General features: G+C 64.2%; 53 protein-coding genes, 1 tRNA gene, 1 pseudogene and 1 riboswitch (1 of these 56 running past the window's edge). Of the genes and pseudogenes, 22 read left to right on the forward strand and 33 right to left on the reverse strand.

Features of this window, described 5'->3' with window-relative positions; translation table 11 throughout:
* Positions 1 to 1,291: pseudogene (locus B4F07_RS11850) on the forward strand (ATP-binding cassette domain-containing protein); the annotation flags it as partial.
* Between the two features lie 258 nt (positions 1,292 to 1,549).
* Here the strand turns inward: B4F07_RS11850 and B4F07_RS11855 are convergent.
* From B4F07_RS11855 to B4F07_RS11890, 8 genes are all read right to left on the reverse strand, one after another.
* Entirely contained in the window at positions 1,550 to 2,095 is a 546-nt protein-coding gene (locus B4F07_RS11855; protein ID WP_293704809.1) for a type 1 glutamine amidotransferase domain-containing protein, read from the reverse strand.
* Positions 2,096 to 2,126: 31 nt separating this feature from the next.
* Positions 2,127 to 3,266, reverse strand: coding sequence for a glutathione-independent formaldehyde dehydrogenase (locus tag B4F07_RS11860; RefSeq protein WP_293704811.1), 1,140 nt, complete (start codon positions 3,264 to 3,266; stop codon positions 2,127 to 2,129).
* Positions 3,267 to 3,723: 457 nt separating this feature from the next.
* On the reverse strand, positions 3,724 to 4,017 hold the full coding sequence (locus tag B4F07_RS11865) for a putative quinol monooxygenase (RefSeq protein WP_062344850.1): 294 nt from the start codon (positions 4,015 to 4,017) through the stop codon (positions 3,724 to 3,726).
* Positions 4,018 to 4,128: 111 nt separating this feature from the next.
* Positions 4,129 to 4,869, reverse strand: a complete 741-nt coding sequence (locus B4F07_RS11870; protein WP_037473338.1) for an SDR family oxidoreductase — start codon at positions 4,867 to 4,869, stop codon at positions 4,129 to 4,131.
* 76 nt (positions 4,870 to 4,945) lie between these two features.
* On the reverse strand, positions 4,946 to 6,097 hold the full coding sequence (locus tag B4F07_RS11875; RefSeq protein WP_095388659.1) for an L-dopachrome tautomerase-related protein: 1,152 nt from the start codon (positions 6,095 to 6,097) through the stop codon (positions 4,946 to 4,948).
* Positions 6,094 to 7,200, reverse strand: coding sequence for an NADH:flavin oxidoreductase/NADH oxidase (locus B4F07_RS11880; protein ID WP_293698019.1), 1,107 nt, complete (start codon positions 7,198 to 7,200; stop codon positions 6,094 to 6,096). Before B4F07_RS11880 ends, B4F07_RS11875 begins: the two co-directional genes overlap by 4 nt.
* Positions 7,200 to 7,658, reverse strand: a complete 459-nt coding sequence (locus B4F07_RS11885) for a VOC family protein (RefSeq protein WP_037479517.1) — start codon at positions 7,656 to 7,658, stop codon at positions 7,200 to 7,202. The genes B4F07_RS11880 and B4F07_RS11885 overlap by 1 nt, the downstream gene beginning before the upstream one ends.
* Positions 7,658 to 8,353 (reverse strand): type 1 glutamine amidotransferase domain-containing protein, encoded by a 696-nt coding sequence (locus B4F07_RS11890; RefSeq protein WP_037479462.1) that lies wholly within the window; start codon positions 8,351 to 8,353, stop codon positions 7,658 to 7,660. Before B4F07_RS11890 ends, B4F07_RS11885 begins: the two co-directional genes overlap by 1 nt.
* Before the next feature lie 174 nt (positions 8,354 to 8,527).
* Between B4F07_RS11890 and B4F07_RS11895 the strand changes: the two genes are divergently transcribed.
* A complete protein-coding gene (locus tag B4F07_RS11895; RefSeq protein WP_293704819.1) occupies positions 8,528 to 9,442 on the forward strand; it encodes a LysR family transcriptional regulator in 915 nt (304 codons plus the stop codon).
* Between the two features lie 183 nt (positions 9,443 to 9,625).
* Here B4F07_RS11895 and B4F07_RS11900 read toward each other — a convergent pair whose 3' ends face one another.
* The 3 genes from B4F07_RS11900 to B4F07_RS11910 form a co-directional block, all read right to left on the reverse strand.
* On the reverse strand, positions 9,626 to 11,704 hold the full coding sequence (locus tag B4F07_RS11900; protein WP_293698031.1) for an integrase: 2,079 nt from the start codon (positions 11,702 to 11,704) through the stop codon (positions 9,626 to 9,628).
* Positions 11,705 to 11,817: 113 nt separating this feature from the next.
* Positions 11,818 to 11,892, reverse strand: a tRNA-Gln gene (locus tag B4F07_RS11905).
* 56 nt (positions 11,893 to 11,948) lie between these two features.
* Positions 11,949 to 13,034: a branched-chain amino acid aminotransferase gene (locus B4F07_RS11910; RefSeq protein ID WP_293698034.1), complete on the reverse strand. Its 1,086-nt coding sequence runs from the start codon at positions 13,032 to 13,034 to the stop codon at positions 11,949 to 11,951.
* A gap of 78 nt (positions 13,035 to 13,112) precedes the next feature.
* Between B4F07_RS11910 and B4F07_RS11915 the strand changes: the two genes are divergently transcribed.
* Complete coding sequence (locus tag B4F07_RS11915; protein WP_293698037.1) at positions 13,113 to 13,625, forward strand: MarR family winged helix-turn-helix transcriptional regulator; 513 nt, start codon at positions 13,113 to 13,115, stop codon at positions 13,623 to 13,625.
* A 98-nt stretch (positions 13,626 to 13,723) separates the two neighbouring features.
* On the opposite strand, the gene proC is transcribed toward B4F07_RS11915, so the two are convergent.
* Both proC and B4F07_RS11925 read right to left on the reverse strand, forming a co-directional pair.
* Positions 13,724 to 14,554, reverse strand: a complete 831-nt coding sequence (proC, locus tag B4F07_RS11920; protein WP_293698040.1) for a pyrroline-5-carboxylate reductase — start codon at positions 14,552 to 14,554, stop codon at positions 13,724 to 13,726.
* A 19-nt stretch (positions 14,555 to 14,573) separates the two neighbouring features.
* Positions 14,574 to 16,250 carry an alkaline phosphatase family protein gene (locus B4F07_RS11925; RefSeq protein ID WP_293698043.1) on the reverse strand — a complete coding sequence of 559 codons (1,677 nt, stop codon included), beginning with the start codon at positions 16,248 to 16,250 and terminating at the stop codon, positions 14,574 to 14,576.
* A 101-nt stretch (positions 16,251 to 16,351) separates the two neighbouring features.
* Between B4F07_RS11925 and B4F07_RS11930 the strand changes: the two genes are divergently transcribed.
* The 5 genes from B4F07_RS11930 (at position 16,352) to B4F07_RS11950 (ending at position 20,923) form a co-directional block, all read left to right on the forward strand.
* Positions 16,352 to 18,418: a protein-disulfide reductase DsbD family protein gene (locus B4F07_RS11930; protein ID WP_414711679.1), complete on the forward strand. Its 2,067-nt coding sequence runs from the start codon at positions 16,352 to 16,354 to the stop codon at positions 18,416 to 18,418.
* A gap of 115 nt (positions 18,419 to 18,533) precedes the next feature.
* Entirely contained in the window at positions 18,534 to 19,274 is a 741-nt protein-coding gene (locus B4F07_RS11935) for a TlyA family RNA methyltransferase (protein ID WP_293698049.1), read from the forward strand.
* Positions 19,275 to 19,335: 61 nt separating this feature from the next.
* On the forward strand, positions 19,336 to 19,887 hold the full coding sequence (locus B4F07_RS11940; RefSeq protein WP_293698052.1) for a TspO/MBR family protein: 552 nt from the start codon (positions 19,336 to 19,338) through the stop codon (positions 19,885 to 19,887).
* A gap of 37 nt (positions 19,888 to 19,924) precedes the next feature.
* Complete coding sequence (locus B4F07_RS11945) at positions 19,925 to 20,281, forward strand: accessory factor UbiK family protein (RefSeq protein ID WP_293698055.1); 357 nt, start codon at positions 19,925 to 19,927, stop codon at positions 20,279 to 20,281.
* A gap of 135 nt (positions 20,282 to 20,416) precedes the next feature.
* Positions 20,417 to 20,923, forward strand: a complete 507-nt coding sequence (locus B4F07_RS11950; protein WP_293698057.1) for a YbjN domain-containing protein — start codon at positions 20,417 to 20,419, stop codon at positions 20,921 to 20,923.
* Between the two features lie 108 nt (positions 20,924 to 21,031).
* On the opposite strand, the gene B4F07_RS11955 is transcribed toward B4F07_RS11950, so the two are convergent.
* From B4F07_RS11955 to B4F07_RS11975, 5 genes are all read right to left on the reverse strand, one after another.
* Positions 21,032 to 21,985: a right-handed parallel beta-helix repeat-containing protein gene (locus B4F07_RS11955; RefSeq protein WP_293698060.1), complete on the reverse strand. Its 954-nt coding sequence runs from the start codon at positions 21,983 to 21,985 to the stop codon at positions 21,032 to 21,034.
* Positions 21,986 to 22,187: 202 nt separating this feature from the next.
* Positions 22,188 to 24,812, reverse strand: a complete 2,625-nt coding sequence (gene metH, locus B4F07_RS11960; RefSeq protein WP_293698062.1) for a methionine synthase — start codon at positions 24,810 to 24,812, stop codon at positions 22,188 to 22,190.
* Between the two features lie 117 nt (positions 24,813 to 24,929).
* Positions 24,930 to 25,979 (reverse strand): homocysteine S-methyltransferase family protein, encoded by a 1,050-nt coding sequence (locus B4F07_RS11965; protein WP_293700361.1) that lies wholly within the window; start codon positions 25,977 to 25,979, stop codon positions 24,930 to 24,932.
* Positions 25,976 to 26,914, reverse strand: a complete 939-nt coding sequence (gene metF / locus B4F07_RS11970) for a methylenetetrahydrofolate reductase (RefSeq protein WP_293700359.1) — start codon at positions 26,912 to 26,914, stop codon at positions 25,976 to 25,978. Before metF ends, B4F07_RS11965 begins: the two co-directional genes overlap by 4 nt.
* The gene (locus B4F07_RS11975) at positions 26,911 to 27,903 is read right to left on the reverse strand and encodes an ArsR/SmtB family transcription factor (RefSeq protein WP_293700357.1); all 993 of its coding nucleotides are present in this window, start codon (positions 27,901 to 27,903) and stop codon (positions 26,911 to 26,913) included. Before B4F07_RS11975 ends, metF begins: the two co-directional genes overlap by 4 nt.
* Positions 27,904 to 28,131: 228 nt before the next feature.
* Here B4F07_RS11975 and B4F07_RS11980 point away from each other — a divergent pair, with 228 nt between their 5' ends.
* The 4 genes from B4F07_RS11980 (at position 28,132) to B4F07_RS11995 (ending at position 30,110) form a co-directional block, all read left to right on the forward strand.
* Positions 28,132 to 28,449: a hypothetical protein gene (locus B4F07_RS11980; protein WP_293700355.1), complete on the forward strand. Its 318-nt coding sequence runs from the start codon at positions 28,132 to 28,134 to the stop codon at positions 28,447 to 28,449.
* A 191-nt stretch (positions 28,450 to 28,640) separates the two neighbouring features.
* The gene (locus tag B4F07_RS11985; RefSeq protein WP_293700353.1) at positions 28,641 to 28,967 is read left to right on the forward strand and encodes an entericidin EcnAB; all 327 of its coding nucleotides are present in this window, start codon (positions 28,641 to 28,643) and stop codon (positions 28,965 to 28,967) included.
* Positions 28,968 to 29,050: 83 nt separating this feature from the next.
* Entirely contained in the window at positions 29,051 to 29,266 is a 216-nt protein-coding gene (locus B4F07_RS11990) for a hypothetical protein (RefSeq protein ID WP_293700352.1), read from the forward strand.
* A 34-nt stretch (positions 29,267 to 29,300) separates the two neighbouring features.
* Positions 29,301 to 29,393: riboswitch (ZMP/ZTP riboswitch) on the forward strand.
* A gap of 21 nt (positions 29,394 to 29,414) precedes the next feature.
* On the forward strand, positions 29,415 to 30,110 hold the full coding sequence (locus tag B4F07_RS11995) for a DJ-1/PfpI family protein (RefSeq protein WP_293700350.1): 696 nt from the start codon (positions 29,415 to 29,417) through the stop codon (positions 30,108 to 30,110).
* A gap of 168 nt (positions 30,111 to 30,278) precedes the next feature.
* Here B4F07_RS11995 and B4F07_RS12000 read toward each other — a convergent pair whose 3' ends face one another.
* From B4F07_RS12000 to groES, 3 genes are all read right to left on the reverse strand, one after another.
* A complete protein-coding gene (locus B4F07_RS12000) occupies positions 30,279 to 31,025 on the reverse strand; it encodes a glutaminyl-peptide cyclotransferase (protein WP_293700349.1) in 747 nt (248 codons plus the stop codon).
* A 224-nt stretch (positions 31,026 to 31,249) separates the two neighbouring features.
* The gene (gene groL / locus B4F07_RS12005) at positions 31,250 to 32,893 is read right to left on the reverse strand and encodes a chaperonin GroEL (protein ID WP_293700347.1); all 1,644 of its coding nucleotides are present in this window, start codon (positions 32,891 to 32,893) and stop codon (positions 31,250 to 31,252) included.
* A gap of 64 nt (positions 32,894 to 32,957) precedes the next feature.
* Positions 32,958 to 33,245, reverse strand: coding sequence for a co-chaperone GroES (groES, locus tag B4F07_RS12010; RefSeq protein WP_088440350.1), 288 nt, complete (start codon positions 33,243 to 33,245; stop codon positions 32,958 to 32,960).
* A gap of 142 nt (positions 33,246 to 33,387) precedes the next feature.
* On the opposite strand from groES, the gene B4F07_RS12015 reads away from it, so the two are divergent.
* Complete coding sequence (locus B4F07_RS12015; protein ID WP_293700345.1) at positions 33,388 to 33,837, forward strand: HNH endonuclease; 450 nt, start codon at positions 33,388 to 33,390, stop codon at positions 33,835 to 33,837.
* Here the strand turns inward: B4F07_RS12015 and B4F07_RS12020 are convergent.
* Both B4F07_RS12020 and B4F07_RS12025 read right to left on the reverse strand, forming a co-directional pair.
* Positions 33,829 to 35,229 (reverse strand): MATE family efflux transporter, encoded by a 1,401-nt coding sequence (locus B4F07_RS12020; protein ID WP_293700344.1) that lies wholly within the window; start codon positions 35,227 to 35,229, stop codon positions 33,829 to 33,831. The two genes, B4F07_RS12015 and B4F07_RS12020, sit on opposite strands and share 9 nt — an antisense overlap.
* 242 nt (positions 35,230 to 35,471) lie before the next feature.
* A complete protein-coding gene (locus tag B4F07_RS12025; RefSeq protein WP_293700343.1) occupies positions 35,472 to 36,041 on the reverse strand; it encodes a Pycsar system effector family protein in 570 nt (189 codons plus the stop codon).
* 152 nt (positions 36,042 to 36,193) lie between these two features.
* On the opposite strand from B4F07_RS12025, the gene B4F07_RS12030 reads away from it, so the two are divergent.
* From B4F07_RS12030 to B4F07_RS12040, 3 genes are all read left to right on the forward strand, one after another.
* On the forward strand, positions 36,194 to 36,430 hold the full coding sequence (locus B4F07_RS12030; protein WP_293700342.1) for an acyl carrier protein: 237 nt from the start codon (positions 36,194 to 36,196) through the stop codon (positions 36,428 to 36,430).
* A 105-nt stretch (positions 36,431 to 36,535) separates the two neighbouring features.
* A complete protein-coding gene (gene spt, locus B4F07_RS12035) occupies positions 36,536 to 37,738 on the forward strand; it encodes a serine palmitoyltransferase (protein WP_293700341.1) in 1,203 nt (400 codons plus the stop codon).
* 102 nt (positions 37,739 to 37,840) lie between these two features.
* Positions 37,841 to 39,814: an ATP-binding protein gene (locus B4F07_RS12040; RefSeq protein WP_293700340.1), complete on the forward strand. Its 1,974-nt coding sequence runs from the start codon at positions 37,841 to 37,843 to the stop codon at positions 39,812 to 39,814.
* Between the two features lie 190 nt (positions 39,815 to 40,004).
* On the opposite strand, the gene B4F07_RS12045 is transcribed toward B4F07_RS12040, so the two are convergent.
* The 3 genes from B4F07_RS12045 to B4F07_RS12055 are packed head-to-tail and all read right to left on the reverse strand — an operon-like array spanning position 40,005 to position 42,373.
* Positions 40,005 to 40,865, reverse strand: coding sequence for a hypothetical protein (locus B4F07_RS12045; RefSeq protein ID WP_293700338.1), 861 nt, complete (start codon positions 40,863 to 40,865; stop codon positions 40,005 to 40,007).
* Positions 40,866 to 40,875: 10 nt separating this feature from the next.
* The gene (locus B4F07_RS12050; protein ID WP_293700336.1) at positions 40,876 to 41,850 is read right to left on the reverse strand and encodes a diacylglycerol/lipid kinase family protein; all 975 of its coding nucleotides are present in this window, start codon (positions 41,848 to 41,850) and stop codon (positions 40,876 to 40,878) included.
* A 7-nt stretch (positions 41,851 to 41,857) separates the two neighbouring features.
* Positions 41,858 to 42,373, reverse strand: a complete 516-nt coding sequence (locus B4F07_RS12055; RefSeq protein WP_293700335.1) for a DUF2141 domain-containing protein — start codon at positions 42,371 to 42,373, stop codon at positions 41,858 to 41,860.
* A gap of 132 nt (positions 42,374 to 42,505) precedes the next feature.
* Between B4F07_RS12055 and lptF the strand changes: the two genes are divergently transcribed.
* From lptF to B4F07_RS12070, 3 genes are all read left to right on the forward strand, one after another.
* Positions 42,506 to 43,726, forward strand: coding sequence for an LPS export ABC transporter permease LptF (lptF, locus tag B4F07_RS12060; protein ID WP_293700333.1), 1,221 nt, complete (start codon positions 42,506 to 42,508; stop codon positions 43,724 to 43,726).
* Positions 43,727 to 44,824, forward strand: coding sequence for an LPS export ABC transporter permease LptG (gene lptG, locus B4F07_RS12065; protein WP_293700332.1), 1,098 nt, complete (start codon positions 43,727 to 43,729; stop codon positions 44,822 to 44,824).
* A gap of 69 nt (positions 44,825 to 44,893) precedes the next feature.
* Entirely contained in the window at positions 44,894 to 45,124 is a 231-nt protein-coding gene (locus B4F07_RS12070; RefSeq protein WP_293700331.1) for a hypothetical protein, read from the forward strand.
* A gap of 239 nt (positions 45,125 to 45,363) precedes the next feature.
* On the opposite strand, the gene B4F07_RS12075 is transcribed toward B4F07_RS12070, so the two are convergent.
* Positions 45,364 to 46,470: a fatty acid desaturase family protein gene (locus B4F07_RS12075; protein ID WP_293700329.1), complete on the reverse strand. Its 1,107-nt coding sequence runs from the start codon at positions 46,468 to 46,470 to the stop codon at positions 45,364 to 45,366.
* A gap of 117 nt (positions 46,471 to 46,587) precedes the next feature.
* On the opposite strand from B4F07_RS12075, the gene B4F07_RS12080 reads away from it, so the two are divergent.
* From B4F07_RS12080 to B4F07_RS12090, 3 genes are all read left to right on the forward strand, one after another.
* Positions 46,588 to 47,754 (forward strand): N-acetyltransferase, encoded by a 1,167-nt coding sequence (locus B4F07_RS12080; RefSeq protein WP_293700328.1) that lies wholly within the window; start codon positions 46,588 to 46,590, stop codon positions 47,752 to 47,754.
* Between the two features lie 63 nt (positions 47,755 to 47,817).
* On the forward strand, positions 47,818 to 49,248 hold the full coding sequence (locus B4F07_RS12085; protein ID WP_293700326.1) for a DUF1800 domain-containing protein: 1,431 nt from the start codon (positions 47,818 to 47,820) through the stop codon (positions 49,246 to 49,248).
* A gap of 6 nt (positions 49,249 to 49,254) precedes the next feature.
* The gene (locus B4F07_RS12090; protein WP_293700942.1) at positions 49,255 to 50,373 is read left to right on the forward strand and encodes a DUF1501 domain-containing protein; all 1,119 of its coding nucleotides are present in this window, start codon (positions 49,255 to 49,257) and stop codon (positions 50,371 to 50,373) included.
* Between the two features lie 153 nt (positions 50,374 to 50,526).
* On the opposite strand, the gene xth is transcribed toward B4F07_RS12090, so the two are convergent.
* From xth to B4F07_RS12120, 6 genes are all read right to left on the reverse strand, one after another.
* Positions 50,527 to 51,297, reverse strand: a complete 771-nt coding sequence (gene xth, locus B4F07_RS12095) for an exodeoxyribonuclease III (RefSeq protein ID WP_293700325.1) — start codon at positions 51,295 to 51,297, stop codon at positions 50,527 to 50,529.
* A gap of 204 nt (positions 51,298 to 51,501) precedes the next feature.
* Positions 51,502 to 51,843 (reverse strand): iron-sulfur cluster insertion protein ErpA, encoded by a 342-nt coding sequence (gene erpA, locus B4F07_RS12100; protein WP_293700324.1) that lies wholly within the window; start codon positions 51,841 to 51,843, stop codon positions 51,502 to 51,504.
* Between the two features lie 101 nt (positions 51,844 to 51,944).
* A complete protein-coding gene (locus B4F07_RS12105) occupies positions 51,945 to 52,646 on the reverse strand; it encodes a M23 family metallopeptidase (RefSeq protein WP_293700322.1) in 702 nt (233 codons plus the stop codon).
* A 113-nt stretch (positions 52,647 to 52,759) separates the two neighbouring features.
* Entirely contained in the window at positions 52,760 to 53,551 is a 792-nt protein-coding gene (locus B4F07_RS12110; protein ID WP_293700321.1) for a ferritin-like domain-containing protein, read from the reverse strand.
* A complete protein-coding gene (locus B4F07_RS12115) occupies positions 53,552 to 54,019 on the reverse strand; it encodes a peroxiredoxin (protein WP_293700319.1) in 468 nt (155 codons plus the stop codon).
* Positions 54,016 to 55,981, reverse strand: the 3' portion of a protein-coding gene (locus B4F07_RS12120) for a bifunctional [glutamine synthetase] adenylyltransferase/[glutamine synthetase]-adenylyl-L-tyrosine phosphorylase (protein ID WP_293700318.1). 740 nt of this gene lie beyond the right edge of the window; 1,966 of the gene's 2,706 nt are visible here — the last part of the coding sequence; the start codon falls outside the window, past its right edge; the stop codon is at positions 54,016 to 54,018. Before B4F07_RS12120 ends, B4F07_RS12115 begins: the two co-directional genes overlap by 4 nt.

Raw genomic sequence — 55,981 nt, forward strand, 5'->3', positions numbered from 1 at the left:
GGCAGATGGCGAAGCCTTGCTCACTATCCTTGAGCGCCTCAAGGCGGCAGGCAACTCCTTGTTCGTCGTCGAACATGATCTCGACGTGATCCGCCGCGCGGAATGGCTCGTCGATGTCGGGCCGGGAGCCGGGGAAAAGGGCGGTGAAGTCCTCTACAGCGGGCCGATAGAGGGGCTTGCCGACGTCGAGACTTCGATCACCCGCCGCTACCTGTTCGAAGAGCCGCTCCGCAGTGAGCGCACACCGCGCGATCCCAAGGCATGGCTACGTCTGGAAGGGATCAGTCGTAACAATCTCCGTGGTCTCGACGTCGAATTTCCCATCGGCTGCTTCACCGCTGTCACCGGCGTTTCGGGATCGGGCAAATCCAGTCTTGTCAGTCAGGCGCTGCCCGAGCTCGTCACGGAACACCTCGGCGGCTCCCCCGTGGCCGAGGACGAGGATATCGATCCGCTGCTCGAAGTTGCTCAGAACGATACTGAAGGACGCATTATCGCAGGCATGGAGCATGTTCGCAGACTGGTGCGGGTCGATCAGAAACCGATCGGCCGCACGCCGCGCTCGAACCTATCCACCTACAGCGGCATGTTCGACCATGTGCGAAGGATCTTCGCTGATACGCCGCTCGCCCGCCGGCGACACTATAGCCCGGGCAGGTTCTCGTTCAACGTCGCGCAAGGCCGCTGCCCGGTGTGCGAGGGCGAGGGATACGTCATGGTGGAGCTGCTGTTCCTGCCGAGCGTTTTTGCGCCGTGCTCGACCTGTCATGGCTCTCGCTACAACCCGCAAACGCTCGAAGTCGAATGGAACGGGCGCAATATCGCCCAGGTGCTCGAACTGACGGTGGACGATGCGTGCGATTTCTTCGCTGGCGAGGCATTCGTGATGCGCTCCCTCGACGTGTTGCGGGAGATCGGTCTTGGCTATCTGAGGCTCGGTCAGCCGGCGACCGAGCTGTCTGGCGGGGAAGCGCAACGCATCAAGCTGGCGACTGAACTGCAACGCGCTCAACGCGGCAACACGATATACATCCTCGACGAGCCAACTTCGGGGCTTCACCCCTCCGATGCGGACCGGCTGATGCAACATCTGCAGGGCCTAGTCGACGCCGGCAATACGGTCGTGGTCGTCGAACATGACATGCGCGCCATCACGCAGGTGGACTGGGTCATCGATCTGGGACCGGGGGCCGGGGAAGATGGCGGCCGTATCGTTGCCAGCGGAGTCCCTGGCGTCGTTGCGGAAGCGGAAGGCAGTCTAACCGCCCCCTATCTCAAAGCGGCGCTGTAGGTCGTAAATTTGGCCGAACGCACGTTCGACCAAGTGTATCTCAACCGGACGCTGGAATGGGTCGAATCTGGGAGCGGGATCGGGCAAGATGGCCACCGCGGTTGACGCGGCTTTGGGTTTGAGCGCTCGTGAGGCGCGCCGTGTTCGTCTGATAAGCGGCGTATCGGACGGCCAGTCGCCAGCCATCCGCTACGCCTGTTTTGTGCGGACCTTCTCCAGGGAGCGGGCCCTCACATGGTTCCTCGAGATGGCCCCGTCTTAATTCCCTGCTGCGATTTCCTCGACGAGTTTGGCACAGAAGGCGGGCAAATCATTAGGATCACGGCTGGTAACAAGGCCATTGTCGACCACGACTTCCTCATTGGTCCATGCACCGCCGGCGTTCTCGATATCGACCTTCAGCGTCGGGTAGGACGTCAAGGTGCGACCCTTGAGCACGTCCGCCTCGATCAATGTCCACGGTGCATGGCATATAGCCGCAACAGGTTTTTTCTGATCGAAGAAGGCCCGGATAAAACCAATTGCCTCGGCGCTGCCGCGCAGTTTGTCGGCACCGACTGTCCCTCCGGGCACAACAAGTCCGTCAAAATCGTCGGCTTTGACATCGGAAAACGTCTTGTCGATAGTATAGCTGCCGCCCTCGTCGAGATCGCTATTGACGGTGCGAGCCACGCCCGCTTCAAAACTGACCACGGTCACTTTGCCGCCAGCCTTCTCGATAGCCTGCTTGGGCTTCGAGAATTCTGGTTCTTCCGTTCCGCGGGGTGCGATCAGAATGGCAACTGATTTGCCCTCTAAAGTCATAAACTATTCCCTATTCGGTTAAAGACCAAAGTCAGGCGCCCGGCTTGAGCACGACTTTCGTCCAACCAGCATCGCGCTCGTCGAAATGCTTGTAGGCGTCTGGTGCCTGATCGAGCGGCAGTCGGTGCGAGATGATTTGGGCAGGATTGGCCCGGTCCTGCTCGATAAGCTTCATCAGTCGCCGGTTGTAGTGCTTTACATTGCACTGGCCGGTACCGATCTTCTGACCCTTGAACCAGAAGTTGCCGAAGTCGAACGCCATCTTGCCTTCCTTCTGGAGATCGTCGGGCGCGTTCGGGTCTTCCGGAATGAACACGCCGACGACGCCGATTCCGCCGGTGGCCTTCGTGCTTTTGACAAGGCAGTTCATCGTGTAATTGCTGCGCTCCTTGCCGTGGCGATCGCAACACTGGTATCCGACCGCCTCGACCCCCCGGTCGGTCCCGAGGCCGCCGGTTGCGTCAAGGATCTGCTGGGCTGGATCGCCCTTGCGCATGTCGATCGGAATGGCGCCCATCGCCTCGGCCAGCTTGAGACGGTCATCGTGAGAATCGACCACGAAGATCTGCGAGGCACCGCGAATTTCGGCTGAGTGCGCGGCCATTAAACCGACCGGACCGGCGCCGTAGATCGCGATGCTTTCGCCAGGCATGAAGCCTGACAGTTCGACGCCATGCCAACCCGTCGGGAAGATGTCGGAGAGCATGACATAGTCATCCTCCTTCTCCTCGGCGTCCTCAGGCAGCTTCAGACAATTGAAGTCCGCATAAGGAACACGCATCAACTCGGCCTGGCCACCCTGCCACGGACCCATCTCGGCAAAGCCATACGCTGCGCCGGCGGTTCCAGGGTTGGTCGTGAGGCAGAAACCCGTCAAACCCCGTTCGCAATTTTCGCAGAAACCGCAACCGACGTTGAACGGCAAGCACACGCGATCGCCCTTCTTGATACAATCTACGGCAGAGCCGACTTCGACGACCTCGCCAAGGTTTTCGTGACCGAAGACCCTGCCCTTCTCGAAGCTGGTACGGCCCTCATACATGTGAAGGTCCGACCCGCAGATATTGGTCGTGGTCAGCCGGATGATAACATCGGTCTGCTTTTCGACCTTGGGATCATCGATAGTATCGACAGAAACATCTTTGGGCCCGTTGTACACGACAGCTTTCACGGATCTCTTCCTTTCGCAACTCTTCTGAACGCGTCATCAAATCTAGAGCTTGGTGTTGATCCGGTCCATCGCAACGACGGAGGACATCGCACCCATTCCAAGTGATCTCAGTTTCCTGAACCTTCTGCTACCTGAGAGGTTCCTTCCCGGAGGGCCATTCTCGGATCGATTCACGGCTGTTTTCTAAGACTGGGCCAGAACGGGCGAATAACGCGCCAAGTTGATGTGCCCAAGAATTTCCCGCGAACAAATCGTGCCGCTACATCGCGCCACGTCAACGGCGCTTGATCAGTGAATTCAGAGGTGTGATAAGCGCAAAAGACAAGGCCATCCACTATCGCGGATGGCCTGTCGTATTCATTTACTCATTTCTCGGTTCGGCCGGGGCATCCATTCGGGATGGAGACACGAGCCTTACACTGCAGCCAAACGGCAGCTTAGGGTGCCGACCGCTCCGCTATTTCGCGGCCAGCAGGGTGAACTTGTGAATCTGCGGCGGTTCGGAAAACAGTTCTTCTGCCTTGTCCATCAGTGCGGCGGCAACCTTGCCGTCAAGATGGGCCTGCCGATCCTCCTCAGTGTCGAACGTATCGAAGATCGCGTACGCACCGGGACCTTCCTCGATCGCATACCAGGTCAGAGTGCCCGCCTCAGCTTGAACGAGCGGCAATGCCGAGGTCAGGAAATCGGCGACATCGCGCTCTTTTCCGGGCTTGGCCTTCAGTGGTACATACAGGGCAAGTTTGGGCATAAATAACTCCTCAAGTGAAACGGACAGATATTATTCGGCAAAGTAACGGACGAGCAGACCGGTACGTTCCCCATGAGGCGGAGCACACGCGGCCCCGCCTCCTCGTCGAAATCAGAACTCCTGTGCGGTCGGCCGGATGACGATCGCGTTGACGTCGACGTCATCAGGTTGTTCGACAGCGAACGCGATAGCACGCGCCACCGATGCCGCCGGGATGGCCTGCTTGTAGAAGTCCAGCACCGTCTCGGCAGCCGTGCCGGATGTCGTGAACTTCAGATTGCTTTCGACAGCTCCAGGCTCGATTGACGTGACCCGGACCTTTTCCCCCACTTCGTGGCGCAAGCCCTCGCTGATCGCGCTGACGGCAAACTTTGTGCCGGAGTAGACCGTGCCGCCCGGTGCGAAGACCTTGATGCCCGCAACCGAGCTCAGGTTGATGATGTGACCGCTGCCCTGCTCGAGAAAACCGGGAAGGGCCGCCGCGATGCCGTAGAGCGTACCCTTCAGATTGACGTCGATCATCTGGTCCCACTCGTCGGTATTGACCTCGGCCATCGGACGGATCGGCATGAGCCCGGCGTTGTTGATCAGCACGTCGAGGCGGCCGAAGTCGGCGACGATCGCGGCGACGACAGACTGGACCGCCGACTTGTCGGTTACGTCGAGCGCGTAACTACGTGCCGTGCCGCCGCTTGCGGCGATGTCCGCGACGACCTCGTCGAGCCTGTCCTTGCGCCGGGCGGCGATGGCCACCTTGGCGCCGCGTTCAGCGAGAAGCCGCGCGGTTTCTGCGCCGATACCGGTGCTGCCGCCGGTGATGAGAACGACCTTGCCTTCGATACCCTTGGTCATGACTGTATTCCTTCAAGTCAGTTGTTGATTTTTCGCCGGATCGCGGCCCCGCGCGAGCCCGCCCGGCCTGATGGGGTCACTGCGAGCGCAACAGGACGGGACCGGCGCCCACCTTGATGCGGAGCAGTTCGTAGGGCTTGCGGCGCAAGTCCCGCCCGCCGTGGAAGCCTGGCTGGCGGTGAAGCTGGTTGGCGGTGAAGTAGAGGTAGCCGTCGGTGCCGATCGACAGCGTGTCGGGCCAGCTGATGCGCGGGTCGCTGACCACCGTCGTCCAGCTGCCCTGGTCGAGCACGCGGATCGCGTTGTTCTCGTAATCGCCGGCGAACACGCGGCCGTTGTCGTCCTCGGCAATCCCGTCCGAGGCGCCTTTGCGCCCCAGGTTGCGGACCGCGCGGCCCAACCCCTCCTCGGACACCGCGGCATCGCGCAGCAGCGCCGTGGGCACCGCGTGCAGCGTGCGACCCGACAGCGGTCCATAGTAGAGCAGGCTGCCGTCGGCGCTGAGCGCAATCGCGTCGCTGGCGATCGCGACCGGCGTCGCGGGGCCGTCGGCCGGGCGGTTCATGAGCACCGCGCCGTCGACGACCGGGGTGAAGCCGCGCTCGGGGTTGGTCGTCGCATGGTTCGACAGGCGCCGGATCGCACGCCCGCTGGCGATATCGACGACGATGATGCCGCCGACACCGGCGTTGCTGCTGTCGGTGATGTAGGCGACGCCCTCGGCGCCCTGACGCAGATCGAAGCGCACGTCGTTGAGGTAGGTCGTGGGCAGCACCACGCTGGGCGGCAGAACGATCGTCTTCACCACCCGGTTGGTTGAAAGATCGATCGCCACCAGCTTTGCACCGCCGGCCTGGGGCTGGGAGAAATTGGGCGCCGCCGTGTCGAGCACCCAGAGGCGGTTGGCGCCATCGGCCACCACGCTCTGCACCGAGATGAAATGCCCCGCCGGGTCGGCCGGATCGGGCCGGTTGGTCGCGGCGTCGGGATAAGGCACCGCCTTGCCGTCGACCAACTCGGCCACCGTGAACGGCGCGTTGTCGCCCCATTGCGGGAAGTTGACAAAAATGCGCCCGTTGGGGGCGACGGTCACGCCAGTCGGCATCGCGCCATCGAAGGTCGCGACCTGTTCGATCTGGGGCGCGGATGCACTCTCGCGGGTCGTCGAGCAGGCGGCGAGCGTTAAAGCCGCGCCCGCGGCAAGAAGCAGTTTGACGGAGATTTTCATGGGATCATTTCCTTGAGAATGCGGCCCGCTTCCTGGGGCTCGGACCGGAGATATTGCGGGGGCGCCTTGACCGATGCGCCAAGCGCGGCGGCGGCGTGCCAGGGCCAGCGCGGATCCCACAGCGCAGCCCGGGCGATCGCTATGGCGTCGGCATGCCCGTCTTCGAGGATGCGCTCCGCCTGGTGCGGATCGGTGATCATTCCGACCGCCACGACCGGCATGGCGACCGCGTCCTTGACCGTCCGGGCCAGCGGCACCTGATAGCCGGGGCCGACCGGGATCTGCTGGCGCGGGTCGAGGCCGCCGCCGGAGACGTGGATCGCCGAACAACCGCGCCGCTCCAGTTCCTGCGCAAACCGTGCGGTTTCTTCCGCCGTCCAGCCGCCTTCAACCCAGTCGGCCCCGGAAACGCGGACGGTCACCGGGCGGTCGGCCGGAAATGCTTCGCGCACGGCATCGAACACTTCGAGCGGGAACCGCATCCGGTTGTCGAGGCTGCCGCCGTAGTCGTCGCCGCGCCGGTTGGAGATCGACGAAAGAAACTCGTGGAGCAGATAGCCATGCGCGGCGTGGATCTGGATGGCTTCGATGCCGAGCCTGCCGGCGCGCCGGGCGGCATCCGCGAACGCCTCCCGGATGCGGGCAAGCCCTGACTCGTCCAGTTCGACAGGGGGATGGTCGTCCGGAGCGAATGGGATGGCGCTGGGTGCCACGGTCTGCCAGCCATTCTCCGCATCGGGGGCGATCTGCGTTCCGCCGTGCCACGGCTTGGCGCAGCTCGCCTTGCGGCCGGCATGGGCCAGCTGGATGATAAGCGGCATGTCCGACCAACGGCGCACACTTTCGAGCACGCTTCGCATCGCCGCTTCGGTACGGTCATCGTACAGGCCGACGTCACCGTAGGTGATGCGCCCTTCCGGGCTGACCGCGGTCGCCTCTATCGTCAGCGCGCCCGCGCCCGAGAGCGCCAACTCCCCGAGATGCATCTGGTGCCAGTCGGTCATCGCGCCGTCGACTGCCGAATACTGGCACATCGGCGCGATAACGATGCGGTTGGCGAGCCGCAGCCCGCCAACCTCAATCGTTTCGAACAATTTCGCCATCACCATTCGCCCGTGTTGGGCATGGAGGCCCAGGGTTCGACCGGAGCCTTGTGTTCGCCCTGCTGCAGCAGTTCGATCGAGATCCCGTCCGGAGAGCGGACGAACGCCATGTGCCCGTCGCGCGGGGGGCGATTGATCGTCACGCCGCCCGCCTGCAGCCGCGCGCAGATTTCGTAGATGTCGTCGACCTGATAGGCGAGATGGCCGAAGTTTCGGCCCCCCGTGTATGTCTCGGCAGGGCTGCCGTCCTCGGGCGGCCAGTTGTACGTCAGCTCGACCTCGGCATCGCCCTGCTCGCCGTCGCCGCGGAAATCCTCGTCGGCGGCAAGGTAGATCAGCGTGTAACGCCCGGCCTGGTTCTCCATGCGCCGGGTCTCCTTGAGACCCAGCAGCGTGAAGAAACGGATCGACGACTCGGGATCGGCGACGCGCAGCATGGTGTGGAGATAGCGCATGATCAGGCGACCTTTTCCTTGAGGGCTTCCATCACGAGTTCCGCGGTGCGCGCCGCGCTGGCGGGGTTCTGACCGGTCACCAGATTGCCGTCGCGTAGGGCGAAGGGGGCAAAATCGGGGCCGCCCTCGTGCTTGCCCCCAAGTTCCTTGAGGCGCGTTTCGAGCAGGAACGGCACCGCCTGATCGAGGCCGACCGCGCGCTCCTCGCTGTCGGTGAAGCCCGCGACACGGCGGCCAGCCACGAGGGGCGTGCCATCGGCCTTCTTCGCCGAGACCAGCCCTGCCGGTCCATGACAGACGGCGGCGACGATCTTGCCTTCGCGGTCGAAGCGTTCGACCAGGCGGGCCAGTTCGTCGCTGCCGGGGTAATCGAACATGGTGCCGTGGCCACCGGGCAGGAACAGCGCGTCGTAGCCGCCGGGATCGATGCTGGTGAACACCGGCGTGCCGACAACCTCGGCCTTCAGGGCCTCGTCCTTCAGATAGCGCTCGACCGAAGCGTCGTTCTCGCCGTCGGCATTGACGCTGCGCTGGTCGACGGGGATGGCGCCGCCCTTGATCGAGGCAAGCGTCACCTCGGCGCCCGCATCGCGGAAGGCATAATACGGGGTGGTAAGTTCCTCGAGCCAGACACCCGTCGGTTCGGTGCCGGGGGTCATGCGGTCGGCGGAGGTGGCCACCATCAGAATGCGGGTCATCGTCAATTGTCCTGTTCCATTGATGTCCGGGACACGAGCAAACGCACCCGGCGCAGCCGCACCCGCCACAAAGACAGCTGTGAGAGCTTTCAGCAGTTGGCGGCGATTTTTCATTCGATCGTGCCTTTCGGCGGCTTAGATACGCCGGGAACGGCATCATGAAATCCAGCGGGAATGGCGGACGGCCATAAATCCGCTTATGGAACCGCAATGTCCCTCCTGCAGTTGCGCACCTTCGTCGAAGTCTACCGCCGTCGTTCACTGAGCGAGGCGGCCCGGGCAATCGGCATTACCCAACCGGCTGCGTCGCAGCACATCGCATCGCTCGAGGCGCAATTGGGCCGTCCCTTGTTTGATCGCCATTCGCGGGGTGTTCGACCAACAGCGATTGCCGACGATCTGGCGGCTTCGATCGGAAGCAGCCTCGACACGGCGGAATCGGCACTGGCCAGCGCGCGGGCCCGATCGTCGCGCATCTCGGGCACGGTCCACATCGCCGCACCGTCGGACCTGCTGGGAGAGATGATCACGCCCCGACTGGCTCCGCTGCTGGAAGCAGGGCTGGACCTGCGCCTGCATATCGGCGGGCGCGAGGCGCTTTATGCCATGCTCCTCGAAGACAGGGTGCATCTGGCTGTCACCGCCTCGAAACCCGAAGATCCGCGGTTGGCCTTCCATGCGCTGGGCGAAGAGCACCTGCGCGCCGTAGCCTCTCCCGCCGTGGCTATGCGGATTGCCGAATTGCCGCTGGTCGAAGGGCTTAATCAAACAGCCCACCTAGCCTACGATCTTGACCGGCCGCTGCTGCGAACCTGGCTCCATGCAAACCAGATCGAGCTGACTAGCCAGCCCGCCTTGACCGCGCCCGATCTGAGGGTGCTACGGTCGGGATTGTACGCGGACCTCGGCTGGACGGTACTGCCCGGCTATCTCACCCGCAGCGAACGCGCTGCCTGCACGCTGATCGAGATACCCGCGCCGATCATGGTGCCGCTCAACGCTTTCTACCTTGTGTGGGCACGCTCATCGCTGCGACACCCGCGCGTGGCCATGGCTCGGGACGCCCTGATTGCTGCACTCCAAATATAATTGTGGCCACGCCTGCTGGGCCGTCAGCACAATTTCGGGTCTGAACCAGTTGAGCGCTGGCGAACGAACGGCGGCTTTCGGGATCGTCGGCGACAAGGCCGAACGGCCGGATGTGGGCGCATAGCGGCCGTAAACGATGGCTTAGCCACCCAGTGATTATTTGATATTTAGTCCGACATGGTGTCAACCGCGCTTGCGCCGCCCGGCGCTCTCGCGAGTTGGCCGCGCGCCCCGCATGCAAACGGGTAGCAACCGGATTTCTACGGCATCTGGCAGATGGGCTGTCACCTTGGGTATCTGGTTTACAATATCGAACAAGATTTGGAGGCGCGTGGCGCTCGCGTATCGACTCGCATTCTCCCCACCAGTCTTTTGACCGAGGAGGTCCGACCGAAATTCTTCGAACGTCTGTAGCATCTTCAGTTCAGTGCTAACCATATGCCGGCCGCTGTGGACCGCCTGTCCCGGCTTAACGAGCGTCAGACGTTGCTTAATGTGAAGCCATACATTCTTGAAAAAGACATCCCCCAGCGCACGCCCTGTGCGACCGGGCTGGATTTCTGGAAAGAGGTACTGCTCGCCAGCTTCGTTCATGGCTTGGACATAATGCAGGAAGCCCAAGCGACGCAGCTCGTCGCAAATAGGAATCTTACGGACGCTGGTCGCGTTCTTGACGCCGCCCGCGGACGTCTTCCTGATGTTGACAAAAAAGATACCGTCTTCTTCGCCGATATCGTCGACCAAAAGCTTACAAGCTTCCTCGCGTCGCATGCCTGAATACCAGACCAGCGGCATGACCCAATAGGCTGCGTCGTGCCAAATCGAGCCTCCCGGCGTCACGGACAAACGCTGAGGCAAATCGACGCCCGTACCGCCGGTCCAGATGCCGAGACGAAACAATTCCTCGCCCTGCGCAATCGTATAGGGGTCGCGCTCGTTGCGCTCGTCCATGTCATCCTCCTCGAGGATGAAATCCGAGAAATCAAGCGGCGCCATGGGCGTCTTTGTCGCCAGCCACGAGCACAATCTCTTGAGGTTGGCGAAATGGCGGTTGATGGTGCCTACGTCGAGTCCGATCGTGATCGAAACTTCTTCACCTTGCTCCTCTGCTTCCGCAAGACGATCGAGCGCCTCGCTGCAAATGTCCTCCAATGACATCCCTTCATGACGGGGCGACTTATGATGCGACGACGGTAACCGGTTCAACTGGTCGTAAAGCCGGTTGAGGTCTTCTTGGCTTGTTGCTGCCAGGGCCTTGCCATTGTTCGACTTGCCGAAAAGAAAGGGCGCGGCCTTGAATTGACGCTTCTGGCTGGCACCCCAGACTTTCGGCTGCGATTTGCGCCTTTTGGGGCTCGCACCCTCGTTCAACACCGGCGCGTCGTCCCGTCCACGGGCCTTTGGTTTCAGCTCCATATATTTTTCTACCGCCTGCATCGGGCTAAGGTCGGCATAATAGTTCTGCGAATCGCTGAATGTCGACGCTGGCGCAGGCACAATGGTGCTGGCGGTCCACGCGTTTGGAGGCGCGGGGGCGGAGATCGGGGGAGGCATCGAAGTCTGCAGAGGCGCTCGCCCGAGCGCGTTCATGAGCGCCAAGCTGTGTTCGATGGCGCGAACTTCGGGGCTGTCGTAGGTTGCCGCGGCCGTCAACCGTGCCCCACACATGATCTGCCGGGCAATTTCGATGCGGTCAGCCGCTGGCTCGATGTCGAGCCGCTCCAGCAATGCCTTTGCCTCATTCAGCAAATTGCCTGGAACATCGCCGGCTTGGGAAAGCATTGCATAAAGATTGGCGCGGGCCTCGTCATCCAGCGACGGAAAGCGCTTGTCGAATGACCCGATGTAATCGATGCCCATATAGTCGTCGAAGCCATTTGCGATGAAATCGCCGTTAAACGCTGCATAGATCGAGAGCATCTGGTGGAAGCGAGCGGTGACATTGCCCTCACCGTCCTTCTCGATCACCGCCAACTGATGCGCCAGCATGTTGCGATACCGCACCATCTCCTCTCGAAAGAGATGGTTCACCTGCTCGCTGGTCAGTCCTTCCTGCTCGATCCGTTCGTATAAGCTCATTCGCACAACCTCGCTTCGGCTGGTCATCGCGACCGCGCGCCGTCGCGCGACCGACTGGTCCTTCGTCAGAAGGCTGACCGTTGTTACGATGGTTATAGGACGTTCAAGCCGTCCAACGAAGCGCACCCGGCGACGCCACCAGTAGGTGGCCCCGCGACGGTTCACATTTTCGATTGCTGGCATCAGGCACTGGCTCCACCCACTGGTAGCAATTGATGCCACTGCGATGGTCGGCCTTGCTCAGTTAAGGGAGAAACCTGGGGTTTTCCGTCCCTTGGCTGAGGCACAGCACCGGCTGGCTGGGGCGGCAGGATTCGAACCTGCGAATGGCGGCATCAAAAGCCGCTGCCTTACCACTTGGCGACGCCCCAACGGGCCGGTGCGAGGCGCGCTCTATAACGCGCCGCCGCCTATTGCAAGGCGGCGCTTAGAGCCGCGTCACCCAGCCGTGTGGATCGGCGGCGCGGCCGCGCTGGATGTCCACCAGTCGGTCTTTCAGCATAGCGGTCACCTGACCCGGACCACCGGCGCCGATGGTAAAGCTGGTGTCGCCGCGCGTGACTTTGCCCACCGGGGTTACCACCGCGGCGGTGCCGCAGGCGAAGCTTTCGGTCAGCTTGCCGCTTTCCGCATCGCGCTGCCACTGGTCGATCGCATAAGGTTGTTCATGCACCGTCAAACCGGCATCGCGCGCCAAGGTGATGATCGTATCGCGGGTGATGCCGGGCAGGATCGTGCCGGTCAGCGGCGGGGTGACGATGCTGCCATCATCGAACACGAAGAACATGTTCATGCCGCCCAGTTCCTCGATCCAGCGATGTTCGGCGGCGTCGAGGAAAACGACCTGATCGTGACCCTTCGCGGTCGCCTCGCGCTGCGCGATCAGGCTGGAGGCATAGTTGCCGCCGCATTTGGCGGCGCCGGTGCCGCCGGGTGCGGCGCGGGTGTAATCTTCCGACACCCACAGCGAAATCGCCGGAGCGCCCGACCGGAAATAATTGCCGACCGGCGAAGTGATCACGAGGAACTGATATTCGGCCGCGGGCTTCACCCCCAGGAACACCTCGCTCGCGAACATGAAGGGGCGCAGGTACAGCGCGCCGCCATCGACCGGCGGGAACCAGCTAGCATCGGCGGCAACGGCTTCCTTGACCGCCGCGATGAACATCTCCTCCGGCATTTCGGCCATCGCCATGCGGCGTGCGCTGGCGTTGAAACGCGCGGCATTGGCCTCGACGCGGAACAGCGCCATCGACCCATCGTCGAGGCGATATGCCTTCAGGCCCTCAAAAATCTCCTGCGCATAATGGAGCACCGCGGTAGCGGGATCGAGCGTCAGCGGCCCGCGCGGCATTACCTGTGCGTCGTGCCAGCCCTGCCCCTCGGCGTAGCGAATCGACACCATATGATCGGTAAACACGCGCCCGAACGCCGGATCGGCAATCGCCGCCGCGCGTACATCGTCCGCGACCGGATGGGGGTGCGGCAGATGGGTGAAGGCGGGAGCGGACATGCGAAAACACCTATGGTTACGGGGTCTATGGTGCGCGCCTCTTGCCAAAGACGAGCGCGGCGCGCAACGATAGTGACTATGCCGGATGAAAATTTTCTTTCACAAGTACCCGCTGCTTCTGCCCTTTTCTTGCGCGAAGACGAAGTGCGTCGTGGCATCGAATTTCTGTTTTTTGCGCATGCTTCGCTGTGGCGGTCGATCGATGCGCAGCTGGCCGAGCAGGAACTGGGCCGGGCGCATTACCGCGCGCTCTATTTCATCGCGCGGCAACCGGGGCTGACGATTTCGGACCTGCTTGCGCTGCTGGGCATCACCAAACAGTCGCTGGGCCGGGTGGTCAAAGAGCTGGAAGCGCGCGAATTGCTGACGACGCGGCCGGGCAATCGCGACCGGCGGCAAAAGGAACTGCGGCTGACCGAGACCGGACGCACCGTCGAAGCTGCGACCTTTGTGCTGCTGCGCGACACGATGAGCCGCGCCTATACGCACGCAGGGCAACAAGCGGTGACCGGCTTCTGGCACGTTAGCGAGGCGTTGGTCCCCGCCCGAGACCGCAAACGCATTGCGGCGCTGGGGAAAGAGGCGGGTTGATCGATACCGTCGCCCCCGCGCAGGCGGGGGCCGCGGTCGGTTTACGCAGCGGAGCAGGATTAGGCGGAGAGCGGCCCCCGCCTGCGCGGGGGCGACGGTTATGTTTCGCCGCGCGCCAGATCGGCCAGTTCGCGCCCGCGATCGCGCGCAGCGCGCAGCACATTGGTGAGCAGCGCCGCCAGCTGGCCATCGCTGTCGAGGACATCGAGCCCCGCCTGCGTCGTGCCGCCCTTGCTCGCGACCTGCGCAATCAGCACCCCGGGCTTTTCGCCGCTGTCGGCGAGCAGCGCGGTGGCGCCGCCGAAGGTTGCCGTGGCCAGTGCGAGCGAATCCTCTGCCGACAGGCCGAGACGTTCGCCTGCGGCAGCGTAGGATTCGATCAGGCGAAAGACGAAGGCGGGGCCGCTGCCGGTAAAGGCGGTGACCAGATCCATCGTCGAATCGTCGGCGAGCCTCACCGTGTGTCCTAGCGGATCGAGCAGCGCCGCGATCGCCGCATTATCGGCGTCACCTGACGTCGCCACCGCCGTAACCCCGGAGCCAATACGCGCCGCAAGGTTCGGCAGGATGCGAACATGCGCGCCCCCGCCCGGGAAACGCGCCGTGAGGTCGGAAAGCGAGACACCTGCCAAGATCGACATCAGATGGACGTCGGCCGTCACGTGCGGTGCCAGTACGTCGGCGACGTCGCCCAATTGCTGAGGCTTCATGCCCAGCATGATCCAGTCGGCAGCGCTGTTCGCGGCCTGCCATTCGCCCAGCGACGGATATTGCACGACGCCATCGCGCGGCGTCGCAAAGGGATCGACGATCGCAACCCGCCCGCGGTCGAGTCCAGCCGCGAGCCACCTGTCGAGCATCGCGCCCGCCATATTGCCGCAGCCGACCAGCAGTAACCGACCGAGAAAATTCGTCAAAGATTGCGTCATATTCTGTTCTATGCGTTCCCTAACGACAGCTGCTTTCCGGACCCGAAAGCAGGTCGAGGCAGCGTCCGTCGATCTTTGCCGCATCGACGGCCAAGCCAATCAGCGATGCCAGCGTCGGCATGATGTCGACCGTCATCACCGCATTCGGTTGTTCAAACCCGGCCAGCCCCTTGCGCCAGAACAGCATCGGCACCCGCCGGTCATAATCCCACGCCGACCCGTGCGTCGCAACATAGCCGAGTCCCGATTCGGGAATCGGGGTGACGCGTGGCTTCAGGACCACGATGAAGTCGCCCGACCGGTCCGGATGGAACGACGCGCGCAGCTTGTCGTGGAGGCTCCAGGTGTCGGGCGCCTGTTTCGAAAATGGCCGGTTCGCCAGCTCATCGGCCGTCACTACCGCCTCGATCTGCGGATGCGCGCGCAACCGGGCCAAAATTTCAGCCTCTGCGGCCTTGCGATGCGCCGGGGTTAGCGCCTTCGACAGATACATGTCGCCGAACGGCCCGTCGCCATAGAGCAGCGGCTGCGGCAGGCCCAGCTTTTCGGCAACCGCCTTGCCCAGCGCGTCGGGGTCGAGCGCGCGATCGACGCGCTCAGCGGTGGGCCAGGCGTTCTGGCGATTGCGTTCGGGCATGTCATGGCCGCCATGGTCGGCGGTCAGCGCGACGACATAGTCGATGCCGGTCGCGTCGAGCCGTGCGAAGAAATCGCCGAGTTCGCGGTCGAGTCCCATCATCTGGAGGCACATTTCGGCGCCCGCGGTACCCACGCCATGGCCAACATAATCGGTTGCCGACAGGCCGACGATCAGCAGGTCGGTGACGCTGCCCTCGCCCATCTTGCGGACCTGACGCAGGGCCGCGGCGGTCGCGAGGACCGCGCCATCAGCCTCGGGCGACGCGAGGAAGCGCCGGAAGTCGCCGGCATCGCGCGCCAGGCGGCCGGTTCCAACAGTGGCACCCTTGTCGCCGACCGGGATCGCGATGTCATGTGCGGCGCAATCGGCGGGCAGCGCCAGCCCCGGGCGCGGCTGCGCAATCGCGGCGGCGATTGCCGCACCGGCCTGCGTCGCGGTCGGCGACAGGGTGGTACCGCGGTAACTGGTGAGACCGGTGGGGGCAAGCCACAGCAGTTCGTCGGCCTGCCGCCCGCCCATCATGATTGCGGCGCGGTCCTTGCCCGCGACCGAGACGACCTGCGTCTTCGGATCGCGCGCATTCATCATGTCGCCAAGGGTCGGGACGAGCAGATGGTTCACCGACGGCGCATATTTGCCGCCGCCCGACGCGGTGCCGCGGACACTCTCGTCTTCGGCGCAATAGATGCGCTTGTCTTCGCGGGCGACCGAGAGGTCGAAGTAATTGTTGGCGACGATCCCGGCGCGGCCCGGGTGGCTGCCGGTCAGGATCGTGGCATGGCCGGGGCAGGTTTCGGTAGCGGCCTGCGCCTGATAGCCCGACGGGAACACCACACCCGACGCGAGCCGTGCGAAGCCGCCGGTGAATTTGTCGCGATATTCGGCGAACAGGTCGGCCGACAGCTGGTCGACCGCGACGACGACGATCAGCTTGGGCGGCGGCGTCGCGGCGGTCACTTTCGGGACGGGCTGCGCTGAATTTTGCGCGAGCACGGTGCTGGCGCTGCCAACGCAGAGGATGGCGGCCAAGGCGATTTTGAGATGTTTCAGCGTCACGAGCGGCGTCTCCGTTGCGAAGGGGTGTCAGCGCGGGCTGTCCTCTCGGCGAAACCCGCCTATATGGCAAGCCTCGAGAGACAGGTGACAGCGGAACCGGCATGGATCGCGGCAAGGACGTTTTTGTGACAGCGCTTTGGCGCTCGGTGCTCGCGCTGCTTGCGTTCGCCGTGCTCGCGCTCGGCCCCGCCAAGGCGCAATCGACGCATATCCAGCCGAAGCTGGTCGCCGAATCCACCGTGCCCGCGCCCGGCGGGACTACGACGCTGGCGCTCACCATGACCCCCGACGCGGGCTGGCACGGTTACTGGATCAATGGTGGCGATGCCGGGTTCGGGCTATCGGTCGAATGGAATTTGCCCGAGGGGGTCACCGTGGCGCCCTTCCGCTATCCGGTGCCCGAGCCCTTGATCCTGTTCGGCATGATGAACCATGTGTACGAGCATCCCTATGCGCTGCTCGCCGATGTGGACGTGGACGAAAGTGTCGCGCAGGGGAGCGACCTGACCCTGTCGGGGGTCGCCAATTGGCTGGCCTGCACCGACAAGGTTTGCGTGCCCGAACGCGCCGTTGTTTCCGTTGCGCTGAAAGCGGGCGACGGCGCCGTTGCGGCCGCGACGCGTGGCCGCTTCGACGGCTGGCGCGCGTTGTTGCCGCAGCCGCTCGATCGCAGCGGAACGTGGGAGCGGCGCGGCGATACCGTGCGTTTCGCCATCCCCCTGCCCGCCGGATCGGCGCTCGATGCGCCGTATCTGTTCGCGCAGACGCAAAATCTGGTCGATTACGCCGCGCCGCAAACTTTCAGCCGCAACGGCGATTTCATCATCGTCGAGACGCGCGCAAAGGGAGAGGCGAGCGGGCCGGTCGCGGCGCTGCTCAAGCTCGGCGAAGGACGCGGGCTTTCGGTACAGTTCGAACCGGGCGCGGTCCCCGCCGCGGGCGAGGCGATTGCAGGCCCGACGGACGCGATCGACTTGGGGCTGTTCTGGACCGCGCTCGGCGGCGCGATCCTCGGCGGGCTGACCCTGAACCTGATGCCCTGCGTCTTCCCGATCCTCAGCCTCAAGGCGCTGAGCCTCGCGCGCTCGGGCGGCGACGCACGGTCGGCGAGGATCGAGGCGCTCGCTTACACCGCAGGCGCGATCGTCACCGCGCTGCTGCTCGGCGCCGCGCTGCTCGCGCTGCGCGCGGCGGGCGAGCAGGTCGGCTGGGCGTTCCAGTTGCAGCATCCGGTCAGCGTGCTGGCGCTGCTGATCCTTGCGCTCGCGATCACGCTCAACCTGCTGGGTGCTTATGAGCTGCCGTCGTTCGGCGGCGGACAGGCGCTGGCGGGCAAGGAGGGCGCAGCGGGCGGTTTCTGGACCGGCGCGCTTGCCGCCTTTGTCGCGACGCCGTGCAGCGGGCCGCTGCTCGGCGCGGCGCTCGGGGCGACGCTCGTGCTGCCCACATGGGCGGCCCTGCCGATCTTTGGCGGCCTTGGACTCGGCCTTGCCCTGCCCTTTCTCGCGGTCGGGTTTGTCCCGGCGCTGCGCAACCGCTTGCCCAAGCCGGGGCCATGGATGGCCAAGTTCCGCAAGTGGATGGCGCTGCCGATGGGGCTGACCGCGCTCGCGCTCGGCTGGCTGCTGTGGCGGCAACTCGGCAGCGGGTCGCAGCTGATCTGGCCGATTGTCGCGGTCGCGATGGCGCTGGTGCTGCTCACCCACTATGGCGCGATGCAGCGCGGCGACCGGCGGTCTTGGCTGCTGATCGCGGCAGGGCTGCTTTTCGTTGTTGGTTTGGGTGGAACGGTAACGGATGTTGCCGACGCGGAGCGAACAGCCGCAGCGAACGGATCGACCTTCTCGCCCGATGCGCTCGCCAAGGCGCGCGCCACCGGCAAACCGGTGTTCGTCTATTTCACCGCCGACTGGTGCCTGTCGTGCAAGGCGAACGAGGCGGGGGCGATCAACCGCGAGGCGGTGCAGGAAGCATTTGGAAAGGCTGGCGTCGTCACGCTGGTCGGCGACTGGACCAATGGCGATCCGGTCATCACGCGCACGCTGACCGAGCATGGTCGCAACAGTGTGCCGCTGTATCTGTGGTACGCGCCCGGTACGGCCAAGCCCGAGATCCTGCCACAGATACTGACGCCGGGGATGCTAACCGACAAGGTTGAGGCGAAGTGATCGCCCTTGGTCGTCATTGCGAGCGAAGCGAAGCAATCTCCAGCTATCGGCCTCTGCCGACGATAGCTGGAGATTGCCGCGTCGCTTCGCTCCTCGCAATGACGGGATTGGACTGATGGCCAAGGTCCGCGCCGATCAGTTGCTCGTCGATCGCGGCCTCGCCGAAAGTCGGACGCGCGCGCAGGCGCTGATTCTGGCGGGGCTCGCCTTCGTCGGCGACCGCAAGATCGACAAGGCCGGGCAACAGGTCGCCGAGGATGCCGAGATCAGCGTCAAGGGCCGCGACCATCCGTGGGTGTCGCGCGGCGGCATCAAGCTTGACCATGCGCTGACCCATCTCGGCTGGGACGTGACGGACGCGGTCGCGATCGACGTCGGGTCGTCGACCGGGGGGTTCACCGACGTGTTGCTGAGCCGCGGCGCAGCGCGCGTCTATGCCGTCGATTCGGGGACCAACCAGCTGGCGTGGAAGCTGCGCCAGGACGAGCGCGTGATCGTCCACGAACAGACGAGCGCGCGCATCCTGACGCCTGCGCACATCCCCGAACCGATCGACCTGATCGTCTGCGACGCGAGCTTCATTGCGCTGTCGAAGGTGCTGCCGGTGCCGATGAGCTTTACCAAAGACGATGCCCGCCTCGTCGCACTGATCAAGCCGCAGTTCGAGGCCGAACGGCACGAGGTCGGCAAGAAGGGCGTCGTACGCGATGCCGCGGTCCACGCGCGGGTTTGTGCGGCGGTGCGTGATTGGCTGGAACAGAATGGCTGGACGGTCGTTGAAACGGTCGAAAGCCCGATCACCGGGCCGGAGGGTAATGTCGAATTTCTGATCGCCGCGGTCAAAGCTGCCGCTTGACGCCAGCCCCGCCCGCCGCGACATCCTAGATCAGCCGATTCCCGCGCAAAGGACCATGTGCATGACCGAGATCGCTACACCGGGCCAGCTTCGAATGTCGTATCTGCGCTGGGCGCTCGTCACCGTCCCCGCCATCGTCCTGATCGGCAGCCTGATGGGCGTGCTGTCGAACAGCGGCTATGGCAATCGCTGGTTCGCGTCGCTCGACCTGCCTGCGATCACCCCGCCCGGCTGGGTGTTTGGGGTCGTGTGGCCGATCCTTTACATCATGCTCGGCCTGGCGCTGGCGATGATCCTGCACGCGCGCGGGGCCAAGGGGCGCGGGCTGGCGCTGACTTTGTTCTTTGTCCAGTTGATCGCCAATTTCGCCTGGTCGCCGCTGTTTTTCGGCCAGTATCAGGTGACGAGCGCGCTTTACCTGATCATCTTCATCCTGATGATGACGATCGCGACCACCTTTGCCTTTGCCCCGATCCGCAAGGCGGCGGCGTGGCTGCTGGTGCCTTATATGGTCTGGCTCAGCTTTGCGGCGATCCTGAATTTTCAGATCGACCAGCGCAATCCCGATGCCGAAACCCTTGTCCCCACCGCCGCCAGCACCCAGATAGGATGACGGCAAGGGACTGAACGTCCGACGAAGGAATTTGAAGATGCAGAGCGAGAACCGCTTTTTCGACGATCTGGCCAAGATGGTGAACGGCGTTGCCGGAACCGTCGCCGGCGCCGGCCGCGAGGCCGAAGCCGCAATGCGCGAACGCGCCAAGGAATGGGTCGGCCGGATGGATTTCGTCAGCCGCGAAGAATTCGAGGCGGTGAAGCAGATGGCCGCAACCGCGCGCGCCGAGACCGAGGCGCTGAAGGCGCGGCTCGACAAGCTGGAAGGCGGAGCGAAGCCTGCGGCGGCGCCGAAGGCGGCTGCAAAGCCTGCGGCTGCACCGAAAGCTGCGGCGAAGCCTGTGGCTGCGCCTAAAGCCGCGGCAAATCCTAAAGCAGCGCCCAAGACATAGTCGTCACCGCGGCGAAGGCCGGGGTCTCACCCTCGCGTCTTTCCGCACGGGCGAGATCCCGGCCTTCGCCGGGATGACGATTGGTGGCGGGCATCGCGACTCGCCACCCGATCGAACAGCCGCTAAAGCGCCCCCATGAGCGAAGATATTTACGACGACGAAGACGGCCAGGACGCAGCCCCGATGGATATGCTGTCATCCTATTTCGCCGCGCACGACTGGCCGCACGAAATGGTCGGCGAGGATGAAATCGTCGCGACCGCGCAGGGCAGCTGGACGACCTATGAGCTGCGCGCCGTGTGGCGCGCCGACGATGGCGTCATCCAGCTGCTCGCCTTTCCCGACATCCGCGTCGTCGAGGACAAGCGCGCCGTCGCGCATGAGGCGCTGGCACTGATCAACGAGCAATTGTGGCTGGGCCATTTCGAGCTGTGGTCGAACAGTGGCACGATATTGTTCCGGCACGGGATGCTGATCGGCGGCGACGCATCGCTGTCGCTCGACATGACCGAGACGCTGATCGAAAGCGCGATCGACGAATGCGAGCGCTTTTACCCGGTGTTCCAGTTCGTGCTGTGGGGCGGCAAATCGCCCGCCGAGGCGCTGGCGGCATCGCTGATCGAAACGCGGGGGGAGGCGTAACCCCTACCCGAGATCCGTTTGTGTCGAGCGAAGTCGAGACACGCTGACATCGTGTATGCCCTCGCGTGTCTCGACTTCGCTCGACACGAACGGGATTTCAGATCGGACTTACCGCTTCTCGAACCGCGTCAGCCCCGCGCCTAGCTCGTTCGCCCCGATCGCCAGCGGCTCGCCGCTCCAGTCGGCAACAAACACCGACGTGCGACCGATGCCCGCGGGCAGGCTGGCGAGATTGCCGGTGATCGACAGGCCGCGCGATGGGTTCTTGCGCTCCTCGGCGGCGACCGCGATCAGCGCCGAATAATTTTCCTTGTCCTTGCCCTGCACGAACAGGTTGTTCGCGATCTGGCCGACCGATCCCGACGGCAGGTCGATCATGTAATTCGTCGCCTTACCTTGGGTGTCGTCAAAGCTGTTGTCGTTGATATCGACCGCGATGGCCCGCGTTTTGAGATAATGGCCGCCGCTGCCCTTTTCGAAGCGAGTCCGCGTCACGACGACCTTGCCGTAGATGCCGGTGTAAACACTGTGCGCGCAGCTGAGGCCGCGGTCGCAGCGACCGAGGCGCGAGAAGGTCGAGCGGTCGATGGTCAGCGTGGCTTCGGGATCGTCGGCGGTCAAAATGCCCTGCTCGCTGTTGCGGAACATCGCGTTCACGATGTCGAGGTTACTCGTTTCCAGCCGGACGCCCGCGCCATTGCCGTCGGGGACGCGCATGTTCTGGAACACCAGCCCGTCGATCCGCGCGCCCGCGCCGCGCAGGACCAGCGCGGCCTTGCCTTCGCAGGCGACGCCATCAAAAATTGCCCGGCCGGGTTCGGCAGCGACAAACGCAATGCGGCCCGCCGTCTGTACGGCGCAGTCGCGGTGATAGCCGGGGGCGATGCGGATCGTCCCCTCGCCGTCGCCGATGGCATCGACCGCTTCCTGGAGCCGACTGAACCCGCGGCCATCGACGCTGTACGGCGCGCCGCCGGTCTGCGCGGGGAGCGGCGCCGGGGCGAGAAGGAGCGGCAGGGCGAGCAGCGGCAGCAGGGGCCGACGGAAGAATGACTTGAGCATGGGCGGGCCATAGCGGCTTTTACGGCGACAGTCGTTGGCGAAGCTGGTTAATCCTTGGCGTGTCCTGTTGTCGGACAGCCTAATATCCAATCGTTACACTGGGGCGTCCCTGCGAAGGCGGGGACCCATCACCTGCCGGTTCGAGATGGTCCCGACCGGAGATGGGCCCCTGCCTTCGCAGGGGCACGCGAGTTTCAACCGCTCAATCCAAATTGGGCCGCAGCCAGCGCGTCGCGGTTTCCAGATCGACGCCGCGGCGGCGCGCATAATCTTCCAGCTGGTCGCTGCCGATCCGCGCGACCCCAAAATACTGGCTTTCGGGATGGCCGAAATAGAAGCCGCTGACCGCCGCGGTCGGCAGCATGGCAAAATTTTCGGTCAGCACCAGCCCGGCATTTTCGCCCGCGGCGAGCAACTCGAACAGGATCGGCTTCAGGCTGTGATCGGGACAGGCTGGATAACCGGGCGCCGGGCGGATGCCGCGATATTCTTCCTTGATCAGCGCCTCGTTGGTCAGCTGTTCGCCGGGGGCGTAGCCCCACAGGGTGGTGCGGACATGCTGGTGCAACCGCTCGGCGAACGCCTCGGCAAACCGATCCGCCAGGGCTTTCAACAGGATGTCGGAATAATCATCCTTGTCGGCGCGGAAGCGTTCGGAAAACGGCTCGATGCCATGGATTCCGACCGCGAAGCCGCCGATCCAGTCGCCCGCCGGATCGATGAAATCGGCGAGGCACATATTGGCGCGATCGCGGCTTTTCTTGACCTGCTGGCGCAGGAAGGGGAGCGTCACATGGCGCTCTTCTTCGACCAGATGGATCGTCACATCGTCGCCGTCGCGCGCGCAGGGCCAGAAGGCGCAGACGCCGCGCGCGGTCAGCCATTTTTCGGCAATCAGCTGATCGAGCATCGCGTCGGCATCGGCCTTCAGCGCGCGTGCGGTCTCGCCGACCACCTCGTCGTCCATGATCGACGGCCAGGTGCCGTGCAATTCCCACGCGCGAAAGAACGGCGTCCAGTCGATGCAGTCGCGCAGATCGTCGAGCGACCAGTCGTCGAAACGGTGTAGCCCGGGCTGGAGCGGCGGCGCGGGTTTGTCGCTGAGATAGGCGTCGTAATAATTGGCGCGCGCTTCTTCGATCGTGTGGAGGACGCTCTGTCCCTTGCCCGCGCGCACATCGCGGATATGGCCATAGTCGTCCTTGTAACCCTGCACATAGGCGTCGCGCCCGGTGTCGCTGACCAGCGCGGTCGCCACCCCGACCGCGCGGCTGGCGTCGAGGACGTGAAGCACCGGCCCCTGATAGGCAGGATCGATGCGCAGCGCCGTATGCACCTTCGAGGTCGTCGCGCCGCCGATCAGCAGCGGCATCGTCATCCCGGCGCGCTGCATTTCCTCGGCGACCGTCACCATCTCGTCGAGCGAGGGGGTGATCAGTCCCGACAGACCGATCATGTCGGCGTCATTTTCGTTCGCCGCCTCCAGGATTTTCGACCATGGCACCATCACGCCGAGGTCGACGATCTCGAAGCCGTTACATTGCAGCACAACGCCGACGATATTCTTGCCGATATCGTGGACGTCGCCCTTGACGGTGGCCATGATGACCTTGCCCTTGCCCTTCGCGCCCGGCTCTTTGGCGGCTTCGATGAACGGCAGCAGATGCGCGACGGCCTTTTTCATCACGCGCGCCGATTTTACGACTTGGGGAAGGAACATCTTGCCCGATCCGAACAGGTCGCCGACGACGTTCATGCCGTCCATCAGCGGGCCTTCGATCACCTCGATCGGGCGCGGCATCAGTTGGCGCATTTCTTCGGTGTCTTCGACGACATAGGCGTCGATGCCTTTGACCAGCGCATGTTCGAGCCGCTTGGCGACGGGCCAGCCGCGCCATTCCTCGGCGGCCTTTTCCTGCGCGGGATTGCTGCCCTTATAGCGTTCGGCGAGCGCGATCAGCCGTTCGGTCGGGCTTTCGGCCTCGCCGTCCTTCTTGCGGTTGAGCACGACATCTTCGCACGCCTCGCGCAGTTCGGGGTCGATCGTGTCGTACACGTCGAGCTGCCCCGCGTTGACGATCGCCATGTCGAGCCCGGCGGGGATCGCATGATAGAGGAAGACGCTGTGCATCGCGCGGCGCACCGTCTCGTTACCGCGAAAGCCAAACGACAGGTTCGACAGCCCGCCCGAAAAATGGACATGCGGACAGCGGACGCGGATGACCTTGACCGCTTCGATGAAATCCACCGCATAATTGTCATGTTCTTCGAGGCCGGTGGCGACCGCGAAGACATTGGGATCGAAGATGATGTCCTCGGGCGGGAAGCCAATCGTCGTCAGCAGCTTGTAGGCGCGCTCGCAAATTTCGATCTTGCGCTCCATCGTGTCGGCCTGCCCGACCTCGTCGAACGCCATCACAACGACCGCGGCTCCATAGGCCATGCATTTGCGGGCATGTTCGAGGAAGGGCTCTTCGCCCTCCTTCATGCTGATCGAGTTGACAATCGGCTTGCCGGGGACGCATTTGAGGCCCGCCTCGATCACCGACCATTTCGAGCTGTCGATCATCACCGGCACGCGCGCAATGTCGGGTTCGGCGGCGATGAGCTTCAAGAAAGTCGTCATCGCATATTCGGCGTCGAGCAGGCCTTCGTCCATGTTGACGTCGATGATCTGGGCGCCGTTCTCCACCTGCTGCCGCGCGACTTCGACCGCCGCGGCATAATCGTCGGCGAGGATGAGCTTTTTGAACGCCGCCGATCCGGTGACGTTGGTGCGCTCGCCGATGTTGACGAAATTGGTGGCGGAGGATGTGGTCTCGGTCATTTCATGCTTTCAAGCCCCTCCCCTTCAGGGGAGGGGTTGGGGTGGGGGTCATCGGGTTAGCGCAAGGCCGCGAGACCCCACCCCCGGCCCCTCCCCTGAAGGGGAGGGGTGAAATTATCACGCCGCCATCGTGAACGGCTCCAGCCCGGCCAGCCGTGTCCGCACCGGCACTTGCGGGATCTGCCTGGAAGGCAATCCCGCGATGGCTTTCGCCATCGCAGCGATGTGCGCGGGGGTCGATCCGCAGCAGCCGCCGAGGATGTTGACCTGGCCATGATCGGCCCACTCGCGGACCAGCCCGGCGGTCGTGTCGGGCAGCTCGTCATATTCGCCGAGTTCATTGGGGAGCCCGGCGTTGGGATAGACCATGACTAAGGCATCGGCGATCTCTGACAGCACTTTCACATGCGGGCGGAGCTGCGCGGCGCCGAACGAGCAGTTCAGCCCGATCGTCAGCGGCTTCGCATGACGCACCGCATACCAGAAGGCTTCGACGGTATGCCCCGACAGGTTGCGACCCGACAGGTCGGTCAGCGTCATCGAGATCATCAGCGGCAGCTCGCGCCCGACCTTCGCCTCGGCCTCGAGCGTCGCGGCAATGCCCGCCTTGGCATTGAGCGTGTCGAAGATCGTCTCGATCAGAATGAAGTCCGCCCCGCCCTCGGCGAGCGCGATCACCTGCTCCAGATAGACATCCTTCAGCTCGTCGAAATCGATTTCGCGGAAACCGGGATTGTTGACGTCGGGCGACAGCGACAGCGTCTTGTTCGTCGGCCCGACCGCGCCCGCGATGAAGCGGCGGCGACCGTCGATCGCTTCATATTTGTCGGCGGCTTCGCGCCCCAGCCGCGCGCTTTCATGGTTGATGTCGGCGATTAGATGTTCAGCGCCATAATCGGCCTGGCTGATCCGGTTGGCGCTGAAGGTGTTGGTCGACACAATGTCCGACCCCGCCGCCAGATAGGCTTCGCCGATCGCGGTCACGACGTCGGTGCGCGTGAGCGCCAAGATGTCGTTGTTGCCCTTTTGATCATGCGTCAGGCCAAGATTTCCGGCATAATCGGCCTCGACCAGCTTGCGGTCCTGGATCTGCGTCCCCCAGCCTCCGTCGGTCAGCAGGATGCGGGTTTTTGCTGCTGCCACCAACGCTTCGCGTGCGCTGCTCATGCTGCCTGATCCTTTGCGGTCGCGACCGGCCGCAGTCCCAGCAAATGGCAAATCGCATAGCTGAGTTCGGCGCGGTTGAGGGTGTAGAAATGGAAATCGCGGACCCCACCTGCATACAGCCGGCGGCACATTTCAGCAGCCACGGTTGCGGCGACCAGCTGGCGCGCGCCAGGATGATCGTCCAGCCCGTCGAACAGCGACACCATCCACGCCGGGATGGCGGTGCCGCACATATCGGCCATGCGCCGCGTCTGCGACACGTTCGACACCGGCAGGATGCCGGGGATGATCGGCGCGTCGATGCCCGCCGCGGCCGCCGCGTCGCGAAAACGCAGGAAGCTGTCGGGCGAGAAGAAAAACTGCGTGATCGCGCGCGTTGCCCCGGCATCAAGCTTGCGCTTCAGATTGTCGAGATCGGCCTGCGGGCAATCGGCATCGGGATGCACTTCGGGATAGGCGGCGACCGAAATATCGAAAGGCGCGATGGCCTTGAGCCCCGCCACCAGTTCAACCGCATTGGCATAGCCGTCGGGATGCGCGCGATAGGGCGCACCGCCGGGAACGTCGCCGCGCAGCGCAACGATGTGCCGCACGCCGGCCTCCCAATAGGCCGCTGCCACCTCGTCGATCTCGGCACGCGAGGCTTCGACGCAGGTCAGATGTGCAGCCGGCGGCACGGCGCTTTCGGCCGCGATGCGCGCAACCGTTGCATGGGTGCGCTCGCGCGTTGAACCGCCCGCGCCATAGGTGACCGACACAAAGCGCGGCGCCAAGGGCTCGAGGGTGCGGAACGTGTCCCACAGCTGAGCTTCCATCTTCTCGGTCTTGGGCGGGAAAAATTCAAAGCTGACGCCGATGTCGCCATCCAGATTGGCGAACAGCGGCGACGCAGCGGCGCGGCGCGCCTCCGCGAGCGAGTTCAAGTTCGACGTCATGCCGCGAGCCTTTTGGGTTGGCCGTCGCCATCATGGGCGACCGGCGGTTGATCTTCATCGCTGCGGCGGCGGCCAAGCCAGAGCTTCACCACCAGTTCGCCGCCTTCGAGAGTTTGGGTATTTTCCAGCAACAGCCCGGCCGAGGCGAACCAGCCGCGGATCTGCGCATCCGAAAAGCCGAGGCGCGCGTGCGCCGCCTGATCGCGCAGCGCCTCATCATCGTGCGGCGCAAAATCGACGATCAGCAGATGGCCGCCGCCGCGCAGCACCCGGCTGGCTTCGGCAATCACGCGGTCGGGTTCGTGCGCAAAGTGTAGCGCCTGGTGAATGACGATGCTGTCGATGCTCGCGTCATCGACGGGCAAGTTCAGGAAATCGCCCTGCACCAGGTCGACCGGAACTGCCTGCCCCGCCAGCTTGGCGCGCGCGATGCGCAACATTTCGGGGCTGCGGTCGAGCGCGGTGATCCGCCGTGCGGTCGGCGCGAAGATTTCCGCCATCCGGCCCGTGCCGGTGCCGATGTCGAGCAGATGCCCGAGCCGGCGGTTGTGCATCATCGCCAGCATCGCCGCCTCGACCTCGCTTTCGGCGACGTGGCGCGAGCGGATCGCGTCCCATTCGGCGGCATGGTCGGCAAAATAGCGTGCGGCGACCGCGGCGCGTTCGTCGCGCACCGCCGCCAGCCGCCGCGCATCATGCGCGATCACCAGCGCCTCGCGCGCCGAGAACGGCCAGCTTTCGGCCTGCCCGATGACCTGCGCCATCGGACCGGATTTGGCGATCCGGAGGAACACCCAGCTGCCCTCGCGCCGCCGCTCGACAATCCCCGCTTCGACCAGGATACGGACATGGCGCGACACCCGCGGCTGGCTCTGGTCCAGCACGACCGCCAGTTCGCCGATCGCCAGTTCCATCTCGCGCAGCAAGGCGACGACTCGCAATCGGGTCGGGTCGGCCAGCGCCCGAAAGATGTCGATCAGCTCACTCATGGGACCACATATAAAGCTTTCTTTATATCTGGTCAACCAAGCTGCGCACCCCTATTTCCGCCAAAGCCGACTGGTCCGCAAGCCATTCGCCATGAAACATGGCGGCACCCGCAAAAAGGGCGTTGCACGCCATTTGCCGAGCGAGTAATTCTGCGCGGGATTGGCATATTCCGGGATCGATCTGTTCCTATGCCGGTCGATCTGTTCAAACTGAGAGGGGTTTCCCAAATGAAAAAATCGATCACCATGTCGCTCGTCCTCGCCGCATCGCTCGGCCTCGCCGCTTGCGGTGAAAAGGCTGCCGACGACGCAGCCGTCACCACCGAAGATACGGCAACCGTCGAAGGCGCTGCTGACGGCGCGATGGAAGCCGCCGAAGGCGCTGCTGACGCCGCTGCGACCGCTGGCGCTGCTGCTGAAGGCGCTGCCGACGCTGCTGCTGCTGGCGACGCTGCGACCGCAACCGACAAGGCTGCCGAAGCTGCTGGCGCCGCTCAGGAAGCGACCGACGCTGCCAAGGGCGCGATGGAAGAAGCCAAGAAGTAAGCTTCTTACCGGTCGGTTCGGCCAAAAAAACAAGGGGGGTCGTCAGTTTGCTGGCGGCCCCTTTGTTCGTTTTGCGAGCCCTTGGTGTCCCGGCAAAGGCCAAAAGCTATTGATTGCCAAGCTTCGCATCCCTCGCTAACTCTTTCCATCCATGGCCGGTCATGCGGCCATTGTTTTCGAAAGGAATACCCATGCGCAAGATCCTCATCGCTTCGATGGCCGCCGCGGCCTTCAGCCTTACTGCCTGCTCGGAAAAGACCCAGGACGCCGCTAGCGAAACCGCCGATTCGATGGCTGACGACGCCGCCGCCACCGGCGACGCGATGGCCGAAGGCGCTGCCGACGCAGCCGACGCCACCGCTGCTGCTGCCGACGATGCCGCTGCTGCGACCGCCGCTGCTGCCGACAAGGCTGGCAATGCTGTCGAAGGCACCGTGAACGCTGCTGGCGATGCCGCCGCTGCCGCTGGTGACAAGATCGAAGCTGAAACCAAGAAGGCCGAAGCCAACGACAAGTAAGTCATTGGCGCGCGTCTGAACGTGCGGCTATGAAAGGGCTCCATTCTTGGCGAATGGAGCCCTTTTTCGTGGGAGAGACTGCCATGCGCCGCCGCGGACCTGCTATAATTCTGACGTCGGTCGCGCTTGTGCTGGTCGCAGGGTGCAGCCGCACCGATAATGAGCCGGGGCCGGGCGGGGTGACCGTCAGCGAGGCAAAGGCGCTCGACGATGCGGCCGAAATGCTCGAAAGCCGTGATACGGCACCGGCCTCTGGTCCAGATGGCCGCGCCGACACGGACACGCCAGCCGACAGATAGCACCTTCCCCTTCGGACACCGCGCCGTTAATGATCCTCTGCCTCGCGACTGGCGCTGAAGATGGAGACCCATCGGGAAGCGGGGCTGGCCAATCGGCCAAGACGAGCCGCGCGCCTGGGTGATCCACTGCCACTGCAAGGACATCCGCATGACCGATGCACCCGCGAACCCCGCCACGACCACCATCGTCTTTCTGCTGTTTCCGGGCATCACCCAGCTCGATTTCACCGCACCGGCGCAGGCGCTGTGCCGGATGCCCGGCGCGCGGCTGGTCGGCGCCGCGGCCAGCCGCGATCCGATCGCCACCGACAGCGGCTTTTCGATTTTGCCGACAGACGATTTTGCCAGCTGTCCGCAAGCCGACATCCTCTGCGTCCCCGGCGGCCATGGCGTCACCGAGGCGCTGGACGATGCCACAACGATCGACTTCATCGCGCGGCAAGCCGCGGGCGCGCGCTGGGTAACCAGCGTCTGCACCGGCGCCTTCCTGCTCGGCCGCGCCGGGCTGCTGACCGGCAAGCGCGCGACGACGCATTGGGCCTATGCGCATTTGCTGCCGCTGGTCGGCGCCGAACCGGTGAATGCGCGCATCGTCGAAGATGGCAATCTGGTCACCAGCGGCGGGGTGACGTCGGGGCTGGATTTCGCGTTGACGCTGATCGGGCGGCTGCACGGCGATGCGGTGGCGCAGGCGATCCAGCTCGCGATCGAATATGACCCCGCCCCGCCCTATGTTGGCGGGCACCCCGACCGTACGCCCGCTGCGATTACCGCTGGACTGAAGACGCGCGTTTATGACGCCGCAGCGGCGCGGATGGAGCAGGCGCTGGAGCGTTCGCTCTAGTAGTCCTCCCTGTCGCGCAGCGATGGGGAGGTGGCCGCGCGAAGCGCTGACGGAGGGGCTTTGGCGCAAACGTCGCGGCCCCTCCACCACTCGCTTCGCAAGCGGTCCCGCTGGCGCTACGCGCCGTCTGCGACTCCCCCATGGCTTCGCCACAGGGAGGATCTTTTGCTAATCGCAATCTGCGAGCGCAATCTCGAACAGCTTCGGCCAGTATTTTCCGGTGACGAACAGGCGCTTCTTCTTCGCATCCCATGCGATGCCGTTAAGGACGCTATCATGGCCCGTGGCGCCCGCCTGTTCCTTCAAGCCCGACAGGTCGATATAGGATTTGATGGTGCCGCTGGCCGGGTCGATCCGCACGATCATCTCGGTCATCCACACATTGGCCCAGATTTCGCCGTTGATCGTCTCCAGCTCGTTGAGCATCGCCAGCGGACGTGTGCCGAAGCGTACCGTGACGCGCCGCTGCTCGGTCATCGTCGCGGGATCGAAGAAGCGCAGCTGTGAGGTGCCGTCGCTCAGCGCCAAACTGTCGCCGACCATGGTGACGCCCCAACCCTCACCCGCAAATTTGAAGGTGCCGACGGGTTTCAGATCCTTGATCCGCCACCGATTGCCGACCCCGCCCTGCCAGGTGACGCCGATGATCTGGTCGCGCCAGCGGGTGATGCCTTCGCCGAACTGGTCGGACGGTAATTTTGTCTGGGCGACCGCCTTGCCGGTCTTGAGGTCGAGCCGCGCGACGCGTGAGCGGCCATATTGGCCGGTCGCTTCATAAAGATGGCCGCCGTCCCAGAACAGGCCCTGGGTAAAGCTGGTCGTGTCGTGGGGGTAGCTTTGGACGATGCGATAGCCGCAGCGTTCGATCGGCTGGACCGGGTCGGCGATCATGGCGAGGGCGAGGAACAAGCTCATGCCGCTTTGCTATGCCGGGCCGAATGAACAGGCAATGACAGAACCGCCGTGCCCCTGCGAAGGCAGGGGCCCATCATCTGGCGTTGCGATTCAAAGCGATGGGCGCCGGGTGACGACAGCATCGGTGATGGGCCCCTGCCTTCGCAGGGGCGCGCGTACGAAAAGGGCCGGAGGATTGCTCCCCCGACCCTCTTTTCATCGGCTGAGTGCCGAACGGTTTGGACTTAGAAGTCCATGCCGCCCATGCCGCCCATGCCGCCGCCGCCCATAGGCATGGCGGGCTTGTCGTCGGGCGATTCGGCGATGCCGGCTTCGGTGGTGATCAGCAGACCAGCAACCGAGGCCGCGTCCTGCAGCGCGATGCGGACGACCTTGGTCGGGTCGATGACACCGGCCTTGACCAGGTCTTCATAGACATCGGTCGAGGCGTTGAAGCCGAAGTTGCTGTCCTTCTGGTCGAACAGCTTGCCAGCGACGACACCGCCGTCGAAACCGGCGTTTTCGGCGATCTGACGGACCGGAGCCTGCAGCGCGCGACGGATAATGTCGATGCCGCGGGTCTGGTCTTCGTTGACGCCAGTCAGGCCTTCGAGTGCCTTGGTGGCGTACAGCAGAGCGGTACCGCCGCCGGGGACGATGCCTTCTTCGACCGCAGCGCGGGTTGCGTGGAGGGCGTCATCGACGCGATCCTTGCGTTCCTTCACTTCGACTTCCGAAGCGCCGCCGACCTTGATGACTGCAACGCCGCCAGCGAGCTTCGCCAGACGTTCCTGCAGCTTTTCCTTGTCGTAGTCGCTGGTCGTCGTTTCGATCTGCGCGCGGATCTGTTCGACGCGGCCCTTGATCGTGTCGGCATCGCCGGCACCATCGACGATCGTCGTGTTGTCCTTGTCGATCGTGACGCGCTTGGCCTGGCCCAGCATGTTCAGCGTGACGGTTTCCAGCTTGATGCCCAGGTCTTCGCTGATCATTTCACCGTTGGTGAGGATCGCAATGTCCTGCAGCATCGCCTTGCGGCGATCGCCGAAGCCCGGTGCCTTGACGGCTGCGACCTTCAGGCCGCCGCGCAGGCGGTTGACCACCAGCGTGGCGAGCGCTTCGCCTTCGATGTCTTCGGCGATGATCAGCAGCGGACGGCCCGACTGCACCACCGCTTCGAGAATCGGCAGCATCGACTGGAGGTTCGACAGCTTCTTTTCAAAGATCAGGATGTACGGATCGGCCAGCTCGACGAGCATCTTTTCCGGGTTGGTGATGAAGTAAGGGCTCAGGTAGCCGCGGTCGAACTGCATGCCTTCGACAACGTCGAGCTCGAAATCGAGACCCTTGGCTTCTTCGACGGTGATCACGCCTTCCTTGCCGACCTTGTCCATCGCCTGCGCGATTTTCTCGCCGACTTCGGTGTCGCCATTGGCCGAAATGATGCCGACCTGCGCGATTTCGGCGGTGCCCGAAACCGGCTTCGACTGTGCCTTGATCGTTTCGACAACCTTGGTGACCGCGAGGTCGATGCCGCGCTTCAGGTCCATCGGGTTCATGCCGGCGGCAACCGACTTCATGCCTTCGCGGACGATCGCCTGCGCCAATACGGTCGCGGTGGTCGTGCCGTCACCGGCGAGGTCGTTGGTCTTCGAAGCGACTTCGCGGACCATCTGCGCGCCCATGTTTTCGAACTTGTCCTTCAGTTCGATTTCCTTGGCGACGGTGACGCCGTCCTTGGTGATGCGGGGGGCGCCAAAGCTCTTGTCGATGACGACGTTGCGGCCCTTGGGACCGAGGGTCACCTTCACCGCGTCGGCGAGGATGTCGACGCCGCGCAGGATGCGTTCGCGCGCGTCGCGGCTAAATTTTACGTCTTTTGCAGCCATGTGGATGCTCCTTCAAAAAATGGCAGAAAACTGCGCAACTTCACTCGAGATTCGATCAAATCGCTCAGGCGATGACGCCGAGGATGTCCGATTCCTTCATGATCAACAGCTCTTCGCCGTCGACCTTGACTTCGGTGCCCGACCATTTGCCGAACAGGATGCGATCGCCGGCCTTGACGTCGAGCGGGGTCACCTTGCCGTCATCGGCGCGGGCGCCCGAACCAACGGAGACGACTTCGCCTTCCTGCGGCTTTTCCTTGGCGGTGTCGGGGATGATGATGCCGCCAGCCGTTTTTTCTTCGGCTTCGATACGGCGGACGAGCACTCGGTCGTGCAGCGGACGAAATTGCATGGATATCCCTCCAATGATGCAATGGATGTGATTTAGCACTCACAGGGCGCGAGTGCTAACAGACGGGCATATGGGTGGCTCCCCTAAGACCGTCAAGCGGACTCCAACGAAAATTTTACGCTTGAGCGTTAAGCCGTCACCCATGAAGGCCGAAGCGTTTCAAAAGCAGGCTCAGGAAGCGATCGAGCGACCTGAGGTAGCGGCGCAGCCGTGTCTCGGCATGATGCCTTATCGTACCATCGTGTTTGCACGATTGCACAGCAGTGAGAGCAAGACTCCCCTTTACTGGGTAGCAGGTGCGGCGGGTGGTCCTTGGGCAGCGCGAAACAGCTTGAAGAAGGCTGTTGAAACCCATGGTGCCAAATGCTTCTATTGCCCCACAAAGCTATCGAAGGACAACCTGACCATCGACCATGTGGAAGGTCAAAATGGTGATGCCGCGGAAGCTATCCAAAATCTGGTAGCGGCCTGTAAGCCCTGCAACGCCAAGAAAGGCCACCAGCCCATCGATGCCTTCCATCCCGAAGCTGGTCGCGAATGGCTAAGGGCACTGCATGCGCAAGTCGAAGAACGGCTACGTAAGCTAGGTTGAAGGAAGCAACCCCAGCCGCGCCCGCATCCGCCACCGCATAAGCAGCACCGCCGACACCACAATAAGCCCGACCGCCAGCCCGATCCACACCCCAACCCCGGCGAGCGGGGTCCAGAAGCCGAGGTAGATCGCGGTGCCATAGCCCGCGATCCAGTAGCCGCAGATGGCGATGATCATCGGGGTGCGGGTGTCTTGCAAGCCGCGCAATACCCCGGCGGCGACCGCCTGCGCACCGTCGAACAGCTGGAACGCCGCGGCGACGACCAGGAATTGCATCGCGAATCCCACGAGCGCCGCGTTGCGCGCCGCATCGACATCGACATAGATCGACAGCACCAGCGTCGGGAACAGCCACATCAGCAGCGCGGTGAACGCCATGAAGCCGATGCCGAGCACCAGCGACGCCTGTCCGGCATGGGCGATGCCGCGGTGGTCGCGGGCGCCATAGGCCAGCCCGACGCGGATCGTCGCCGCCTGTGCGACCCCGAACGGGATCTGGAAAGCGAGCGCGGCGACCTGCAACGCAATGGTGTGACCCGCGAGTTCCGCCTCACCGATCCGCCCCATAAGGAAGGCGGCGCCGGTGAACAATCCGGCCTCAGCGAGAATGGTCAGGCTGATCGGGGTGCCGATGCGCAGCATGTCGAAAAAGCGCGTCCATTCGGTGCGCCACCAGTTACCGAACAGATGATAGCGCCGCAGCCGCCGGTCGGACTGAATGACGACGACATAGGCGAGCAGCATCAGCACGCTGGTGATGACGCTGGAGATCGCCGAGCCGTGCAGCCCGAGCGCAGGCAAGCCGAGGTTGCCGAACACCAGCGCCCAGTTGCCGAGGGCGTTGACCCCGAGCGCGCCGAAAGTGATCGCGGTCGCGATCGTCGGTCGCCCGAGCGCCGAGACAAAGATGCGCAGCACCGTCGCAGCGATCATCGGGAACATGCCCCACATCAGGATCAGCAGGAAACCGGCGGCGCGCGCCGAGGTTTCGGCGGGCTGTCCGGTCAGGGTCATGATCGGCCCGCCCGCGGCGCAAATGCCCATGAAGACGAGCGACACCAGCGCGCTGAGCCACAGCGCCATGCGCACGGTCCGGCGCACCTCGCGCACCGCATGTTTGCGGCGCCCGAGTTCGGCGGCGATCAGCGGCGCGGCGGCGCCGACCAGCCCGCTGCCGGTCCAGAGCAACAGGCCAAAGATCGACACGCCGAGCGAGGAGGCGGCGAGCGCGGCGTCGCCAAGCCGGGCGACAAAGATGACATCGATCGCGTGGACGAGCATCTGGAGCAGGTTTGCGGCGGCAAGCGGCAGGGCGAGCGCCAGCGTCGCCCGGAATTCCTGGCGAAGACCCTGCGACGGTTCCGCGGTCAAAGGCGTGGCCTGCTGCAACATGGCCGGCCCGGATAGGCGCGGGGCGGGAGCGGTTCAATGACAGGCGAGGTAGGTCGGGATTTTCAGCGCCAGGGGTGGCAAAAAGGCAACAGCAGCGCATATAAAAGCCCCTCCCCTTCAGGCGAGGGGTTGGGGTGGGGTTTGCCGGGTTGGCGCAAGGCCGATGGACCCCACCCCGCTCGACTAAAGGCCCGGCTACGCCGGACCAAGTCTCGCTGCCTCCCCCATCAAAGGGGAGGGATTCAGGTCCACATCGCGACCATCTCGAACGCAAACGCCCCGAAGGTTAGCGTCAGCCCGACGACAAACAACCTGTACGCATAAGCCAGATAGCGATATTTCCGCCGCGCGAGCACGATGCCGTTCTGATAAGTGTCGCGCAGCATCGTCTCGTACAGATCTTCCTCGGTGCGCAGCCGCGCCTTGACCGCGTCGATGAACTCATCCTCTTCCATCTGCGAAAAGCGGCCGAAGAACAGGATGTTGCTGTGGTCCTTGCCGTCCTTGTAAACGATCGGCGGCGCCTTGCCGACGCGCGGCAATACCGCCGACACGGCGAGCAGCGCGGAGAGGAAGGAAAAGGTCGCAAGGATCGTCAGCGGCATCGCCAGCGCCCCTGCCCCGGCGCGCGCCTGACCGACCGCGAGGGTGAACACGACAAAGGTCGCACCCATCAGGATCGACGCTTTCTGGTCGGCCATCTGCGACAGCTGCATTGTCAGCTGCTGATTGGTGCGGACCAGATGCACCGCGTTCGGCGGAAACGAAACCGCGGGCGGCGTCGGTGGTGTCGATGCGTTTTCGCTGTCCATGGTGTTTCTCCCCTGTCAGCGACCCGTCACAGCGATGCCATGAAGTGCCGCCAGCGGCAAGATGCTGCCCTGTTCCCGCCGCATTCGCTTGCCAATCGGACATGAGCGCGGCATTCCCGCGCGCAACATTATATCTTTACGGGACGCACCACATGAGCACCGCCCTCACCGACCAGATTTACGGCCTGATCGCCCCCTTCAATAAAAAGGGGGTCGCGCTGACCGATGCGACGACCTTTGCCGGCGACCTTGAATGGGACAGCCTGACGGTGATGGATTTTGTCGCCGAAGTCGAGGACACGTTCGACATCATCATCAGCATGAACATGCAGGCTGAGATTGAGACCGTGGGCCAATTGGTGGCGGCGGTTGAAAAGCTGCAAGGATAAACCCGATGCCGTTCGCATCGAGCGAAGTCGAGATGCCCCTCGACCTTGCGCCATGCCGACGGGTGTCTCGACTTCGCTCGACACGAACGGGCCAAGGATATTGATATGACCGACCTCTTTTCGAAATTCGATCCGCTGATCCAGCAGCGCGAAACCCTGCTCGCGACCGGGGTCACCGATCCCTATAATCTGGTGATGGAAAAGGTGATCTCGCCGACCGTCGCGATCTGCAACGGGCGCGAGACGATTCTGCTTGGCACCTATAATTATATGGGCATGACGTTTGACGAAGATGTCATTGCCGCGGGCAAGGACGCGCTCGACAAATTCGGCAGCGGCACCACCGGCAGCCGCGTCCTCAACGGCACCTATCAGGGCCACAAGGAGTGCGAAGAAGCGCTGAAAGAATTTTACGCCATGGACCATGCCATGGTGTTTTCAACGGGTTATCAGGCGAACCTCGGCATCATCAGCACAATCGCGGGCAAAGGCGATTATGTCATCCTCGACATCGACAGCCATGCGTCGATCTATGATGGCTGCGCGATGGGCAACGCCGAAATCGTCGCCTTCCGCCACAACGACGTGGAGGCGCTGGAAAAACGGCTGAAACGCCTGCCCCCCGAAGCGGGCAAGCTCGTCGTGCTCGAGGGCGTCTATTCGATGCTCGGCGACGTCGCGCCGCTGAAGGAAATGATCCGTGTTTCCAAGGAAAATGGCGCGATGATACTGGTCGACGAAGCCCATTCGATGGGCTTTATCGGCGAGAATGGCCGCGGGGTTGCCGAGGCGCAGGGGGTGATCGACGACGTCGATTTCATCATCGGTACCTTCAGCAAGAGCGTCGGCACGGTCGGCGGTTTCTGCGTGTCGAACCATCCCAAGTTCGAAATCCTGCGGCTGGTGTGCCGCCCCTATGTGTTCACCGCGTCGCTGCCGCCGAGCGTTGTGGCGACCGCGGCGACGAGCATCCGCAAGCTGATGCACGGGTCGAACAAGCGCGCCCACCTTTGGGAAAATTCGAAGGTGCTGCACAAGGGGCTGCGCGATCTGGGATTCCAGCTCGGCACCGACGAAGCGCAATCGGCGATTATTGCGGTCATCATGCCCGACCTGGAGAAGGGCGCGATGATGTGGGAGGCACTGCTTGAGGAAGGGCTGTACGTCAATCTGGCGCGCCCGCCTGCAACCCCGGCGGGCATGACGCTGCTGCGCTGCTCGCTGTGCGCCGAACATAGCAGCGAGCAAGTCGGCGAAATCCTGGGCCGTTTCGAGCGCGCGGGCAAGCGCATCGGCATTATCGGCTGAATCGACCCAATCCGCCGACCAGCGGATTCCTTTTTGCGCCGAACCGAAGCGGCGCGGATTTCGGCGCTTTGCGGTAGGGCGCATGTCCGGTAAGACAGGCGCGTGTTCGAGCGGGATGGCGATACCGAAACCGAAAAGCGGCGAGAGCGGCTACGCTTCTGGCTGACGATCGGCATGGCGACGATGCTGATCGGCATCGTCGGGGCGCTTGTCCTGCTGCTCGCGCGCGCCAGCGACAATTATGACCAGTCGCTGGGCTGGCAGACGCAGAGCCTGGAAGTCATCTCGCAGACCCGCTCGCTCGACGCGTCGCTCGCGCGCGCCGAGGCTGCGCTCGGGCGGTTCGCCGTCGGGCTGCAAAAGGAAGACGGTCGCGTTTACGAACAGCAATGGGGGCTGGCGCGGCAATATCTGACCCGGCTCGACCGCAGCGTGCGCGACAATGCCGCCCAGTCGAAGCTGGTCGATGACCTGACGGCCGAGATGGACAGCCGCGGCCGCCAGCTCGGCGACGCAGCGCTCAGCGCCAATTACAACCAGACCGTCGCCGCCATTTCCAAATATCATGCGGCGGGGCACGATGCCGGGCTCACCCGCATCGACAAGCTGCTCAACCAGATTATTGCCAATGAACGTGCGCTGCTGCGCGAACGCAACCGCGTCGCCGCGGCCGATCGCGCCAGCCTGAAACAAGCGATATTGTTGTTTGCGTTGCTCGGCGCCGCGATCGCCGCGGTCGCGATCGGTACAACATTCTCGTTCGTCCGCGCCGAAGCCGAACGCCGCGTCGCGCGCCGTGAGCAAGTGGCGGAGAGCGAGCGCGCGATGCAACTGGAGGAAGCGGTCGAGGCGCGTACCGCCGAACTCGAACAGGCCAATATCGCGCTGCGCAGCGAGATGACCGAGCGCGCCGCAGCCGAAGCGCAGTTGCGGCAGGCGCAAAAGATGGAAGCCGTCGGCCAGCTCACCGGCGGCATCGCGCATGATTTCAACAATATGCTGGCGGTTGTTGTCGGCGGGCTCGAACTGGCGCAGCGCTGGCTGCCCGATACGCCGGAAAAGGCGGAGCGCCATCTTGCCAACGCGCTCGACGGCGCCAACCGCGCTGCTGACTTAACGCGGCGGCTGCTGACCTTTGCGCGGTCCGAACCCGCGCGCCCCGAAATGACCGATATCGACGCGTGCATCGCAGGCTTTGCCGAGCTGATCGCGCGAACGATTGGCGATCGCATCGCGCTGACGCTCGATTTGCAGGCCGATGGGCTGGCTTGCTGGCTCGACCGGCAACAGTTCGAAAATGCGCTGCTCAACCTTGCGGTCAATGCGCGCGACGCGATGGACGGCCATGGCGCGCTCACCATTCGCACCCTCGACGACGGCGACGGCAAGGCGCTGGCGGTGCAGGTGATCGACACCGGATGCGGCATGTCGCCCGAGGTGCTGGAACGCGTGTTCGATCCCTTTTACACGACCAAACCTGCGGGACAGGGAACGGGCCTTGGCATGAGCCAGGTCTTTGCCTTTTGCCGCCAGTCGGGCGGCGAGGTGCAGATATCCTCGACCGAAGGCGAAGGGACCAGCGTCGCGATGCTGTTACCGGTGGCGAAAGCGCAGGCGGACCAGGCCACCGAACCGGTGGCCGGACCCGCCGACGGCGTCACATCCCCGGCCGAAGCCCTGCGCATTTTGGTGGTCGAAGACGACGAACGTGTGCTGACCGCGACCGTCGATGCGGTCAGCGAACTGGGCCACAGCGTCGTCGCCTGCAGCAATCCGCGGGAGGCCGAGGCGCTGGTCGAGGGTCGGATGGCCGATGGCCAGGGCGGTTTCGACCTGATCCTGTCCGACGTGTTGATGCCCGACCTGACCGGCCCCGAAATGGTCGCGCAGCTCAAGCGGCGCTGGCCCGACCTGTCGGTGCTGTTCGTCACCGGCTATGCGGGCGATGCGAGCGAGGTCGCCAGTTTCGGCGACCATGACGTGCTGCGCAAACCCTTCACCCTGACCGCGCTCGATCAGGCGATCCGGCGGTGCGGCGATGCGCGAGCGGTCGAGGGGCAGCGGCTGGCGGGGTAGATGCTCGAAGCGTCGAGCGTGGAATCGGCATCATTCCCCGAGGCCGTTCGTGCTGAGCTTGTCGAAGCACCGTTCTTCTTCGCGACGTCGCCAAAAAAGAACGGCCCTTCGACAAGCTCAGGGCGAACGGTTCACTTAATGGGAAAAAATGCCTCAAGGCTCCTCCTTCTGCGGAGAACCTCAAGGACAACTACCGGATCGCGCCGCCCTTTATCAAACGCGGTACCAGCGTCAGCGCGGCGACCAGGGGCCAGCGGCGCTGCCACGGTTTGATCTCGATCTTGGTCCCGGCGTGGCGATTGATCTTCCACGCCAGATAATCGATCCCGCCCGCATAGGTCAGGCTGGCCTTGGCGAGCCGCGCGATGCTGAGCGCCTTGCCTTCGATCCGCCGCCGCGCCCAGGCGCCGCCGCGGGTGCCGGTCGGGATCGCCGCCATCGCGGGGATGCTGAAGCGTTGGTAGCGCTCGGCGTCGGCATCAACCACCGACTGCGCGCGGCCGGTCCGCTCGGCGCGCAGTTCGACCGAATAGGTGAGCGCAAAGGCGCGGCGCCACCAGTCGAGCGGCGCCTCGCCATCGACAGCGCCCGCCGCCGCGAGCAAGGTCGGCGCGGCGCGTGCCACCGCGGCCACAGCGCGCTCGCGCGCGGTATCGTCGACCGCCCACACCAGCCGCGACGGCTGCGCAAAACGCGCCCACACCGACACGTTGCGCGTCTCTGTGCCGTTGAGGCGGTGAAAATCTGCCTCGCTGAGCACCGCATATTTGGCAATCAGCCCGCCATGCTGGAACGGAAAGACATTGGGCGGGATCAGCCGGTTGGCCGCCGCCATCCAGCGTTTGGGATAGGCATCGGTATAGTCGGACACGATCAGGTAGAAATCGAGCATGAGCCCGTCGAGTTCACACTCGCGCAGGCAGCTGCCGTAAAACAGCACGGCGCGGGCGCTGCCCGGATATTCGGCGGCGATCGCCTGTGCCATCGCGGTAACGCGCGGATCGACCGGGGTCGACAGTTCGGCGCGGACCAGATCGATCAGGCTGGACATGCGCGAACGCTCAGGCGGCGAGGCGGAGGAACGGAACCGGCTGCGTCGAGGTCAGGATGATCGGCATGCCGTTCTTGGCCTGAAAAATCTCGCCGTCGAGGATGACGTTCGACCGCTCGCCCTCGATGCGGATTTCGTCGCCCTGCTGAAAATGGACACCGTTGAGCTGGTTCTGCCCCAGCGTCCCGCGCCAGGTCGCGCCGAGCATCCGGAACAGCGCGCCGAAGCCGCGGTCGACTGCAAGCAATTTCATCTGGCCGCTCTGCCCCGCGGCATCGTTGGTGCGAATGCTGAGCAACAGTTTTTCGAGCGTGGTGACGATCAGGAGCGAGAATTTGCCCTTGAACTCGCCCTGCCGGATTAGCGATACCGTCATCGCCTCAGGCTTGGGCGGCAGGCGCCCGCCGCCGAGGCCAAAGAGCAGAGCCGACAGGCCAAGGATCGCCGCCAGAAAATGCGATACCCCGTTCGGCAGACCGAGCGGATAGATGCGATTGCGGCAATAAAGCATGACGTCGGCGAGATAGGCTCCGCCAAGGAACATGCCAAGCACCGGTCGCGTTTCACCGCCGCTGTCGAGCGAGATCAACTGGCGCTGGATCACATGATCGTCGAGCCGGCCCGATTCGACCAGCTCGATCACCCGCTGCAACGCCTTGATCGGGTCGCCCGCGGCGCCCAGGTCGAGCGCGATCAAATTGGTCTTGCCGTTCGGCAGCACCGCGACCGGCGGCGGCGAACCGCCGAAATGGCCGCCCGAATACAGCTCGGTCAGCGCGGCCTGCACCGTGCCGTCACCGCCGTTGATGACGACGACGCGCGGGGACACCATCGCGATGGTGCGGATCGCCTCGCCGATCTGGTCGACGTCCTCGACCTCGTAGTGAAAAATATCGGGGTGCGCTGCGCAATATTCGCGAACCCGCGGCAACAGGGCACGGTTGCCGGTCGAACGCGGATTGGAAAGAAGCGCGACGCTGGCCATTGGATCCCTATTCTACCGGGTCGAACGACAGGCCGTTGACGTAGTTCAGCACCACCGGCACGCGCTTGGTGGCGCCGCCGACGGCAAAGCTGACCGTCGCCAATTTGGGCTTCCGCTTGAAGATGAAATCGCTGACCTTCATGTCGGGATTGCCCGACAGACCCGCGCCGTCGCTGCGATCCGACTTGCCATTGCCGTTCATGTCATGGCGCACCGAGACGACATAGCTGCCCGGCTGCTTGACCGGGACGCAGACCGACATGGTACCAGCCCGCGACACGGGCACGTCGACCCGCTCGATCCATTTGCGCTTTTCCAGATAATTGCTGTTCGCGCTGTAAATCTGGACCCGCACCGTCCCGGTGCGCGCCTTGAACCCGCGCACGTCAACCTGCACCGCGGTGGCGTTGCTGTTGCACAGTGCCGCCGCCGGACCCAATGCCGCACCCTGCGCCGCGACGGGCGCGATCAGCGCACCGGCAGCGCCAGCGGCGAGCAGGCCGGCGAGAAAAATTTTCGACATGACCTCAATACCTCCAGAGGTTATAGCCACGCCAGCAAACGCAAAAGCACGTGCCGACACGGGTTCCTGTCGCCCTTGATCGGCATATCGGAACCATTTGCGGCCAAATCATGGTGATGGGGCGACGAAAGATTGAATAAGCTGCCTGCGATCGACCGCTACATCGCGCGTCTCATCTTCTTTCCCATGGTCGGCACGCTGGTGCTGTCGGCGATGCTGCTCGTGCTCGAAAAAATGCTGCGGCTGTTCGACTTCGTCGCCACCGAGGGCGGCCCGGTCAGCATCGTGTGGCGGATGCTGGCGAATCTGATCCCCGAATATCTCTCGCTGGGCATCCCGATCGGGCTGATGCTGGGCATCTTGCTGGCTTTCAGAAAGCTGGCGACGACGAGCGAGCTCGATGTGCTGAAGGGCGTCGGGATGAGCTTCGGGCGGCTGATGCGCATGCCTTTTGCTTTTGCGATTGCGCTCGCAGCGCTCAATCTGGCGATTGTCGGCTTCATTCAGCCGGTTGCGCGCTATGCTTATGAAGGCTTGCAATTCGAGCTGCGCTCCGGCGCGCTCGGAGCGTCGATCAAGGTCGGCGAATTTACCAAGCTGGGTGACCGCATGACGCTGCGGATCGAGGAAAGCTTTGACGACGGCAAATCGCTGCGCGGCATTTTTGTGCGCGGCGACAATAATGACGGCCAGCGCGTGTCGGCGACTGCGGCGCGCGGCCAGTTCCTGGCTACCGACGATCCCAACACGATCATCCTGCGCTTGTCGCAAGGGGTGCTGATCCATGAATCGCCGAAATTTTCGGTCCCGCGCGTGCTGACCTTCGACAATCATGACTTGCCGATCCCGCTGCCCAAGATTGAGGCGTTCCGCCTGCGCGGCGGCGCCGACCGCGAAATGACGATCCCCGAGCTGTTCGTCGCGGGCAAGGATCAGAGCCAGTCCGAGCAGACGCGGCTCGAATCGCGCGCCAATTTCCATTTCCGCATCGTCGAAGTGCTGTCGATGTTCCTGATCCCGCTGATCGCAATCGCGCTGGCGATCCCGCCCAAACGGTCGACCTCGTCGCTTGGCGTGTTTCTGTCGATCGTGCTGCTGGTGACCCAGCACAAGATCAACCAATATGCCGAGGATATGGGCGCGCGCGGGGTGATCGATCCGGTGATCGCGCTGTGGGTGCCGTTCCTGCTGTTCGCGGCGCTGGCGATCTGGATGTATTATGTCGTCGCCCATGTGCCGGGCGGCCAGCCGATCGGCGCGCTCGAACGCGTGGCAGCGAAGGCCGCGCAAAAGATTCGCGGGCTGCTGACGCTGTTCCAGCGTAAGCCGCGGGCGGTGGAGAGTTTGACCTAAATGCACCAGCTCCACTTTTTCCCGTCGCGCACGATGGCGATGTATGTCGGCCGCCTGTTCCTGGTGCGCTCCTTCTCGATCCTGTTTGCGCTGGTGCTGATCCTGCAAACGCTCGACCTGCTCGGCGAAAGCGGCAAGATATTGGCGGTCGCAGGCAACAGCGACGCGGACGTCTGGCGCTATGTCGGGATGCGGCTGCCGCAGATTATCGAGACCTTCCTGCCCTTTTCGGTGCTGCTCGGCACGATATTGACGCTGATCACGCTCAATCAGAACAGCGAGGTCGTCGCGATGAAGGCGTCGGGGATGTCGGCGCATCAGGTGCTCGCGCCTTTGTTCCTCGCCGCATTGCTCGTCGCCGGGATCAGCTTTGCGTTCAACGAACGCATCGTAACCCGTTCGACCGCGGCGCTCAGCGCCTGGCAAAAGGTCGAGTATAAGCGCGTCCCCGCCGACAATGGGGTGCGCAGCAATATCTGGGTCCGCGACGGCGACAATCTGATCAACGCGGTGACGGTCGAGACCGGCGGGCCGTCGATCGTCCTGCGCGGCGTCACCATCTACGAACGCACCGGCGGGGTGCTGTCTTCGATGCTGAAAGCCGACAGCGCGCGGTCGGTCGCGGGGGGATGGGAAATGTCGGGCGCGACCCGCTTCCTGCGCCGCTCCGGGACGGTAGAACCGCTCGGCACGATTGTCGCGGCGCCCAATGTGCGCCCCGATCAGTTCACGCTGGCGCAGGTCGATGGCGACGAATTGCCCTTCCTCCAACTCCGCGCGGCGATTGCCGATCTGGAGGCCGCGGGGCGACCGGTCAACGCGCTGAAAGGCGTGTTGTGGCACAAGATTTCGGGGCCGTTGTCGGCGATATTGATGCCGCTGCTCGGCGCGGTCGCGGCGTTCGGGCTGGCGCGATCGGGCAAGCTGTTCATCCGTGCGATTTTCGGCATGGCGCTGGGCTTCGCCTATTTCGTCGCCGACAATTTCGCGCTGGCGATGGGGGATCTGGGCGCTTACTCGCCGTTTCTGGCGGCGTGGGGTCCGTTCATATTATTTGCGCTGATTGGTGAGATGATTTTGATCCGGACCGAGGAATAGGACGGCGCGCTGGATGGAAGCCGAATGATGGGGTGGTGCACAAACTATCGGTCGAAAACGGTTTCCGATATGTACACGGGCGAACCTTTCGGCCCCGAAAAATTGACCATGCTCGGGCCGATATTGGTTGGCGGGGCGATATTCGCGGCAGTCGATATTGGGTTCGGGCTCACGTTCCCCTATCGGATCATCTTGCTGACAGCCTTGATGACGCCGGGCGCAATCTGGTTCGTTTACCTGACATATCATATTTACAAGTCTCTTCGGCTGTGGGCGGCAACCAAAGACCAACGGGATTGAATGCTGTTCGGCCAGCAAAGACATTCACTATCATCGTCATCCCGGCGAAGGCCGGGATCTCGCCCTTGCAGTCGTACGAGAGGGTGAGATCCCGGCCTTCGCCGGGATGACGAATGGTAAATAGTTTACGACGACGACGAGCCGTCGCCCCCGCGAAGGCGGGGCCGCTGTCGGTTTAATCAGCAGCGCGGGAATAGGCGGCTAGCGGCCCCCGCCTCCGCGGGGGCGACGCAGCTCCCTCAGGCCGCAACACCCCGTGCCGAACCCGCAACCAGATTCCCCACCAGCTTCGGCAGGCTGTCGTAATTCGCACCATGATATTGCGAATCCGCGGGCAGCACATCCTTCAACCGGCGATGCGCCTCGGCGAGCGCATGATAGGGGACGCCCGGCAGCAGATGGTGCAGCGCGTGATAGCGCAGCCCCACCGGCGCCCACAGCTCGGGCAGCAAGCCCGGCGGCGGTACGTTGACGCTGTCAAGGAACTGGCCGGTCACGGTCAGAACTTCGCCGTCATTTTCCCACAGATGCGCCACCAGCGTGCGGATCTGGTTGAGCACCAGCGTCGCCGCGGCAATCGCGCCAAAGATCAGCAGCGCGTGCAGCGGCACCCAACCGAACACGCCCGCGGCGATCAGCAGGCTCGACCACGCCCACGCGCCGCCTTCCTGCCACGCCCACATGCGGCGAAAATCGCCGTCGGGCGCCTTGCGGCGGAACAACGGGTTGATGATCATCCCCGAATAGCGTTCCACAACGATCCGGCGTAGCGGCGGGATCAGGAACGACAGCGGGGTCAGCACCGCATAGCGGAACAGCAAGGCGATCGGCGCGAACGCCGCGGCGACCACGAACAGCGGCACCGTCCACGGCTTCATCAGCGCGAGCGGCAGATATTCGGGATCATCGACCGTGCCATATTTGGTGCGGTTGTGGTGCAGGCTGTGGATGCCCTCATACATGTATGACGGGATCAGCAGCGGCACGCCGACGAGCAGATTCCAGGCGAAGCGGAAGCCCGGCAGCGCGTTTTTGCGGATGTGCGTGAGTTCGTGGATGAAGCTGCCGGCGCGATAGAGCGCGAGGATTGCGATCAGCGCGGCGGCGAGCGCCCACGCGGTCGTCGGCGCCAAAATCGCGCCCGCGACGCCAGCGTAACCGATGAGGGCCGACGCCAGAAAATCGGTCCAGTAAATCCGCGCGTTGGGCGTGACGAGGTCGCGCGTCAGCTCGGACGCGGCGCGGATCATCGCCATATCGTCGGCAATCGCCGACTTGGGTGTCTTTACCGCAGCAGGCGCGAAAGGCGTCGCGACCCGATCGGCGGGGGGATTGATCGTCGTCATAACGCTTCCAACACCATAGTTTCATGGCAGCAAAATGGCCAAATGCGGGTCGCCACTGCCACCGCAATGCCGTAATGCCTCGTCACAAATATAGGTCAGCCAATTCAGGAAACCAGTATGAGCGGACATTCGGACGGCCCGATCACCATCCACCCGGTCAAGGACAAGAACGATAAGCGCGAGCTCGTCGAGCTGGCCTATCGGCTCAATCGCGGCGATCCGGCATGGGTGCCGCCGCTGAAGGGCGAGGTGTACAGCCTGCTCACCCCGGGCAAGAATCCCTGGTTCGAACATGGCAAGGCGCAGCTGTTTCTCGCTCGCCGCAAGGGCCGCACCGTCGGACGCATCTCGGCGCATATCGACGAACTCGCGCTCGCCCAGCCGGTCGAACAGGGGATGGGGCCGGGGACGGGCAACTGGGGTCTGCTGGAGGCCGAAGACGAAGAAACCACCCGCGCGCTGCTCGTCGCCGCCGAGGACTGGCTGCGCCGCCAAGGCATGCACCGGTCGCTCGGCCCGCTGTCGATTTCGGTGTGGGACGAACCCGGGCTGCTGATCGAAGGGTTCGACAACCGCCCGACGGTGATGATGGGGCACAACAGCCCGCTCTATCGCGGCTGGATCGAAGGCAGTGGCTATCGCCCGATCAAGCAGCTGATCAACTATGATGTCTATGTCAAAGAGGGTTTTTCACCGCTGGTGAACCGCATCGTCGCGGCGGGCGAAAAGAATGCGCGCATCCGGGTGCGCAAGGTCGACAAGAAGAATTTCGACGCCGAAGCGGCGCTGATCATGGGCCTCCTCAACGACGCCTGGTCGGACAATTGGGGGTTCGTGCCGCTGACCGACAGCGAAATCGCCTTTGTCGGCAAAAAGCTGAAGACGATCGTCTTCGAAGACTTGGTCCGCGTCGCCGAACTCGACGGCGAGGCGGTGGCGTTCATCATCGTGCTGCCCAATATCAACGAGTTGCTGATCGACATGGATGGCTCGCTGCTGCCGTTCAACTGGGCACGGCTATTGTGGTGGCTGCGCAAGCCCAAGAGCCGCACCCTGCGCGTGCCGCTGATGGGGGTCGCCAAGAAACTGCAAAACAGCCGCATGGCGAGCACCCTCGCGTTCATGATGATCGAGCTGATCCGCCGCGACGCGGTGCGCGATTATGCGACCGAGCGCGGCGACATCGGCTGGGTGCTCGACGACAATCAGGGGATGAAGGCGGTCGCCGAGGCGATCGATGCCAAGGTCAACCGGGTGTATCAGATTTACGACAAAATGCTCTGATTGCTGGGACAGCTTTGCGACAAACGCGGGCCATCGTGCGTTTGGGGCACGAAAGGCTTTGTCATGGCAGTCCAATATCTTGCCGCCAACCGCTTTGGCCTCGGTCGCCGCTTTGACGATCCGGCGATCGGCGATCCCAAAGCGTGGCTGATTCGCCAGCTTGGCGATTATGATCCCGCCCCCGCCGCATTGGCAGGGCTTGCCGGGCGCGCGGCGATCGCTACCGCCTATGTCGAATATCGTGAGGATCGCCAAGCGATGCGGCGCGCGGCGACCGAAACGCCGATGAGCGAGGAAGAAAAGGGCATGGATCCCGAATTGCGGCGACTGTCGCGCTCGGCGATCCGCCGCCATTATGTCGAGGCGAGCGCAGCGCGGCTGGCGGCGGCGATCGCGACACCGACCCCCTTCCCCGAACGCCTCGTCCATTTTTGGGCCAATCATTTCGCGGTGTCGGCGGACAAGCAGACGGTGATCGGCTTTGTCGGCCATTATGAGAATGAGGCGATCCGGCCCAATATCATGGGCAAATTCGCCGACCTGCTGATCGCGGCGGTGAAACATCCCGCGATGCTGCTGTATCTCGATCAGGCACAGAGTTTCGGCCCCGACAGCCCGGTCGCCACCCGCATGCGCAACCGCGGCAACCGCCAGTCACCCGGTCTCAACGAGAATCTGGCGCGCGAGATCCTGGAACTACACACACTGGGGGTGCGAACGGGCTATACGCAGGCCGATGTGACCGCCTTTGCCAAGGCGCTCACCGGGCTGACCGTCGCCGGACTCGGTCGCGGCGCGGGGCAGCGGTTGATGCCCGCCGATGCCGAACCGGGCGCCACGGTGTTTATCGCGCCCCTGCACGAACCCGGCGCGCAAACGGTGCTCAGTCGGCGTTATGACGCCGCCGGGGCGGCGCAGGCCGAGGCGATTCTGCGCGACTTGGCCGTCCATCCCGCCACAGCAAGTCATATCGCGACCAAGCTGGCGCGCCATTTCACCGCCGACGACCCGCCCGCGGCGCTGGTTGATCGCCTCACCGCCGATTTCGTCAAGAGCGGCGGCGATCTGACGTCGCTGTATCGCGCCCTCATTGCGTCACCCGAACCGTGGGTCGCTGCGCCGACCATGTTCAAGTCGCCGTGGGACTGGACGGTGTCGATGCTGCGCGCGCTGAAAGTTCCCGCGCTCGGCGAAAAACAGAATGTTGCGGCGATGTTCACCCAGCTGGGCCAGCCGGTCTGGCGCCCCGGATCGCCTGCGGGCTACGACGACAAGGTCGCAACCTGGGCCGGATCGGCGGGACTGATGCAGCGCGTCGAACTCGCCAGCCGGATCGCGGGGCGGATCGGTGACCGCGTCGATGCGCGCCAGCTGGCGCCGCTCGTCCTGGCCGACGCCCTGACGCCGCAGACCGCGGAGGCCATCGCGCGTGCCGACAGTCCGGGCCAGGGCATCGCCATGCTGTTCGCCAGCCCAATCTTTTTGCGGAGATAGACGATGATGCTTTCGCGCCGTTCGATCATCCTGTCGGGCATCACCGTCGCGGCGGCGGGCGCGCTGCCCGGTTTTGCCTATGCGGCGGCCGCGACGCCCAAAAGGCTGGTGTTCATCATCCAGCGCGGCGCCGCCGACGGGCTGGCGACGGTAGCGCCGACCGGTGACCCGGCGTTCGCTGCCGCGCGCCGCGCGATGGCCGACGAAACCGCGGGCGGCGCCAAACTCGATGCGATGTTCACGCTGCACCCGGCAATGGCGACGACCGCGGGGCTTTACACCGGCAAACAGGCGCATTTCGCCCACGCCGTCGCGACTGCCTATCGCGACCGGTCGCATTTCGACGGGCAGAATATGCTCGAGGGGGGCGGATCGCGGCCTTATGGGCGCAGCGACGGCTGGGTCGGGCGGCTGCTGACCCTACTGCCCGCCGCCGAGCGCGATGCCATAGCGATCGCCCCCGCCGTACCGCTTGCGCTGCGCGGCACGGTGCAGGTTGGCACCTATGCGCCCAGCCGCCTGCCGCAGGCTGACAGCGACCTGATCGCGCGGCTGTCGGCGCTCTATGCCGACGACCCGCTGCTGCACCCGCTGTGGGACAGCGCGGTCAAGACGCAGGAACTGGCGGGCGACATTGGCGGCAACAATGGTCGCAACGGCGCCGACCTCGGCAAGCTGGCGGCATCGCTGATGCTGCCGGCGGACGGCGCGCGGGTGATGATGGTCGAAACCGGCGGCTGGGATACGCACAGCGGCCAGCGCGGACGACTGAACGCGCAGCTGCGCGGGCTGGATCAGCTGGTCGGCGCGCTCCAGACGGGGCTCGGCCCGGCGTGGAGCGACTTGCTGGTGATTGTCGCCACCGAATTCGGCCGCACCGTCGAGGTCAACGGCACCGGCGGCACCGACCATGGCACCGCATCGACCGCGATGCTGCTGGGCGGCGGGCTGACCGAAGGCGGCAAGGTGTCGGCCGACTGGCCGGGGTTGGCGCCCGCAGCGCGGCTCGATGGCCGCGACCTCAAGCCGACACGGTCGCTGGAAAGCGTGATCGCGGCGGCGGTCGCGCGTCATTATGCACTCGATCCGAAGCGGGTGATGACGACGCTTTACCCAGACACCTGAGACGTCAGAAAGCCAGAAGACCTAGCGTTGAAAGAAACACTTCCGTGTCCCCGCGAAGGCGGGGACCCATCTCCTGTTGGCTCGATATAGCGCCGACCGGTGATGGGCTCCCGCCTTCGCGGGAGGACACAGCTTTTTCACTCCAAGTTTGATTTACGAAAGCACCGCCCACGTCGGGGCATGGTCGCTCGCTTTTTCGCGCCCCCGGTGGTCCTTGTCGACCCCGGCGTCGACCAGCCGGTCGGCGAGCGCGGGGCTGAGCAGCAGGTGATCGATGCGAAACCCGTGGTCGCGCTGCCAGCCGCCCGCCTGATAATCCCAGAAGGTCCACACCCCACCCGCCGGATGGCGGCTGCGGATCGCGTCGGTCCACCCGTCGCCGAGCAGGCGGAACCACGCGTCGCGCGATTCGGGCTGCATCAGCGCGTCGGTGGACATTGCGCGCGGATCCCATACGTCGTCGTCGTGCGGGATGACGTTGTAATCGCCGGTCAGGATCGTCGGAATTTCGCTGGCCAGCAGCACCTTGGCGCGTTCGCGCAGCCGCGCCATCCAGCGCAGCTTGTAGTCGAATTTCGGCCCCGGCTGCGGGTTGCCGTTGGGCAGGTAGATCGACGCGACGCGCAGGCCGTGGACGTCGGCTTCCAGATAGCGCGACTGCTCGTCCTCATCCTCACCCGCCAGCCCGCGCTGGGTTTCGAACGGCTGGGCGCCTTTGGCGAGGATCGCGACGCCGTTGAAGCCCTTTTGCCCGTGATAGAGGAAGCCATAACCCGCCGCCTCGATCTCCTTGGTCGGCATGGTTTCATCGCTCGATTTCAGTTCCTGAAGGCAGGCGACGTCGGGCTGCGTTTCCTCGAGCCATTCGATCAGGCGCGGCAGGCGGGCCTTGATGCCGTTGATGTTGAAGGTCGCGATTTTCATGGGGCACCTATGGCAGCAAGCCAGCGCCGATCCCAGCCCCTTCGTTACCCCAAACTTGTTTGGCAGTAATCGCTTTTGGGGGAGTATCTGTTCCCCGGCGAATGCCGGGGTCCAGGGCGCCCAAGAACAGGCGTCGCTCTATGACGCCCTGGGCCCCGGCTTTCGCCGGGGAACAGCTCTTCACTTGACCTGTAGGTGTATGTTCTAAATCGAGAAGCTGGACCCGCAGCCGCAGCCCGAGGCCGCGTTCGGATTTTCGACCTTGAACGACGATCCGCCGAGCGAATCGACAAAGTCGACGACGCAGCCGCGCACCAGATCGATGCTGACCGGATCGACGACCAGCTTCACCCCGTCGGTTTCGGTGATGATGTCGTCGGCATCGATGCCTTCGGCCAAGCCGAAGCGATAGGTGAAGCCTGAACAGCCGCCGCCATCGACCGCGAGGCGCAACGCCGCGTCAGCCTCGCCCTTGCGGTCGGCGATCCAGCGGACGCGCGCCGCGGCGGCGGGCGACAGGGTGATATCGGAAAGCTGCGTGGCCATGATCGCTAGATAGGCGCTTTACACCAAATGAAAAGGGCGCCGCGACGGTTACCCCGCCTGGCGCCCCTCCTCTCCGACCCAGGAAAGCTCGTCATTATCTCTTATTCGGGACCGCCCATCGCGACATTCTTGCCAGTGATGGCCGCGATTGCCATTTGATCCGACCGAACGAACGGCATCGGATTGACCGGCGCGCCTTCGATACGGACTTCATAATGGAGGTGGTTGCCGGTCGAACGACCGGTCGAACCGACGTAACCAAGGACGTCACCCTTTTTGACCGACTGGCCGGGGACGACGACGTAAGACGACATGTGGCCGTAGCGCGTCTGGATCGCGTTGCCATGCTCGACTTCGACATAATTGCCATAGCCGCCGAGGCGCTGAGCGCGGCCGACGATGCCGTCGGCGGTGGCGTAAATCGGGGTACCGTGCGGCGCCGGAATGTCGATGCCGTTGTGGCGGGCGACCTTGCCGGTGACGGGGTGGACGCGCATGCCATAGGAGGACGACAGTGACATCTGGTCGATCGGGCGGCGCGAGGGCACCGCAACGCCGATCGAGGCGGTCAGGCCGGTGTCGAGACGCTTCCACGCCTGGAAAATCGCACGGGCTTCGCTGTCTTCGCCGACCGAAGGAACGCCAGCGGTGAAGCTGTCGTCATCGGGTTCATCGGGAGCGATAATGCCAGCGTCGGCGCTGGTTTCAGCGGCGTGGACGGCCGGAGTGGCCAGAGCGAAACATGCTGCGGCGCAGACGATTGCGACTTGATGCAACTTCTGCGTCAGAAGAGTGTTTATCAAAATACGACCCCGCGTGTGCCATGTCGCCAAAGTCATCAAAAGGCTTTGGCGCCGGTGTTTGTTGGTTTGGACAATTGCTCGTCCCCCGCGAAGCCTGTGTGCTGCCCCAATGGTTAAGACGCAATAACAGCATAGTATTCTTGCGTTAAACCGGCGTCGTGGCGCGCCGAGTCGTTGAACGGAGCTTTGAGCGCCCCGCGAAACCGCGATTTTACGAGGGCGTGCCACGTTTGGGCGGCGTTGAATCCCCGTTCGTCGCACATCCAGCCAAACCAGACTGTGCCTGCGCGCACATGGCGAATTTCATCGTTGAAAATGCGCGATAAAATTCGCGCCGATGCTTCGTCACCGGCGTCGCGGAAGCGTGCGATCGTCGGCGGGGTGACGTCGAGCCCGCGCGCTTCGAGCACCATCGGCACAATTGCTAAGCGCGCCAGCACGTCGTCGGCGGTGACCTGCGCTGCCTCCCACAATCCCGCATGGGCTGGCAATGCCCCATAATGGCTGCCGAGCTGCCGAAGACGACGGTCGAGCAACGCGAAATGCATCGCCTCATCGGCGGCGACGCCGATCCAGTCGTCCACAAACTGGCGCGGAAATTCGTCGCCGAAGCGGCCGATCAGATCAACAGCGAGATCGATTGCGACAAATTCGATATGCGCCAGCGCGTGGAGAAGCGCGATCCGCCCGCGTTCGGAGCCGCCCTTGCCTCGGCGCGGCATCCGGTTGGGTTCGAGCAATTCGGGCGCGGCGGGCCAAGCGGGCTGATCGGGCATCGCGGTGTCACAGCGATGATCGAGCCGCCCCTGCCGCCACGCCCGCGCCAGACTGCGCGCGGCGCGGCGTTTGTCATGCGGATCCGGCGTCAGCAGGACCGCGCGCGCGGCTTCACCCAATGTTGGCATTTATAGCGCCTTTGCCGCCTCCAGCACCGCGTCGGCGTGACCCTTGACGCGCACCTTGCGCCATTCTTTGGCCAGCTTGCCGTCGGCGCCAAACAGGAAGGTCGAGCGTTCGATCCCCATATAGCTGCGGCCGTAATTCTGCTTCTCAACCCAGGTGCCGAAGGCTTCGCACACCGCGCCGTCTTCATCGGACGCGAGGCGGACGGTCAGGCCATATTTATCGCGGAACTTGCACAGCTTTGTGGGTGCATCGCGCGATACCGCGAGCACCTGCGCGTTCAGATGCGCGAATTCGGGCGCGAGGCGGGTGAAATCCTGCGCCTCGACCGTGCAGCCCGGCGTATCGGCCTTGGGGTAGAAATAGACGACCAACGGCGCACCCGCCATCGCGGCGAGATCGATCGTCGCGCCATCGGCGTCGAGAAGTTTCACCGCGGGAATGGCATCGCCCAGTTTCAGACCGCTCATTTTTCACTCTCCTGCTGCGGGCGAATCGACGCCCACCAGTCGGCAATGTCCTGCCGCGCCGCGTCGTGTGCGGCAAGCAGTTGCGGCCAGCCGGGTTCGCCGCATTGGCTCGCAACGAGCTGCCGCGCCGCCGCGGTCGGCGGCTCGCCCTCGGGCGCGGTCAGCCGCAGCATCACGAGCATCCGTGCCAGCAGGCTATGCGCTTCGCACACCCCGTCGGGCGCCAGTCCCGCCGGCTTCAGACAGCCAAGCGCGGCGGCGATATTGGGGTCGTGGCATTGGCCGCTGGCCAGTTGCGTGACCTGCATCGCAAATTCCAGATCGACGAGCCCGCCGGGGCCGCCCTTGATGTCGAGCGCGCCGTTCGCGGGTTTGTGTGCCGCGATCTTGTCGCGCATTTCGGCGGCATCGGCGGCGAGCTTGGCCGGATCGCGCGGAATCATGAGCAGTTCGGCGATGATCCGCTCGACTTCGGCGCGCGCCTCTTCCGATCCATAGACCGGCCGCGCGCGGAGCAATGCCATATGCTCCCACGTCCAGGCTTCTTCGCGCTGATAGCGTTCAAAGCTGTCGAGGGTGACGACGAGCGGCCCCTGCGCGCCCTGCGGCCGGAGCCGGGTATCGACATCGTACAGCTTGCCCGCCGCGGTCGGCACCGACATCGCCGCGGTCACCCGCTGCGCAAGGCGGTTGTAGTAGGTCGTGGCGCCGAGCGGGCGCGGCCCGTCGGATTCGGCGAGATGGTCGCCGGTGAACAGATAAATGAGGTCGAGGTCGGAGGCATGGGTCAGCGCCCGGCCCCCGAGCCGCCCGAGCGCGAGCACGACCAGCTCGCTGTCGGGAATGCATCCATGGGCGGCGACAAATTCGGCAACGGTGGCGTCGGCAAGGACACATAGCGCGGCCTCCGCGAGCTCGGAATAGCCGCCCGCAATCACCAGTGGATCGGTCGATCCGGCGACAAGCTGCACCCCATAGGCAAAGCGCCGCTCGCCGACGAGATCGCGCACCCGGTCGAGCAGACGTTCATAGTCGAGCGTCGCCAGCCCCGGCGCCCACTCCGCCAGCAGCTGTGTCTTGTCCGCGGGCGCGTCGAAGGCACGGCTGTCGATGAGCCCTTCGATCAGCTGCGCGCGCGTGCCGAGCGCATCGGCTAGCGTCGGGGCGAGCGCCAGAACGCGCGTCGCGATGCGCGCCAGCGCCGGCTGCGCCGCGAGCAGGTGAAAGAAGTTGATCGCGCTGGGCAGTCCCGCGACCAGCTTGTCAAAGCGCGTCAGCGTCGCTTGCGGGTCGGGCGCCGCGCCCAGCGCCTTGACCAGTTCAGGCAGCATCGTTTCGAGCGCATCAAGCGCCGCCGGACTACGCAGCGCGCGCAGCTTCCCGCCGCGCCACTCGGCGATTGTGCGCAGCGCCGCGTCTGGAGGGTCGAACCCCGCCGCTTGCAGCGCCGCCGCCAGACTGTCGTCGTCGCGCGGCAAGCCGGTGGTGACCGCGCGTTCGGCTACCAACCGGTCGTAACAGGCGCCGACATCGGCGGTGACGGGTTCGAGCATCGCGAGCAGCGCCGCACCGTCAGCCAGACCGTCGAGCCGCGCGACGCCGTCGAGCGCGGCGGGCTGGGTCGGCAGGCCATGCGTCTGCTGATCCTCGATCATCTGCAACCGGTGCTCGATCCGGCGCAGCGTCGCGTAATGACCCGACAGGCGTGTCGCGACCTCAGGCTCGACGCGTCCCGCCGCCGCCAGCGCCGCCAGCGCATCGACCGTCGCCGGAACGCGCAGCGACGGGTCGCGCCCGCCATAGATCAGCTGGTGGACCTGCGCGAAAAATTCGATCTCGCGGATGCCGCCGCGCCCGCGTTTCAAGTCATAGCCCGGCCCGAACGCCTGCCCCTGCGCGAAATGGTCGCGAATCCGGTCGCTCATCGCGCCGATTTCCTTGAGCTGGCGGAAATCGAGGCTG

The sequence above is a fragment of the Sphingopyxis sp. UBA6723 genome (assembly GCF_002454115.1).
Taxonomy (GTDB): domain Bacteria; phylum Pseudomonadota; class Alphaproteobacteria; order Sphingomonadales; family Sphingomonadaceae; genus Sphingopyxis.

Bases quoted from the DNA above. Each gene is read 5' to 3' on its own strand.
- B4F07_RS11855 (WP_293704809.1), bottom strand. From the start codon at position 2,095: ATGACTTTAGAGGGCAAATCAGTTGCCATTCTGATCGCACCCCGCGGA.
- B4F07_RS11865 (WP_062344850.1), bottom strand. From the start codon at position 4,017: ATGCCCAAACTTGCCCTGTATGTACCACTGAAGGCCAAGCCCGGAAAA.
- B4F07_RS11870 (WP_037473338.1), bottom strand. From the start codon at position 4,869: ATGACCAAGGGTATCGAAGGCAAGGTCGTTCTCATCACCGGCGGCAGC.
- B4F07_RS11875 (WP_095388659.1), bottom strand. From the start codon at position 6,097: ATGAAAATCTCCGTCAAACTGCTTCTTGCCGCGGGCGCGGCTTTAACG.
- B4F07_RS11880 (WP_293698019.1), bottom strand. From the start codon at position 7,200: ATGGCGAAATTGTTCGAAACGATTGAGGTTGGCGGGCTGCGGCTCGCC.
- B4F07_RS11890 (WP_037479462.1), bottom strand. From the start codon at position 8,353: ATGACCCGCATTCTGATGGTGGCCACCTCCGCCGACCGCATGACCCCC.
- B4F07_RS11895 (WP_293704819.1), top strand. From the start codon at position 8,528: ATGGCGGACGGCCATAAATCCGCTTATGGAACCGCAATGTCCCTCCTG.
- B4F07_RS11900 (WP_293698031.1), bottom strand. From the start codon at position 11,704: ATGCCAGCAATCGAAAATGTGAACCGTCGCGGGGCCACCTACTGGTGG.
- B4F07_RS11910 (WP_293698034.1), bottom strand. From the start codon at position 13,034: ATGTCCGCTCCCGCCTTCACCCATCTGCCGCACCCCCATCCGGTCGCG.
- B4F07_RS11915 (WP_293698037.1), top strand. From the start codon at position 13,113: ATGCCGGATGAAAATTTTCTTTCACAAGTACCCGCTGCTTCTGCCCTT.
- proC (WP_293698040.1), bottom strand. From the start codon at position 14,554: ATGACGCAATCTTTGACGAATTTTCTCGGTCGGTTACTGCTGGTCGGC.
- B4F07_RS11930 (WP_414711679.1), top strand. From the start codon at position 16,352: ATGGATCGCGGCAAGGACGTTTTTGTGACAGCGCTTTGGCGCTCGGTG.
- B4F07_RS11935 (WP_293698049.1), top strand. From the start codon at position 18,534: ATGGCCAAGGTCCGCGCCGATCAGTTGCTCGTCGATCGCGGCCTCGCC.
- B4F07_RS11940 (WP_293698052.1), top strand. From the start codon at position 19,336: ATGACCGAGATCGCTACACCGGGCCAGCTTCGAATGTCGTATCTGCGC.
- B4F07_RS11945 (WP_293698055.1), top strand. From the start codon at position 19,925: ATGCAGAGCGAGAACCGCTTTTTCGACGATCTGGCCAAGATGGTGAAC.
- B4F07_RS11950 (WP_293698057.1), top strand. From the start codon at position 20,417: ATGAGCGAAGATATTTACGACGACGAAGACGGCCAGGACGCAGCCCCG.
- B4F07_RS11955 (WP_293698060.1), bottom strand. From the start codon at position 21,985: ATGCTCAAGTCATTCTTCCGTCGGCCCCTGCTGCCGCTGCTCGCCCTG.
- metH (WP_293698062.1), bottom strand. From the start codon at position 24,812: ATGACCGAGACCACATCCTCCGCCACCAATTTCGTCAACATCGGCGAG.
- B4F07_RS11965 (WP_293700361.1), bottom strand. From the start codon at position 25,979: ATGAGCAGCGCACGCGAAGCGTTGGTGGCAGCAGCAAAAACCCGCATC.
- metF (WP_293700359.1), bottom strand. From the start codon at position 26,914: ATGACGTCGAACTTGAACTCGCTCGCGGAGGCGCGCCGCGCCGCTGCG.
- B4F07_RS11975 (WP_293700357.1), bottom strand. From the start codon at position 27,903: ATGAGTGAGCTGATCGACATCTTTCGGGCGCTGGCCGACCCGACCCGA.
- B4F07_RS11980 (WP_293700355.1), top strand. From the start codon at position 28,132: ATGAAAAAATCGATCACCATGTCGCTCGTCCTCGCCGCATCGCTCGGC.
- B4F07_RS11985 (WP_293700353.1), top strand. From the start codon at position 28,641: ATGCGCAAGATCCTCATCGCTTCGATGGCCGCCGCGGCCTTCAGCCTT.
- B4F07_RS11990 (WP_293700352.1), top strand. From the start codon at position 29,051: ATGCGCCGCCGCGGACCTGCTATAATTCTGACGTCGGTCGCGCTTGTG.
- B4F07_RS11995 (WP_293700350.1), top strand. From the start codon at position 29,415: ATGACCGATGCACCCGCGAACCCCGCCACGACCACCATCGTCTTTCTG.
- B4F07_RS12000 (WP_293700349.1), bottom strand. From the start codon at position 31,025: ATGAGCTTGTTCCTCGCCCTCGCCATGATCGCCGACCCGGTCCAGCCG.
- groL (WP_293700347.1), bottom strand. From the start codon at position 32,893: ATGGCTGCAAAAGACGTAAAATTTAGCCGCGACGCGCGCGAACGCATC.
- groES (WP_088440350.1), bottom strand. From the start codon at position 33,245: ATGCAATTTCGTCCGCTGCACGACCGAGTGCTCGTCCGCCGTATCGAA.
- B4F07_RS12015 (WP_293700345.1), top strand. From the start codon at position 33,388: ATGAAGGCCGAAGCGTTTCAAAAGCAGGCTCAGGAAGCGATCGAGCGA.
- B4F07_RS12020 (WP_293700344.1), bottom strand. From the start codon at position 35,229: ATGTTGCAGCAGGCCACGCCTTTGACCGCGGAACCGTCGCAGGGTCTT.
- B4F07_RS12025 (WP_293700343.1), bottom strand. From the start codon at position 36,041: ATGGACAGCGAAAACGCATCGACACCACCGACGCCGCCCGCGGTTTCG.
- B4F07_RS12030 (WP_293700342.1), top strand. From the start codon at position 36,194: ATGAGCACCGCCCTCACCGACCAGATTTACGGCCTGATCGCCCCCTTC.
- spt (WP_293700341.1), top strand. From the start codon at position 36,536: ATGACCGACCTCTTTTCGAAATTCGATCCGCTGATCCAGCAGCGCGAA.
- B4F07_RS12045 (WP_293700338.1), bottom strand. From the start codon at position 40,865: ATGTCCAGCCTGATCGATCTGGTCCGCGCCGAACTGTCGACCCCGGTC.
- B4F07_RS12050 (WP_293700336.1), bottom strand. From the start codon at position 41,850: ATGGCCAGCGTCGCGCTTCTTTCCAATCCGCGTTCGACCGGCAACCGT.
- B4F07_RS12055 (WP_293700335.1), bottom strand. From the start codon at position 42,373: ATGTCGAAAATTTTTCTCGCCGGCCTGCTCGCCGCTGGCGCTGCCGGT.
- lptG (WP_293700332.1), top strand. From the start codon at position 43,727: ATGCACCAGCTCCACTTTTTCCCGTCGCGCACGATGGCGATGTATGTC.
- B4F07_RS12070 (WP_293700331.1), top strand. From the start codon at position 44,894: ATGTACACGGGCGAACCTTTCGGCCCCGAAAAATTGACCATGCTCGGG.
- B4F07_RS12075 (WP_293700329.1), bottom strand. From the start codon at position 46,470: ATGACGACGATCAATCCCCCCGCCGATCGGGTCGCGACGCCTTTCGCG.
- B4F07_RS12080 (WP_293700328.1), top strand. From the start codon at position 46,588: ATGAGCGGACATTCGGACGGCCCGATCACCATCCACCCGGTCAAGGAC.
- B4F07_RS12085 (WP_293700326.1), top strand. From the start codon at position 47,818: ATGGCAGTCCAATATCTTGCCGCCAACCGCTTTGGCCTCGGTCGCCGC.
- B4F07_RS12090 (WP_293700942.1), top strand. From the start codon at position 49,255: ATGCTTTCGCGCCGTTCGATCATCCTGTCGGGCATCACCGTCGCGGCG.
- xth (WP_293700325.1), bottom strand. From the start codon at position 51,297: ATGAAAATCGCGACCTTCAACATCAACGGCATCAAGGCCCGCCTGCCG.
- erpA (WP_293700324.1), bottom strand. From the start codon at position 51,843: ATGGCCACGCAGCTTTCCGATATCACCCTGTCGCCCGCCGCCGCGGCG.
- B4F07_RS12110 (WP_293700321.1), bottom strand. From the start codon at position 53,551: ATGCCAACATTGGGTGAAGCCGCGCGCGCGGTCCTGCTGACGCCGGAT.
- B4F07_RS12115 (WP_293700319.1), bottom strand. From the start codon at position 54,019: ATGAGCGGTCTGAAACTGGGCGATGCCATTCCCGCGGTGAAACTTCTC.